This is a genomic window from Streptomyces sp. NBC_00376 (assembly GCF_036077095.1).
Taxonomy (GTDB): Bacteria; Actinomycetota; Actinomycetes; order Streptomycetales; family Streptomycetaceae; genus Streptomyces.
This window is the reverse complement of sequence record NZ_CP107960.1, coordinates 4,824,028-4,880,142: the sequence shown is the minus strand read 5'-3', so window position 1 is coordinate 4,880,142 and position 56,115 is coordinate 4,824,028. Positions and strand designations below refer to the sequence as shown.

Sequence of the window (56,115 nt, the reverse complement as noted above, 5' to 3'; positions counted from 1 at the left end):
GTGGTGGACGAGGAACGCCCGTGCAGGGCGGTCGCCGGCGCGGCGGCCTCGCTGGTGAGCTGCCCGCCGCCGGGCGACTGGTCCTTCCCCAGCAACCACTCCGCGATCGCCGGCGCGGCGGCGATCGCCCTGGCGATCGCCCGCCCCCGGCTGGCCTGGCTCACCGTGCCGATGGCCCTGCTGATGGCCTTCTCCCGGGTCTTCGTCGGCGTGCACTACCCGCATGACGTGGCGGTCGGGCTGCTGCTGGGCGCCGCCGTCTCTGCCCTGGTGGTCGCCGTGCTGCGCCGCCCGGTGCGGTCGCTCGCCGGGACGGTACGGAGCAGCGGGGCGCCGGTGGCGGCCTGGGCCTCGGGGCCCGGCGCGGTGCCGACCGGCCGCTCCCGGCACCGGGCCAAGCGGCACTGACAGCCCCGGAGGGGCCCGGCCGGGCCCCCTTGGGCCGGTTGCCGGACCCCCGGCGCGCGGACGGGTGGCATTATCACCCCAAGGGCCCTCACGAGGCGCGACACCACCGTGCGCTGAACCGTCGTCCGCCCTTCCGTGCCAGGATCGACGGTGCGATGACTGCCATGACTGCGACACAGACGCCCCCCGCCTCCCTCCACTCTCCCGTCATCGGGTGGTTCGACCAGCACGCCCGCGATCTGCCCTGGCGCCGCCCCGAAGCGGGCGCCTGGGGTGTGATGGTGAGCGAGTTCATGCTGCAGCAGACCCCCGTGAGCCGGGTCCTCCCGGTCTACGAGCAGTGGCTGGCCCGCTGGCCCCGCCCCGCCGACCTGGCCGCCGAACCGCCCGGCGAGGCGGTCCGCGCCTGGGGCCGGCTCGGCTACCCCCGTCGGGCGCTCCGCCTGCACGGCGCCGCGCAGGCCATAACGGAACGGCACGGCGGCGACGTACCGAGCGAGCACGGTCAGCTGCTCGCCCTGCCCGGCATCGGCGAGTACACCGCGGCGGCCGTGGCCTCGTTCGCGTACGGGCAGCGTCACGCCGTGCTCGACACCAACGTCCGCCGCGTGTTCGCCCGCGCCGCGACCGGGATCCAGTACCCGCCGAACGCGACCACCGCCGCCGAGCGCAAGCTCGCCCGCGCGCTCCTGCCCGACGAGGACGAGCGGGCGGCCCGCTGGGCCGCCGCGACGATGGAGCTCGGCGCCCTCGTCTGCACCGCCAAGAACGAGGACTGCAACCGGTGCCCGATCTCCGGGCAGTGTGCCTGGCTGCTGGCCGGGAAGCCCGCCCACCAGGGGCCCCCGCGCCGCGGCCAGACCTATGCCGGCACCGACCGGCAGGTACGCGGACGGCTGCTCGCCGTGTTGCGCGACGCCATGACACCGGTGCCGCAGTCTGCGCTGGACGCGGTGTGGGACGAGCCGGTGCAGCGCGCCCGCGCACTGGACGGCCTGGTCGCCGACGGCCTGGTCGAACCGCTTGCCGGCGGGCAGTACCGGCTGCCGCTGAGCTGAGTTCCGTACCCGCCCCGCTCCCCCGCTGTTACACAACCGATGGACAGCCGTGCGTCCGCGTATGGCTGCTCCGCACAACCCCGTGACAACCGCTCCGTAGCGTCTTCTCCGTCAGCCCGACCGAACGATGGCTGGCGGCGGTTCTACGGGGATCCACGGGGACGGAGGCGGTTGGAATGGCGCACGGCGAGGTGCTCGAATTCGAGGACTACGTACGCACTCGGCACGACGCGCTGCTGCGCAGCGCGCGACGGCTGGTACCCGACCCTGTGGACGCGCAGGACCTGCTCCAGACCGCCCTGGCCCGTACGTACGGCCGCTGGGACGGCATCGCCGACAAGTCGCTGGCCGACGCCTATCTGCGCCGCGTCATGATCAACACCCGTACCGAGTGGTGGCGGGCGCGCAAGCTGGACGAGGTCCCCACCGAGCAGCTGCCCGACGCGAGCGTCGAGGACGGCACCGAGCAGCGCGCCGACCGCGCCCTGCTGATGGACGTGCTGGGTGTGCTGGCTCCGAAGCAGCGCAGCGTCGTCGTGCTGCGACACTGGGAGCAGATGAGTACGGAGGAGACGGCCGCCGCGCTCGGCATGTCGGCCGGTACGGTGAAGAGCACGCTGCACCGTGCGCTGGCACGGCTGCGCCAGGAGCTGGAGAGCCGCGAGGCGGCGGGCCGGGAGACCGTGCTCGCCGAGCAGCGGCGCCCGGCGGCCGACCGTGCTCCGGCACCTGTGCGGACGCGGGCGGGCAGGCATATGGACGAACGGGGGCGGGAGCGTTGCGCGGCCTGACAGCCAGCGGCGACGGCGACGACCGTGACGGTGGAAGAGACGACGGTGGCCGCGAGGCCACCGTCCGGCGTGGCCGGATCCTGACCGGCTGGGCGGCGAGCGCCACGACCCTGGTCGGCCTCGCCGCCCTCGGGCTGTTCACCGTCAGCTGCTCGACCGGCGGTACCGGCACCCGGGACGAGGGACCGGCCGGCACCCAGCCCGTCGCCCAGGCCACGCCCAGCGCCGAGCCGTCCTCCTCCGCGAGGCCCGCCGCGCGGATCGACCCCGTGTCGCTGCTCAAGCACGACCCCAGGGTCAGCGAGCGGGTCAGGACGGACCTGAAGCCCTGCACCGGCTCCGAGTACCCGGTGGACACCTCGTACGGCACCATGACCGGCGGCCCGGCCGCCGATGTCGTGGTGAACGTGATGACCTGCGCCGATTCGGTGGGCGTCGGCACCTATGTGTACCGCCGTCAGGGCAACGGCTCGTACGAGAACGTGTTCGCCATCGAGCAGCCCGCCGTCTACGGCACGATCGACCGCGGGGACCTGGTGGTGACGACCCAGGTGTACGAGAAGAAGGACTCGGTCGCGTACCCCTCCGGCGAGGAAGTGATCACCTACCGCTGGGCGGGCAACCGGTTCAGCGAGCACGACCGGGTGCACAACGACTTCAACCGAGCCGTCGGCAGCGGCGGGGCGGTCCTTCCGGCTCCGGACGCCGAGCCGCCGGGGAACTGAGAGCATTCCGATGGCCGAGACCCACGTCCTGTTCGTCGAGGACGACGACGTCATCCGCGAAGCCACCCAGCTGGCGCTGGAGCGCGACGGCTTCGTGGTCACCGCGATGCCCGACGGTCTGTCGGGCCTGGAGGCGTTCCGGGCCGACCGCCCGGACATCGCCCTGCTCGACGTGATGGTGCCGGGGCTCGACGGGGTCAGCCTCTGCCGCCGGATCCGCGACGAGTCGACGGTGCCCGTGATCATGCTGTCGGCCCGCGCGGACTCGATCGACGTGGTGCTCGGCCTGGAGGCCGGCGCGGACGACTACGTCACCAAGCCCTTCGACGGGGCGGTGCTGGTCGCCCGGATCCGTGCCGTGCTGCGCCGCTTCGGCCATGCCACGGGCGGGCAGACGGTCGGGGATCCGGAGCCGCAGCAGGTCGGCGGGGTGCTGGTCTTCGGCGATCTGGAGGTCGACACGGAGGGCATGGCGGTCCACCGCGCCGGCGAGCAGGTGGCGCTGACCCCGACCGAGATGCGGCTGCTGCTGGAGTTCTCCGCGGCGCCCGGCACGGTGCTCTCCCGGGACAAGCTCCTGGAGCGCGTCTGGGACTACGGATGGGGCGGTGACACCCGGGTCGTGGATGTCCATGTGCAGCGGCTGCGCACCAAGATCGGCCAGGACCGGATCGAGACGGTCCGCGGCTTCGGCTACAAACTCAGGCCATGAAGCGGCCCGCCCTGCGGACGGGAGTCCGCTGGAAGATCAGCATCGCGATCGCGGCGGTCGGCGCGCTGACCGCGGTCGCGCTCAGCTTCGTCGTCCACAACGCCGCCCAGGTCTCGATGCTGGAGAACGCCCGCGAGGTCCAGCTGGAGCGGCTGACGTACGCGCAGCTGCTGTACGAGGCGACGAAGACGAAGAAGGCCGACCCCCGGTTCGGCGCCAAGCTCAACGACCCGACGATGCCGCACAGCCTGCGCGCGGAGACCAGCCGGAACCGGCGCGCCACCCATGTCGAGGTGTCCGCCAAGGGGGTACCCGATGTGTGGGCGGCCGTGCCGGTCGGCAAGGGCGACGTGCTCTCGCTGCACACCCGGTTCGCGGGCCGCAACTCCACGATCATGCGCGATCTCGACCGGGCGCTGATCATCGGCTCGGTCTCGGTGGTGTTCGGCGGCTGTGCGCTTGGTGTGCTGATCGGCGGCCAGCTGTCGCGCCGGCTGCGCAAGGCGGCGGCCGCGGCGGGCCGGGTCGCGCAGGGCAATACGGAGGTACGGGTCAGGGAGGCCGTGGGCGGTGTCGTCCGGGACGAGACCGATGAGCTGGCCGGTGCGGTGGACGCACTGACGGACGCGTTGAACGCGCGGATCGAGGCGGAGCGCCGGGTCACCGCGGACATCGCGCACGAGCTGCGTACGCCGGTGACCGGTCTGCTGACGGCGGCCGAGCTGCTGCCGCCGGGCCGCCCCACCGAGCTGGTACGGGACCGGGCGCAGGCGATGCGCACGCTCGTCGAGGACGTGCTGGAGGTGGCCCGGCTGGACAGTGCCTCGGAGCGGGCCGAGCTCCAGGAGATCGCGCTGGGCGAGTTCGTCAGCCGGCGGATCGCGTCGCTGGACCCGGATGTGCGGGTGCGGGTCGTCCACGAGTCCTGGGTCAACACCGATCCGCGCCGGCTGGAGCGCATCCTCGGCAATCTGCTGGGCAACGCCGCCAAGCACGGCTCCACTCCGGTGGAGGTCACGGTCGAGGGCCGGGTGGTACGGATCCGCGACCACGGTTCCGGGTTCCCGGCGGCGCTGCTGCGGGAGGGGCCGAGCCGGTTCCGTACCGGAAGCAGTGACCGGGCCGGGCGCGGGCACGGGCTCGGGCTGACCATCGCCGCCGGTCAGGCGCGGGTCCTCGGGGCCCGGCTGACCTTCCGCAACGCGGCGCCGGAAGGGGCGGCGCGGGGCACGGGCGGGGCGATCGCGGTGCTGTGGCTGCCCGAGCACGCGCCGACCAACACCGGCAGCTTCCCGCTCCTCCCGGTGTCCGAGCAGCGCGGCCCGGACGACGAGGCGGCGCGGACCGCGCGGGGCGCGGAGTCCGGCGGCTGAGCTCTGTTCCGGATACGAAGGAGGCTCCCGGGGCACGCCCCGGGAGCCTCCTTCGTACACCGCTCGGGCTCAGACGGCCTCGGCCTGCTTGGTGGCCGGGCCCGCCCCGCGCAGCGGCACCTCCTTGACGAAGACCGAGGCGAACAGGGCGGCCAGCGCGACCACGGCGCCCACCAGGAACGCGATGTGCGTACCGGACGACACCGCGAACTGGTACGCCTCACGCGCCGCCTCCGGCAGCTTCGCCAGGCTCGCCGCGTCCAGCTGCGCGGACTTCGCGGTGGCCGCCCCGCCGCCGCGGGCGACCATCTCGTCCTGCACCCGGCCGGTGAACAGCGCGCCCATGATCGCGACGCCGAAGGAGCTGCCGAGCGTACGGAAGAGGGTCGTCGCGGAGGAGGCGACGCCCATGTCCTTCATCTCGACGCTGTTCTGCGCGACGAGCATCGTGATCTGCATCAGGAAGCCCATGCCCGCGCCGAGCACCGCCATGTAGACGCCGGAGGTGAACCGTGTGGTGTCGACGTCCATCCGCGAGAGCAGGAAGAGACCGGTCACCATCAGCACGGAGCCCACCACGGGGAAGACCTTGTACTTGCCGGTGCTGGTGGTGACCCGGCCCGCGACCAGCGAGACGACCATCATCGACAGCAGCATCGGCAGGAGCAGCAGACCCGAGTTGGTCGCCGAGGCGCCCTGGACGGACTGCTGGTACAGCGGCAGGAAGAGCACCGCGCCGAACATCACGAAGCCCGACATGAAGCCGACCACGGACATCAGGGTGAAGTTGCGGTTGCGGAAGATGTGCAGCGGAATGATCGGTTCTGCTGCCTTGGTCTCGACGAAGAGGAAGCCGACGAGCGAGGCGACACCGATCGCGGAGAGCTCCATGATCGTGGCGGAGTCCCAGTCGTACTCCGTACCGCCCCAGGTGGTCACCAGCACGATCGCGGTGATGCCGAGGGTCAGCAGCCCCGCGCCGAGGTAGTCGACCCTGGCCCGTGCGCCCTCCCGCTTCGGCAGGTGCAGCACGACGGTGACCATGGCGAGGGCGACCGCGCCCAGCGGCAGGTTGATGTAGAAGCTCCAGCGCCAGCCGAGGTGGTCGGTGATGGTGCCGCCGACCAGCGGTCCGCCGATCATGGCGATGGCCATGACACCGGCCATCATCCCCTGGTACTTGCCACGCTCGCGGGGCGGGACCAGGTCACCGATGATCGCCATGACGCCGACCATCAGGCCGCCCGCGCCGAGCCCCTGGACCGCCCGGAAGCCGATCAGCTGGCCCATGTCCTGGGCCATTCCGCTCAGCACCGAGCCGATCAGGAAGATCACGATGGACGTGAGGAAGATGCCCTTGCGCCCGTACATGTCGCCGAGCTTGCCCCAGATGGGGGTGGAGGCCGCGGTGGCCAGGGTGTACGCGGTGACGACCCAGGACAGATGCTCCAGGCCGCCGAGGTCACCGACGATGGTCGGCATGGCCGTACCGACGATCAGGTTGTCCAGCATGGCCAGCAGCATCGTGATCATCAGGGCGAGCATCACCACCCGGACGCTGCGCTGCTGCGTCTGCGGTATCCCGGCCGGACGGTCGGCGACGGCCGCCTTCCCGCCAGCCGCCTTCTTCAGATCGGACATTGGTCCCCACTCCCCTGATCCCCTGTTGGTCCCCTGTGCGGCCAGGCACTTACTTGCCGCCCGGCTAGTAACTACACTGGGGAAAGTAGACCCCCAACTAGCCGGGCGTCAAGTAAGTTTCCAGCAAAGGAGAGCTCATGGGGAGCACGCCGCAGCAGCGCCGTGGCAACACGCGCCAGCGCATTCAGGACGTCGCTCTGGAGCTCTTCGCCGAACAGGGCTACGAGAAGACCTCGCTCCGCGAGATCTCCGAGCGTCTGGACGTCACCAAGGCCGCGCTGTACTACCACTTCAAGACCAAGGAAGACATCCTGGTCAGCATCTTCGAGGACCTCAACCGCCCGGTCGAGGAGCTGCTCGCCTGGGGCAAGGAGCAGCCGCGCACGCTGGAGACGAAGAAGGAGCTCCTGCGCCGCTACAGCGAGGCCCTGACCGCCGCCGCCCCGCTGTTCCGCTTCATGCAGGAGAACCAGGCGGCCGTACGGGACCTGAGCATCGGGGTGACCATCAAGGAGCGCGTCGTCGCCCTGGTCGATCTGCTCCAGGAACCCGGCGCCCCGCTGACCGACCAGGTGCGCTGCTTCACCGCGCTCTTCGCGACGCACGCGGGCATGTTCGCCCTCAAGGACCTCGAAGGCGACCCCGAGGAGAAGCGCAAGGCCGTCCTCGAAGTCGCCTTCGAACTGATCACCCGGGCACACGGCCAGGAGGAGACCGCGGAGTAGCGGAACCGTCTCGGTCTCGGCCGTCCCGGCCGCAACCCGTCCGGGGCGCTGCCGCCCCGGTCTCTGCCGCCCCGGCCGTAACCGTCGCGGTCGGGTCAGACCGTGACGCCCTTCTTGTGCAGGAAGCCGACCGGGTTGACCGCGGAGCCGTAGTCGGCGGTGTGCCGGATCTCGAAGTGCAGGTGCGGGCCGCTGGAGTTGCCGGTGTTGCCGGAGAGCGCGATGGTCTCGCCCGTCTTCACGGCCTCGCCGATCCGCACCTGGATCTGCGACAGGTGGGCGTACTGCGAGTACGTACCGTTGGCGTGCTTGATCACGACGGCGTTGCCGTACGCGGGACCGTCGCCGCCGCCGTTGGGGCCGGCCTTCACGACGGTGCCGCTGTGCGCGGCCTCGACCTTGGTGCCGATCGGCACGGCGAAGTCCTGGCCGGAGTGCTTGTGGGCCCAGCGGCTGCCGTCGTTGCCGAAGCTCGCGCTCAGCTCGTAGCGGCTGACCGGGGTCTCCCAGCCGTGCGCCTTCTTCAGCGCGGCCTTCTTCGCCGCGGCGGCCTTCTTGGCCGCCGCCGCCTTCTTGGCGGCGGCCTGCTCGGCGACCTTGCCCTGCACGGCGGCCTGCTCGGCGACCGATTCGGCCGTGCCGCGGTCGATCAGCTTCACGGAGTCCGGGGCACCCGCCGAGCCGGCCGCGAACGCAGCGCCCACACCGAGAACCATCGACGTCCCCAGGCCGGCTGCCACCACGGCGCCACGGACACGGGACACGGACGGGCGGCGGGAGTGCTGGAACGAAACGCGCTTCGACATAAGCGGAGAACCTCCGGAGATGACTGGACCCGGCGCTCCGGCCGGGCTGGCCATTCCTTGGTAACCCGCACCCCGGCCGTTGCTCAAACACCCCATCTACGAACAAAAGCCGTATCCGACACCCCGGGAATTCACCGCCACAGGCTTGAAACGAGACGCGCCAGAACCCGGCAAAACTCTGGTTCCGGACAGGTTTAACCCCAGTTCCAAACCGCTCGAAACGGACAGATCGCAACGATTCAGCCCTCCGTTCATCCGACCCCGAACGCCCCCTCCACCACAGGGCCGAAGGCCCCCGCCGCGAGCACGGCGCCCCCTCCTACCGCCCCTAGTAGGCCCGAAACGGGCTGTGCGCCTTGTCACCGCCGGTGGGCCCGAAGGCTGTCCGTTTCGGGACCTTCGGCCTGCGCGCTGACTAGGCTGATACGACGACCACGAGGCCGACTCCGGGGGACACGCCATGGCCAGTGACGCCGCAGGCACCAGCGACATGGACGGCATCGAGCTCGCCGATGCCGTCGAGTCGATCCGCAACCAGCTCATCGACGCCGCGGGCCGCGCCACCGGCCGCCCCGTGGCCTTCGAGGTCGGCGACATCCAGATGGAGTTCACCCTCGAACTCCGCAAGGAGATCAAGGGCGGGAGCAAGGTCAAGGCCTGGGTGGTCGAGGCGGGCACCGACGCCTCCCGTGCGACCGGCCGCACGCACAAGGTCGCATTCACCCTGAAACCGCGCGACGCCACGACCGGCGGACCCTGGCAGATCGGCAACGACGACCGGGGCAGCACGGCCCACTTCGGCGGCGGAACGGCACAGCCGTGAGCACCGCGCCGCCCACCGCACCCGCGGCACGCACGGTCGTCGTCCTCGGCGCCGGATCCGTCCAGGGCAGCGGCGCCCTGCTCACCCACCGGCTCGTGCTGACCTGCGCCCATGTGGTCAAGGGCGGCAGCCAGGCCACCGTCGCCCACCCGGAGCGGGCGGACCACGCCACCGCGACGATCGCCTGGATCGACCACGACCTCGACGCCGCCCTCCTGCTGGCCCACACCCCGATCGCCCCCGTCACTCCCGTGCGGCTCGGCATCCTCCACTCCGAGCACGCGGTCCCCGGATGCGAGATCACCGGCTTCCCCGACATCCAGCGGTACGGCCCCGAGGGGCATCTGGAGACCGACCAGTACACGGCCACCGCCCTGCCGATGGCCGGACAGCTGCGCGGGCTGCTGGTCTGCGAGCTGGACGGCCCGCCGCCTCCCGGCGACGACTCGGAGCCCCCGTCACTGCGCGGTATGTCCGGCGGTCCGGTCTTCGCCGGGAACGTCCTCATCGGCATCGCCCGGCAGATCCCCCGGCAGCGCGGCGGCCGGCGCGTGGAGTGCGTACCGCTCGCCCCGCTCATCCGCTCGCACCCGTTCGAACTGGTCTACCGGCAGACCGCCACGGCGCTGCGCCACGAGCGGGTCCATGGCCGCTTCCCCAGGGACGCGCGGTACGAGGAGGAGTACGCGGCGGCGCTCGGGGCCGCGTACCGCCGCACGAAGATCTTCGGCCTCGACGAGCTGGGCCGACGCGACTCCGAGTGGGACCTGGACACCGCGTACCTGAGCCTGGAGGCCCAGCAGAACGCCGGGGAAGCGGGTCCACCGCCGCAGCGGATCGACGCACTGCTCCCCGACCGCCCCCGGGTCCTGCTGCGCGGCGACGCGGGCGCCGGCAAGACCACGCTGCTGTGGTGGCTGGCCGCCCACGCCTCGGCCGGCACGCTGGGCCCGCAGCTGGCCCCGCTCAACGGCCTGGTCCCGTTCGTCGTGCCGCTGCGCACCCTGCGCGCCCAGGGCGGTACGTTCCCCGCCCCCGCCCAGCTGCCGGACGCGGCCCGGCTGGTGATCGACACGGCCCCCGAGGGCTGGGTCGGCCGGGTGCTGGAGTCCGGCCGGGCGCTGCTGCTGGTCGACGGCCTGGACGAGGTCCCGCGCGACGACCGCGAGCAGGCCCACGAGTGGCTGTCCCGCCTCCTGGACCGCTACCCGGACATCCGCTGCGTGGCCACGGTGCGCCCGCTGGCCGTCGAGCCGGGCTGGCTGAGGTCCCAGGACTTCGAGGAGCTGCGGCTGCTGCCGATGCGGGACGGGGACATCGAGGCCTTCGTCGCCGCCTGGCACCGGGCCGCCCGGCTGGACGACGACGACCACGAGACGCTCGGCATGCTGGAACGGGACCTGATCCAGCAGTTCGCCCAGAACCGGACCCTGCGCAACCTGGCCCGTACGCCACTGCTCTGCGCGGTGATCTGCGCCCTGCACCGCCGCCGCCAGGGCATCCTGCCGGAGACCCGCTGGAGCCTGTACGACTCGGCGCTCACCATGCTGCTCGGCGACCGCGACAAGCAGCGCAGGATCGAGGCCCCCGAGGGCATCACGATGAGCGTGGAGGAGCAGGCCCAGCTGCTCCAGCGCATCGCGATCTGGCTGGTGCGGGGCGGCCAGTCGGAGCTCCACCGCTCAGCGGCACTGCACCAGCTGGAACGCGCCCTGCCGGGCATGGAACGGCTGCGCGCCCAGGGCTCGGCCGAGGAGATCCTGACGCATCTGCTGAACCGCAGCGGCGTCCTCCAGGAACGTACCGACGACGTCTACCAGTTCGCCCACCGCACCTTCCAGGACTTCCTCGCCGCGAAGGAGTTCGTCGAGGGCGACCAGCTGAACGAACTGCTCGGCCGGGCGGGCACACAGAACTGGTACGACGTCATCCGGCTGTCGGCCGGCCACTGCGGGCGCCGCGAACACCCCGTACTGGTCAATGGGCTGCTGGACGCGCAGCCCGGCCCCGGCGACACCGTCACCCGCAACGAGATCGTCGCCCTGGCCGCGCTCTGCGCACAGCACGCGACCTGGCTGGACGAGACGACACGGGACAGGGTCCGCTCGGCCGTCGGGGCGCTGTTCCCGCCGAGGAACGACAAGGACGTACGGCTGCTCGCCCACCTCGGTCCGGCCGCTCTGGAGTTCCTGCCCGACCCGGCCCACGCGCCCACCAAGGAGCAGGCCCGCCCCTGCGTCGACCTGATCAACGAGATCGGCGGGGCGGAGGCCGTACCGCACGCCCGCCGCTGGGCACTCGCACACCCCGAGCTCAGCTACCTGTTCAGGGTGGACTGGGACAGGTACCCGGTGGAGAAGTACGCCCGGCAGGTCCTCGCCCGGCTGGATCACCACACCCTGAACATCGACTCCCCGGAGAAGCTGGCAGCGCTGCGCCACCTGCCGGCCGCCGCGGACCTGCAGATCATCGGGTGCTTCGGCTCGGCCGAACTCCACGCCGCTCTGCGCGACAGGCCCTGGAACGATCTGATCTTCCGGCAGAACCCCTGCATGACGGACCTGTCGTTCCTGGCGGACTGCGCCGAGAGACTCAAGACCCTGTCCCTGACCATCTGTCCGGCCGTACGGGACCTCGGCCCGCTCACCGGACTCCATGCGCTGAAGATGGTCTCGCTGGACATGAGCCACATCCCCGACAACGCGCTGGCCGCCACGGCTTCGAGGGAACTGAGCCGCCTTCGGCTCAGTCACGTGACGGCGAAGCGGCTGACCCTGTTGCCCACCCACCCCGAACTGCGCTCCCTGGCCATCGACGGGACGGGCTCGCTGGAGATCGACTCGCTCGACGGCTGGACGCGCCTGCAGCAGCTCGAACTGGAAACCCTCACGCCGGTCCGGCCACTGCTCGCCGCTCTCCGGAGGGCGCCACAGGTGACCCACGTCGCCCTGATCCTGGCGTCCCTGACGGAGTTCGGCGACGAGCAGCCCGTTCCTTCCGTCAGGGATCTGCTGCTCCGCCCCGGCGCCGACGCGCTCGGGCTCGAAATGATCCCCCGGGTCTTCCCCGCGCTGGAGTGGCTGGTGCTCACTCCGCCCCTGCATGCCAGGCACATCGACCTGTCCCCGTTGCAGGCGATGCCCGAGTGCCGGGTGACCGTCACGGGTCACGCGGCGATCAGGGGCGGCGAAGGCCTCGACGTAAGCCGCTGACCACACGCCGAAAGGGGCTGCCCCGGACCGTTTCGCACGGTTCCGGGGCAGCCCCTTCTACTTCTGCTCAGGCGCTCGGGGGCGTCCTCACACGTCCTTCGACATGTTCGGGCCCGCGCCGCCTGCCGCCTGCTCGATCGGGGGGACGTCGGGCAGTGCCGACTTCTCCTCGCCGCGGAAGGTGAAGGTCTTCTCCTCACCCTCGCCCTCGGTGCCGACGACCACGATGTGACCGGGGCGCAGCTCACCGAAGAGGATCTTCTCGGAGAGGATGTCCTCGATCTCGCGCTGGATCGTCCGGCGCAGCGGCCGGGCGCCCATCACGGGGTCGTAGCCCTTCTTGGCGAGGAGCGTCTTGGCGTCACCGCTGAGCTCGATGCCCATGTCGCGGTCCTTCAGACGCTCGTCCACCTTGGCGATCATCAGGTCGACGATCTGGATGATGTCTTCCTGGCTGAGCTGGTGGAAGACGACCGTGTCGTCGACACGGTTGAGGAACTCGGGCCGGAAGTGCTGCTTGAGCTCCTCGTTGACCTTGTTCTTCATCCGCTCGTAGCCGGTCTTGACGTCGCCCTGGGCGGCGAAGCCCAGGTTGAAGCCCTTCGAGATGTCCCGCGTCCCGAGGTTGGTCGTCATGATGATGACCGTGTTCTTGAAGTCCACGACCCGGCCCTGGGAGTCGGTCAGGCGACCGTCTTCCAGAATCTGGAGCAGGGAATTGAAGATATCGGGGTGGGCCTTCTCGACCTCGTCGAAGAGGACGACGGAGAACGGCTTGCGGCGCACCTTCTCGGTGAGCTGACCGCCCTCTTCGTAACCCACGTAACCGGGGGGAGAACCGAAGAGACGGGAAACCGTGTGCTTCTCGCTGAACTCCGACATGTCGAGGGAAATCAGCGCGTCCTCGTCGCCGAAGAGGAATTCGGCGAGCGTCTTGGAGAGCTCCGTCTTACCGACACCGGACGGGCCGGCGAAGATGAACGAGCCACCGGGGCGCTTCGGGTCCTTCAGACCGGCTCGCGTACGGCGGATCGCCTGCGAGAGGGCCTTGATGGCGTCCTTCTGCCCGATGACGCGCTTGTGGAGCTCGTCCTCCATGCGCAGCAGGCGGGAGGACTCCTCCTCCGTCAGCTTGAAGACCGGGATGCCGGTCGCGGTGGCCAGGACCTCGGCGATGAGCTCGCCGTCGACCTCGGCCACGACGTCCATGTCGCCGGCCTTCCACTCCTTCTCGCGCTTGGTCTTCGCGGCGAGGAGCTGCTTCTCCTTGTCGCGCAGGGACGCGGCCTTCTCGAAGTCCTGCGAGTCGATCGCGGACTCCTTGTCGCGGCGGACGCCCGCGATCTTCTCGTCGAACTCGCGGAGGTCCGGCGGCGCGGTCATCCGGCGGATGCGCATCCGGGATCCGGCCTCGTCGATCAGGTCGATCGCCTTGTCCGGCAGGAAGCGGTCCGAGATGTACCGGTCGGCCAGCGTCGCGGCCTGGACCAGCGCCTCGTCCGTGATGGAGACGCGATGGTGGGCCTCGTAGCGGTCGCGCAGCCCCTTGAGGATCTCGATGGTGTGCGGCAGCGACGGCTCCGCGACCTGGATGGGCTGGAAGCGGCGCTCCAGCGCGGCGTCCTTCTCCAGGTGCTTGCGGTACTCGTCGAGCGTCGTGGCACCGATGGTCTGGAGCTCACCGCGGGCCAGCATCGGCTTGAGGATGCTGGCGGCGTCGATCGCGCCCTCGGCGGCACCCGCACCCACGAGGGTGTGGAGCTCGTCGATGAACAGGATGATGTCGCCGCGGGTACGGATCTCCTTGAGGACCTTCTTCAGGCGCTCCTCGAAGTCACCGCGGTAACGGGAGCCGGCGACCAGCGCGCCGAGGTCCAGGGTGTAGAGGTGCTTGTCCTTGAGGGTCTCGGGCACCTCGCCCTTGACGATGGCCTGCGCCAGTCCCTCGACGACCGCCGTCTTTCCGACGCCGGGCTCGCCGATGAGAACCGGGTTGTTCTTGGTACGGCGGGAAAGCACCTGCATGACCCGCTCGATCTCCTTCTCGCGCCCGATGACCGGGTCGAGCTTGGATTCGCGAGCGGCCTGGGTGAGATTCCGGCCGAACTGGTCGAGCACCAGGGACGTGGAGGGCGTGCCTTCCGCGGGGCCGCCCGCCGTCGCCGCCTCCTTGCTGCCCGAGTAGCCGGAGAGCAGCTGGATGACCTGCTGCCGCACCCGGTTCAGGTCGGCGCCGAGCTTCACGAGGACCTGGGCGGCGACGCCCTCGCCCTCGCGGATCAGGCCGAGCAGGATGTGCTCGGTGCCGATGTAGTTGTGGCCGAGCTGAAGGGCCTCGCGGAGCGACAGCTCCAGGACCTTCTTGGCCCGGGGCGTGAAGGGGATGTGCCCCGACGGGGCCTGCTGGCCCTGGCCGATGATCTCCTCCACCTGCTGGCGGACCGCCTCGAGCGAAATCCCGAGGCTCTCCAGGGCCTTAGCGGCGACACCCTCACCCTCGTGGATAAGGCCCAGGAGGATGTGCTCGGTGCCGATGTAGTTGTGGTTGAGCATCCGGGCTTCTTCCTGAGCCAGGACGACAACCCGCCGCGCGCGGTCGGTGAACCTCTCGAACATCGTTAATCGCTCCTCAGAGCGGTCAGGCAGTAAGGGGTCGGTCCCCTCCCTGTCCTTCCGCAGCTTAGTCCCGCAAGCGGGGACCGCTCATTCCAACTGCCGACACCGTCCTTGGCCTCCTGCCCCGAACGCTGACAACTTCTCCAACCCGATGGTGCGAGACGATGTTCCCGCAGGCCAGGCAGATACCCCTTTCGCCAGTACGCCGACGGCGAACGTGAGACGCCAGAACCTGCGTGTCGCCCCTCCCCACTAGGGATGTCTTACCCGCAATTACAGACAGTCCATGCAGCGCGCGCCGGTTCCCTCCGCTACGGGCGAACATATTGGCGCTCGCGAATACGCCCCTACGCCCCCATCCCGGACACATTGCGCATCCACTCGCGGACTCTGCGTAACCCCGGGGACGTCCGGGCCGTTCTTCCGGGCATGGTCATCACCGTCCCGCCTCCCGCGCCATCGGTCACCGGCGAGCGGGAGAGCGGCGACTGCGCCCGCTGGGCGCAGTGGTACGAACGCGAGCTCGGCTGGGCGACGGCCGGCACCGCGCCGGTGCGGTTGCTGACCGGGCTGCGGTTCGACGTGCTCCAGGTTCCCGCGGCCGCCGGTCACGCGGCGCTGCGGCGGCTGGACCGCACCGGGCCCGTGGCGCTGTCGGGTGCGCGGATGAGCCTGCTGGTCGCGGTGGGGAGCGCGGACGAGCTGCCCGGACTGCTCGACTGGCTGGAGTGGGGAGGCGTCGCCCTCCCACTGACCGCCATCGGCGTGGGCGGCCGGATCACCGCGCCGGTACCGCCGGGGCGGATGGCGGGCCGGCCGGGGACCGCTGCATGGCTGCGGCCCCCCGGGCTACGGCACGAGGAAGGGTCGGAGCTCCCGGCCCTCACCGGCCTCGGGAGCAGGGGTGGGGGTGCTCCCGATCTCGTACGGCTGGTGGACGCGGTGGCGACGGAATGCCACCGGGCCCGGTTGATGCGTGCCCGAACGGGGCCGTCGACGGGTGGGTCGACAGCTCAGCCGTTGGCCTTCTCGTAAGCTTCGCGGATCTCCGCGGGCACACGGCCACGGTCATTCACATTGTGGCCGTTCTCGCGGGCCCACTTACGGATCTCGGCGGTGTCCTTGTTGCCACCCGTAACGGCGCGGCCCTTGCCACGGCCGGACGCCGCGCGGCCACCCGTACGCCGGCCACCCTTGGTGTACGGCTCAAGAAGACCACGGAGCTTGTCCGCGTTGCTCGTCGTGAGGTCAATCTCGTACGTCTTGCCATCGAGAGCGAACGTGACCGTCTCGTCCGCCTCGCCGCCGTCGAGGTCATCGACAAGAAGGACCTGAACCTTCTGTGCCACTGGATTCCCTTTCATCGAAAATGCAGTACGCGGAAAGGAAACCGCTTTTCCCCGGAAAACACAAACCCCCGGGAGAGGTTCAGGATCGCGGGAAGACGGGAAACGTGCGCGATTCGGACATAGGGTTCCGGCTTCTTGTGGCGGTCGCAGATGGCGCTCACAGATGCAGAAGCATCCGGCTGTTGCCCAAGGTGTTCGGCTTCACTCGTTCGAGACCCAGGAACTCTGCCACGCCCTCGTCATAGGAACGCAGCAGCTCGCTGTAGACATCTCCGTCGACCGGTGTCTCTCCGATCTCCACGAAGCCGTGCTTCGCGAAGAAGTCGACTTCGAAGGTGAGACAGAAAACCCGTCGCACACCCAGCCATCGGGCGGTCTGCAGCAACTTGTCCAGCACTTGATGTCCGACTCCGGCGCCCCTGATGCTGTGGTCGACGGCGAGAGTACGCACTTCGGCGAGGTCTTCCCACATCACGTGCAGTGCGCCGCAGCCGATGACGCGGGCGTCCTCGTCGCGTTCCGCGATCCAGAACTCCTGGATGTCCTCGTAAAGCGTGACGGTCGCTTTGTCGAGCAGGATGCCTTCACGTACGTACCCGTCGAGGAGACGGCGGACCGATGCCACATCGCTGGTCCTGGCACGTCGGACCGTGATGGCCGTGTTTATGGCCGGCGGTTCTGTACGGGAATCGGCTTGCGGAAGCTCTGAGGACATACCCCGACGCTATCGCCCGGCCTCCGGGCCCGTCCCATCGGCCGGATCTCCTGCCGCTTCACCGGCCTCTTCATCGACCTCTTCACCGGCCGCCGCTTCGGCCCGTTCGCCGGCGGGTTCGCCGGACTGCGGCTCGGGGGTTCCGGAGAGGGTGGGCTGAACGATCCGCATGGCGTCCTTGAGCGCTTCGCGCTGCTCGGCGGACATCATGCCGAAGAAGGCGACAAGAGCAGCCGCGGGGTTGTCACTGCGCGACCATGCTTCGTTCATCAGTGCGGCCGAGTAGGCGGCGCGGGTGGAGACCGCCGTATATCTATATGCGCGGCCGTCGACTTCCCTGCGCACCCAGCCCTTCTGATGGAGATTGTCCATTACCGTCATGACGGTGGTGTAGGCGATGGAGCGTTCCCGCTGAAGGTCCTCAAGGACTTCCCGCACGGTTACCGGACGGTTCCATTGCCAGACCCGTGTCATCACGGCGTCTTCCAGATCTCCCAATTGGCGGGGCACAATGTCACTTTAGTGCCAGATGCCTGAAATGACCGGTTTATTGGCGCGAAAAGGGCGCACAGCTCCAGCGGAGTCGTGCGCCCTTCGTGTGCTGCGGGGTGGCGGGGTCAGGCGCCGTCGGCCCGCGGAGCCTGCTGGACGGACTCGGCGCGGCCGATCGCCAGGTCCACGGCCGCATCCTCCTTGGCCTTGTTGGGACCGCCCTGACTCTTGACGATCGTCACGACGAGGCCGATGAAGAAGGCGGCCATCACCACGGGGGGCAGGAGCGCGGATACGTAGTCCATGCCGTCCAGAGTAACGAGACCGGTACGGGCTTCCGCGCCGCCCCTCCCGAGAGGCCCTATCCCGCGGCGCGTTGCTGCGGCGGCGGGACCGGACGGCGGCGGGGCGGGAAGACCTCCGAGGGCTTCGGCGCGGGGCGCCCGGCCGGCCGGGTGGGCCGGGCGGGTTCCGCCGGGGCCTTGGGCCGTTCGGGTTCCGCTTCGGCGGCGGCCCGGCCGCCGGGCAGGGCGAGGAGCCGGCTGCGCGGCGCGGGGGCCTTCGCCGACACGGCGCGTCCGGCGAGGCGGGCCCGTACCGACCGCTCCGCGAGCACCTGGCAGCGCTCCAGGAGCGCCGCGGCCACCGGCCTGTGGCGCAGGGCTCGCAGCGCGGCGAGGTCGTCGGGGCCGGGGTCGTATCCGCCCGCCAGGGCGTCCTGGAGCAGCTCCAGGTAGCCGCTGACGGAGCCGGGGAGGGCGTTGCGGTAGCGGACGAGGTCGGCGAGGAGGAACGTGCGCAGCCGTCCCGCCTCGCCGACCGCCTCGTCCACGGCACCGGCCAGCCGCAGACAGTCCTGGACGTCCTCGTCCGGCAGGGGCATGGGGTGGAGGGCGATGGCGAGGGCACGTCGGAGCACCCGCAGCTCGTCCGCGCTGAACGCCATGCCGCCGCGTGATCCGTATGGCGTGGGCATAGCGCGACAATACGTGCTAAATGGACAATATCGGCTTAGCTGGCCGTCGGCGGCGCGGCGGCGGCGCACCGCCACCGCGAGCCGTTCCCGCAGGTACGGCCGGTATCCGCTACATCCGGGACACGTTCCGCTCGTACACCAGACGCAGGCCGATGAGGGTGAGCCAGGGCTCGTGCTCGTCGATGACGGAGGACTCGCCCAACACCATCGGCGCAAGGCCGCCCGTCGCGATGACGGTGACGTCCTCCGGGTCGGCCGCCAGCTCCTTCTTCATCCGCGCCACGACGCCGTCGACCTGGCCGGCGAAGCCGTAGATGATGCCCGACTGCATCGCCTCGACCGTGTTCTTGCCGATCACGCTGCGCGGCCTGGCCAGCTCGATCTTGCGGAGCTGGGCGCCCTTGACGCCGAGCGCCTCGACGGAGATCTCGATGCCGGGGGCGATGACACCGCCGGTGTACTCGCCCCGGGCGGAGACCGCGTCGAAGGTGGTGGCCGTGCCGAAGTCGACGACGATCGCCGGACCGCCGTACAGGTCGACGGCGGCGACCGCGTTGATGATGCGGTCCGCCCCGACCTCCTTCGGGTTGTCCATCAGGATCGGCACCCCGGTCTTGATGCCCGGCTCGACGAGTACGGCGGGGACGTCGCCGTAGTAGCGGCGGGTCACCTCGCGCAGCTCGTGCAGGACGGCCGGGACCGTGGAGCAGATCGCGATGCCCTCGATGCCGTCGCCCAGCTCCATGCCGAGCAGCGGGTGCATGCCCATCAGGCCCTGGAGCAGCACGGCGAGCTCGTCGGCGGTGCGGCGGGCGTCGGTGGAGATCCGCCAGTGCTCGACGATCTCCTCGCCGTCGAACAGGCCGAGGACGGTGTGGGTGTTGCCGACGTCGATGGTGAGCAGCATCAGACGCCGGCCCCGTCGGTGTCGCGGAAGTCCAGGCCGATGTCGAGGATCGGCGAGGAGTGGGTGAGCGCGCCGACGGCCAGGTAGTCGACGCCTGCCTCGGCGTAGGCGCGGGCGGTGTCCAGGGTGAGCCGGCCGGAGGACTCCAGGACCGCGCGGCCGCCGGTCAGGGCGACCGCCTCGGCGGTCTGGAGCGGGGTGAAGTTGTCCAGCAGGATCAGGTCGGCACCCGCGTCGAGCACCTCGCGGACCTGCTGGAGGGTGTCGACCTCGACCTCGATCGGTACGTCCGGGAACTCGTCCCGTACCCGCTTGAAGGCCTCGGCCACGCCGCCCGCCGCGATGACGTGGTTGTCCTTGACCAGCGCCGCGTCCGACAGCGACATCCGGTGGTTGACGCCGCCGCCGCAGCGCACCGCGTACTTCTCCATGGCGCGCAGGCCCGGGGTGGTCTTGCGGGTGTCGCGGACCTTGGCCTTGGTGCCTTCGAGGACATCGGCCCAGGCGCGGGTGGCGGTCGCGATGCCGGAGAGCCGGCACAGCAGGTTGAGCGCGCTGCGCTCGCCGGTGAGCAGGTCGCGGGTGCGGGTGGTGACGGTCAGCAGCTTCTGGCCGGGGGCGACCCGGTCGCCGTCCTCGACGTGGCGCTCGACCGCGAACTCTTCCGTGCAGACGATGGACAGGACGGCCTCGGCGATGCGCAGACCGGCCACGACGCCCGCCTCACGGGCAGTGAAGTCGCCGGTGGCCACGGCGTCCTCGGCGACGGTCGCGACGGTGGTGACGTCCACCCCGCCGTCCAGGTCCTCCTCGATGGCGACGTGCGCGACGTCCTCGACCTGGACCGGGTCCAGGCCCACGTCGGCGAGGAGCTGGGCGAGGGCGGGGTCGAGGCCGCACTCCAGCGCGTCGAACTCGTCGCCTCCGCAGCCGCAGCCGTCCCCGCAGCCGTCCGCGGACGGTGCGGGCGCCCCGATCCGGACCAGCGGTACGTCCACAGGTGTGGGGCGCGGATTCTCTTCGGGCGTGCTCACGGTTACGGCTCCTCGGTGACATCGGCGGGGTGGGTGGGGGGTGCTGCTGCGCAGTCTGGTCCCTGCGCGGGGCGTACGGGCCCGAATGCCTCGGTCTCCGTCCGACGGAGGACCGGGACGCGCTCCGGCGTGAGCCGGACGACGAGGTGGCGGCGCCAGTTCTCGTCGTCGCGCTCGGGCCGGTCCTCGCGCCAGTGGCAGCCGCGGGTCTCCTCGCGCTGCCGGGCGGCGGCGACCAGGACGCGCGAGACGAGCAGCAGGTTGGTGACCTCCCACGCCTCGACGCCGGGCACCACGACCTTGGGCTCGTCCGCCTCCACGGCCAGGGCGGCGCTGTTGTGGAGGGCCTCCAGCTCTTCGGCGGCGGCGGCCAGGCTCTCGGCGGAGCGCAGCACTCCGGCGCCCCGGGTCATGATGCGCTGGATCGTGGACCGGGCCTCCGGCGCGATCAGCGGGGAGGGCGCGTGGCCGTCTCCGGTCTCCGCGGGGCCCGCGGCGGGCCGGTCCTCGACGATGTCCGCCGCGATGCGCTCGGCGAAGACGAGGCCCTCCAGGAGGGAGTTGGACGCCAGCCGGTTCGCGCCGTGCACGCCGGTGCAGGCGACCTCGCCGCAGGCGTACAGGCCGGGCACCGTGGTACGTCCCCGCAGGTCGGTGCGGATGCCGCCGGAGGCGTAGTGCGCGGCGGGGGCGACCGGGATCGGTTCGGTGACCGGGTCGATGCCGTGGGCGCGGCAGGCCGCCAGGATCGTCGGGAAGCGCTGCTCCCACATCTCGGCGCCGAAGTGGCGGGCGTCGAGATACATGTGCTCGGTGCCGAGCAGCTCCATCCGGCGGGTGATGGCCTTGGCGACGATGTCGCGCGGGGCCAGCTCCGCCAGCTCGTGCTGTCCGAGCATGAAGCGGGTGCCGGACGCGTCGACGAGATGGGCGCCCTCACCCCGTACCGCCTCCGAGACCAGCGGCTGCTGGCCCTCGGAGCCGGCGCCGAGGAAGAGGACCGTCGGGTGGAACTGGACGAACTCCAGGTCGGAGACCTCGGCGCCGGCCCGCAGCGCCAGCGCCACGCCGTCGCCGGTGGAGACCGCAGGGTTGGTGGTGGCCGAGAAGACCTGCCCCATGCCGCCGGTGGCGAGGACCACCGCGGGTGCGCGGACCGCTCCGACGCCGTCGTGCTGGCCCTCGCCCATGACGTGCAGCGTGACGCCCGCGGTACGGCCCTCGGCGTCGGTGAGGAGGTCCAGTACGAGCGCGTTCTCCACGGTGTGCAGGGCGGCCTCGCGGACCGCCTCGACCAGGGTGCGGGAGATCTCGGCACCCGTGGCGTCGCCGCCCGCGTGGGCGATGCGGCGGCGGTGGTGGCCGCCCTCACGGGTCAGCGCGATGTCGCCGCTCTCCGTGGTGTCGAAGTGGGCGCCGGTACCGATCAGCCGGCGCACCGCGTCCGGGCCCTCGGTGACCAGCATCCGGACCGCCGCCTCGTCGCACAGACCGGCGCCCGCGACCAGGGTGTCGTCCAGGTGCTGCTCGGGGGTGTCGCCCTCGCCGAGGGCGGCCGCGATGCCGCCCTGCGCCCAGCGGGTGGAGCCGTCGTCCAGGCGGGCCTTGGTGACGACGACGGTGGCGAGGCCCTCGGCCGCGCAGCGCAGCGCGGTGGTGAGACCGGCCACGCCGGAGCCGACCACCACGACGTCGGCGTCGAGGGACCAGCCGGGGGCGGGGGCGGTCAGCCGTATTCCGGTCACGTGGTGGCTCCGAAGGTCAGCGGGATGTTGTCGATGAGCCGGGTCCTGCCGACCCGCGCGGCAACGGCGAGGATCGCCTCACCGGTGGTGCGGTCGTCGGGGATCTCGGTGAAGTCGGCCGGGTCCACGAGCGCCAGGTAGTCCAGGGCGAGCGGGGGCTGCGCGGCCGCCGCGTCGTCGAGGATCAGGAGTGCGGCCGCCCGTACCGCGGAGGGGCCGTCGACCGGGCGGGCCAGGGCCACCGCCTGGGTGTCGGCGGCGGCGCGGGCCTCGCCGAGCGCGGTGAGCGCGGCGGCCCGGCCGGTGGTGGCCGAGGTGGTCTGGGCACGGGCGTGCAGCGCCTGCTGGGCGGCGAGCCGGTCGCGGGCGGCGAACAGGGCCCGGGACAGGGCGAGGGCGGTGTGCCGTTCCTCCGCGTCCAGGAAGCGGTTGCGGCTGGAGAGCGCGAGGCCGTCCGGTTCGCGGACCGTCTCCACGCCGGCGATCTTCACGGGGAAGTTCAGATCGCGCACCATGCGGCGGATCAGCGCCAGCTGCTGGGCGTCCTTCTGCCCGAAGAACGCGACGTCGGGGCGGGTGAGGTGGAGGAGCTTGGCGACGACGGTGAGCATGCCGTCGAAGTGTCCGGGGCGCGAGGCCCCTTCGAGCCGCTCGCCCATGGGCCCCGCGGAGATCCGGACCTGCGGCTCGCCGCCGGGGTAGACCTCGTCGACGGACGGCGCGAAGACCGCGTCCGCCCCGGCGGCGCCCGCCACGGCGAGGTCGGCGTCGAGGGTGCGGGGGTAGCGGTCCAGGTCGGCGGCCTCGCCGAACTGGAGCGGGTTGACGAAGACGGTGACGACCACCTGGCCGTCGGGGCCCGCCGCCGCGCGTGCGGCGCGGACCAGGGTGGCGTGGCCCTCGTGCAGGGCGCCCATGGTCATGACGACGGCCCGCACGCCCCTGCGCGGGGCGAACGCGCCGAGCTCGGCCGCGGTACGGAGCAGGGCGGCCGCGGGCGCGTGGGCTGCGGCGGGTGTCTGCGCCGCGGCGGGCGTCCTCGGCGCGGTGGGGCGGGGGGTGCCGGGCGTGCCGGTCGTGTCGGTCATCGGGGCTCCTGTGATCCGGTGCCGTCCGTGGTGCCGGGGCCGGTGCCGTCGGCCAGGACCCCGAGGAGGTCCTCGGCCAGCTCCGGCTTGAGCATGCCGTGGGCGAGCGCGCGGTCGGCGGTGGCGCGGGCCATCGCCACGTATCCGGCCACGGCCTGCGGGGCGTGCCTGCGCAGCTCGCCGATGTGCGCGGCGACCGTACCGGCGTCGCCGCGGGCCACCGGGCCGGTCAGCGCGGCGTCGCCGGAGCGCAGGGCGTTGTCGAGCGCGGCGCCGAGGAGGGGGCCGAGCATCCGGTCGGGGGCGGTGACCCCGGCCGTGCGCAGCAGCTCCATCGACTGGGCGACCAGGGTGACCAGGTGGTTCGCGCCGAGGGCGAGCGCCGCGTGGTACAGCGGGCGGGACTCCTCCGCGATCCATTCGGGCTCGCCGCCCATCTCGATGACCAGCGCCTCGGCCGCGAGCCGCAGCTCCTCGGGAGCGGTCACGCCGAAGGAGCAGCCGGCCAGCCGCTGGACGTCGACGGAGGTGCCGGTGAACGTCATCGCCGGGTGCAGCGCGAGCGGCAGGGCGCCGGCCCGCAGCGCCGGGTCCAGGACGCCGGTCCCGTACCGCCCCGAGGTGTGGACGATCAGCTGTCCCGGCCGCACCGCGCCGGTCTCGGCGAGGCCCTCGACCAGGCCGGGCAGGGCGTCGTCGGGGACGGTCAGCAGCACCAGCTCGGCGCGCGCGAGGACCTCGGCGGGCGGCACCAGCGGTACGTCGGGCAGCAGTGCGGCCGCCCTGCGCACGGAGGCGTCGGAGACGCCGGACACTGCGACCGGCCGGTGCCCGGCGAGCTGGAGCGACGCGGCCAGAGCGGGGCCGACACGGCCCGCGCCCACGACGCCGACCGTGAGGCGGGCGGGGCGGTCCCTGGCTTCGAGGGGGTCATTGGGGGCTGTTGCATTCACGCGGCGGTGGCCTTCCGTTCCAGTCCGCGGGGGGTACCGGACGATTTCTCTGCATGCTACGCCAGCGTTTCGTCCGGGCTCCGGGCTGTCCACAGCCTGTGGGTAAAGTCCGGGCGGGGTGCGCGGCCCCGGGCCGGGGGCACCCGTAAATCGTGCGGGTCCGGACCGCACGCTGCGTGATGATCGTCCCATGACAGACACAGCAGACACGGACGAGCTGCGCATGGCGGACACGGACGAGCAAGGCATGGCGGACATGGGCGCGCAGTCGCGGCCGGAGGCGCGGGAGGACCCGCTCGAGGAATCCCCGAAGGACGCGCAGCAGCTGCGCAGGATCAACGCCTGGGCCGCGGCCGAACGGGTCCTGATCCGGCCGCCCATGAACCTCTCGCTCGGGGAGCGGCTGGCCGCGCTGGCGGCCGGGGCCGGGTCCGTCACCGATCTCGACCGCCCCGCGGACATCTACGGCAACGGCGTCGTCGCCGAGCTGGAGGAACGGATCGCGGAGCTGCTGGGCACGGAGGCCGCGGCGTTCTTCCCGACCGGGACGATGGCGCAGCAGGTCGCGCTGCGGTGCTGGGCCGGGCGGACCGGCAACCCCACGGTGGCGCTGCACCCGCTCGCCCATCCCGAGGTGCACGAGCGCGGCGCGCTGGAGGCGGTGAGCGGGCTGCGTACCGTCCACCCGACGTCCGCGCCCCGGCTGCCCACGGCGCAGGAGATCCGCGACTTCGACGAGCCGTTCGGCACGTTGATGCTGGAGCTGCCGTTGCGCGACGCCGGTTTCGTCCTGCCGACGTGGGAGGAGCTGGAGGCCGTGGTGGCGGCCGCGCGGGAGCGCGATGCGGTGGTGCACATCGACGGCGCGCGGCTCTGGGAGTGCGCCCCCCACTTCGGTCGGGAGCTGCCGGAGATCGCGGCGCTCGCGGACAGCGTGTACGTGTCGTTCTACAAGACCCTGGGCGGAATCTCCGGGGCCGCGCTGGCCGGTCCCGCCTCGCTGATCGAGGAGGCCCGCACCTGGCGCCACCGGTACGGCGGGCAGGTCTTCCAGCAGTTCCCGGCGGCGCTCGCGGCCCTGATCGGCCTCGATCAGGAGCTGCCGGAGCTGGCTTCGTACGTGGCACAGGCGAAGGTGGTGGCGGGGGCGCTGGCCGAGGGCTTCTCGGCGGCCGGCACCCCGTGGTTCCGGGTGCATCCGGAACCGCCGCACACGCACCAGTTCCAGGTGTGGCTGCCGTACGGGGCCGACGCCCTGACCGAGGCGGCGGTGCGGCAGGCGGAGGAGACGGGCGTGTCCCTCTTCCGCAAGTGGTACCCGGCGGCCGCCGGGCCGCCCGGACTGTCGTTCACCGAGATGACCGTGGGCCGCGAGGGGCTGGAGTGGACCGCTGACGACGTACGGGAGGCGGTACGGGAGTTCGTGGAGCGGATGGTCTAGCGGGACCCCGCCGGGCCGGCGGAGGAACGGCCGGGAGCGCGTCGACCGCCGGTTCCTCGGCTCCGGGCGAGCAGCGCCCGCAGCGCCGCCCACCGGCGGCCGCGCGCCGGGCGGCCCGCGATCACCGCGTCGAAGCGGCGCCGGTCGCGGGCCTCGCGCACCACTCCCCAGTCGTGCCGGCCCGGCAGCGGCGGCGGCACTTCTCCCTGCTGGGCCGCGCGATAGCTGTCGATCATGTGCTGCTGAATGGCGTCCATGGCCTCAGCGTGGGCCGGTCCCGGCGCCGCCCGCCCGCCGATTGACGACCACCGTCAAATGGCGCGATGCCTCCTGCGGGAACCCCGCACTATGGAGGGGTGAGCGTGCACATCGACATCGCCGGGCTGGCGCCCGACCGCATCGTCTTCGAGACCTCCCCCCTCGCCGAGCTGGGGCTGGCCCTGCACGCCCTCTCCGAGCCGGGGCACCACCCCGGCCTGCACGGCTGGGCGACGGCGACCGCCAGCGCACTGGAGCCGGACCTCGCCGACCGGCTGCACGAGGCCGACTTCCTGTGGCGCCACACGTTCTCGGACGTCTTCATGGCGTTCGCCGGAGTCCGCGGCGGCGACGGCAGGACGGGCGCGACCCTCGCCGAGGACCTCGACATCCTCGACCGGCTCGACGACGAGCGGTTCGCCGCCGCCGCCCTGGAGTTCACCTGCACCAGCCTGTACGGGCTCGGCGCGCCCTCCCCGCTCACCGATCCGACGATGCGCGCCCGCACCCTGGACATGGCGGCGGCTCGCGGCCCCCGGCAGGTGGAGTTCGCCCAGCGGCTGCTGGCCGATCCGGCCCCGGTGCGGGCCTGGGTGCGGCGCCTGTTCGAGGACTGCGACCGGGCGTTCTTCGCGGACACCTGGCGCCGGGTCCAGGTCCAGCTGGCCACCGACGCCCGGCACAAGAACGACCTGCTGCGGCGCAAGGGGCTCGGCGAGGCGATGGCCGCGGTGTCCACGGCGCTGAGCGTCGACGAGGCCGGGACCAGGATCAGCGCCGACAAGCTCAGCGAGGGCCGCACCAGCGCCGTCGGCCTCGGGCTCACGCTCATCCCGTCCACCTTCGGCTGGCCCCACCTCAACCTGCTGCACGCGCCGGGCTGGCGCCCGGTGATCCACTACCCGGTGCACCAGCCCGAGCTGCCCTCCCCCGCCTCCGTGGAACTGCTCCAGCTGCGCATGGAGGCGCTGGCCCACCCGATGCGGATGCGGCTCTGCCGCCATCTCGCCCGCTCCCAGCACACCACCGGCCAGCTCGCCGACACGCACGGCATCACCGCGCCCGAGGTCTCCCGGCATCTCGCGGTGCTGAAGAAGGCGGGCCTGGTCACCACCCGGCGGCGCGGCCGGTACGTGCTGCACCAGCTGGACCTGACCTCGGTGGCACGGCTCGGCAGCGACTTCCTGGAAGGCATCCTGCGCTGACCCGCCGCCGGCCCGCTCCGGGCGCGGCCCGGATCGAGCCGACCCGCCGGGCCGCCCCGGACGCGGCCTGGGTCAGACCGACCCGCCGCCGGCCCGGACCAGCCCCGTCTCGTACGCGAGGACCACGACCTGCACCCGGTCGCGCAGGCTCAGCTTGGTGAGGATGCGGCCCACGTGCGTCTTCACGGTCGCCTCGGAGAGCACCAGGCGCGCCGCGATCTCGCCGTTCGACAGGCCCTGGGCGACCAGCAGCATCACCTCGCGTTCGCGTTCGGTGAGCCTGGCGATGTCCTTGTGCTGCGGTTCACTGTTGCCGCTCGGCAGCATCGGGGAGAAGCGGTCGAGCAGCCGGCGGGTGGTGGACGGGGCGACGACGGCGTCACCGCTGTGCACGGAGCGGATGGCGGCGAGCAGCTCGGCCGGCGGCACGTCCTTGAGCATGAAGCCGCTGGCCCCGGCCTTCAGCCCGGAGAAGGCGTACTCGTCGAGGTCGAACGTGGTCAGGATCAGCACCTTGGGCGCGTCCGGCTGCGCGCAGATGCGCCGGGTGGCCTCGACCCCGTCCAGCCTCGGCATCCGTACGTCCATCAGCACCACGTCGACGGCGGTGGAGCGGAGGTGCTCGATCGCCTCCGCGCCGTCGCCCGCCTCGGCCACGACCTCCATGTCCGGCTGGGCGGCGAGCACCATCCGGAAGCCGGTGCGCAGCAGCATCTGGTCGTCGACGAGCATCACGCGGATGGCCATGAGGTGTCCTGTCTCCTGTCTGGTACGACGTCTGCCCGATACGGCGTCCGTCCGATACGGCGTCGGCTCCGACGCCCGGGGCCCCTAGTGGGCCGGCTTGAGCGGCAGCAGCGCGCTGATCCGGAAGCCGCCGCCGGGCCGCGGCCCGGCGTCCAGCGTGCCGCCGACCATGCCGACCCGCTCACGCATCCCGATCATTCCGTGGCCCGCGCCGTCGGCGCCACCATCCTCGTACAGTTCGTGCGCCGCGCCCCGCCCGTCGTCCTCGATCAGCAGTCCGAGCCCGTCGTCGAAGTAGACCAGACGCACGCTGGCCCCCGCGTCCGGACCGCCGTGCTTGCGGGTGTTGGTCAGGGCCTCCTGCACGATGCGGTACGCGGTCAGCTCGACCCCGCTGGGCAGCGGGCGCGGGGTGCCCTCGATCTTGAAGTCGACGGCCAGGCCGGCCTGCCTGACCTGGTCGATCAGGTCCTCGATCTGGTCCACGTCCGGCTGCGGGACGTACTCCCCGCTCTCCTGCGCGTCGCCCGTCCGCAGCACCCCGAGCAGCCGCCGCATCTCGGCGAGCGCCTGCCTGCCGGTGCTGGAGATGGTCTCCAGGGCCTGCTTGGCCTGGTCGGGGGCGGCGTCCATGACGTACGCCGCACCGTCGGCCTGCACCACCATCACCGACACGTTGTGCGCGACGACGTCGTGGAGTTCACGTGCGATCCGGGCCCGCTCGGCCGCCACCGCCACCTTCGACTGCGCCTCGCGCTCCCGCTCCAGCCGGGCGGCGCGCTCCTCCAGCTGACTGAAGTAGGCGCGCCTGGTCCGCATCGAGTCGCCGAGCACCCAGGCCAGCACGAACGGCACGGTCAGCACGATGACGACGAAGGTCTGCTGGGCCCAGCCGCCCTGCGGTGCTTCCTGCGGCCAGCGCAGCGTGGACACACCCGCCGCGCACAGGCTGCAGACCAGCGCGAGCCGGGAAGCCCAGCGCTCCCCGACGGTGGCCACGGTGAAGACGATCACCAGCATGGCGAAGTTCGCGACACCGGGGCCGACCCCCGTGACCAGTTGCGCCAGGCCCATCGTGATGGCGAGCAGCAGCATCTTCTCCGGTGCGCGGCGGCGCAGCGCGACGACGACGCAGAGGCCGAGGATGATCAGAACGGCAGCGATGCGCTCCGTGCCGCTCTTCGGCATGACCGCCATGGACATGCCGGAGAGCCCGAGGAGGACGACGGCCCAGAAGCAGTCGACGCCCGTCGGGTGTCTGCGGATGAAGTCGTAGAGGCGCTGCACGTAACCCAGCGTAGGGACAGGCGAGGGTCGCCCGGGTCAGCCGAAGGGCCGATCCGGCTCCAGGGACCGTACTCCCCAAGGTGGAGACTTGGACAGGTGACGGATGAGTGGCGTGGGTGGCAGGTGGCGACAGAGACCGCTTTGTACGGGGACGGGGGGTTCTACCGGAGCCCCGAAGGGCCGGCGGGCCATTTCCGTACCTCTGTCCACGCGTCCCCGCTCTTCGCCGCCGCCGTCGCCCGGCTGCTGGTCGAAACGGCCCGGGAGCTGGACACCGGATCGGTCGACCTGGTGGACGTGGGCGCCGGCCGGGGCGAGCTGCTGACGGGGGTGCTGGCGGCGCTGCCGGCTGCGGGCGGCGACGGCCTGGCCGTGCGGGCGTACGCCGTGGAGCTCGCCGCCCGCCCGCCCGGTCTGGATGCCCGGATCGAGTGGTGCGCCGAACCGCCGCCGCGCACGTACGGCCTGCTGTTCGCCAACGAGTGGCTGGACAACGTCCCGACCGATATCGCCGAGACCGACGCGGACGGCGTCGACCGGTACGTCCTGGTCCGGGACCGGGACGGTACGGAACGGCTGGGCGAGCCGGTGACCGGGGCGGACGCCGAGTGGCTGCGCCGCTGGTGGCCGTCGGCCGGTCCGGGCAGCCGCGCGGAGATCGGCCGCCCCCGCGACGAGGCCTGGGCGCGGGCGGTGGCCACGCTGGCCGGGGGGCTCGCCGTGGCGGTTGACTACGCCCATGTGCGCGAAGCGCGGCCCCCGTTCGGCACCCTGACCGGCTTCCGGGGAGGCCGCGAGGTCCGGCCGGTGCCGGACGGCAGCTGCGACCTCACCTCGCACGTGGCGCTGGACTCCTGCGCGGCGGCCGGGTCCTTCGCCGGTGCGCCGCCCGAGCTGCTGAGCCAGCGCGAGGCGCTGCACCGCCTCGGCGTCGGCGGCGAACGCCCGCCCCTGGCCCTGGCGTCGACCGACCCGGCCGGCTACGTACGGGCGCTCGCCTCGGCGGGCGAGGCGGCGGAGCTGACGGCCCGCGGCGGCCTCGGCGACTTCGGCTGGCTGATGCAGCGAAGGGGCTGAGACCTGCCGCCGGGCGACCGGGGACGGGGTCCGGGCACAGCCACCGGGCGGCCGGGGACGGGGTCCGGGGCGGGGCCCTGGTGCGTTCGCGCGATACTGGCCGCATGACGGAGACGACGGTCGGCATCGGCGGCGCGGCGGAGAGCACCGACATGGTGCTCAACATCGGCCCGCAGCACCCCTCCACCCACGGCGTGCTCCGACTGCGCATCGTCCTGGACGGCGAACGCATCCAGCACGCCGAGCCGGTCATCGGCTACATGCACCGGGGCGCCGAGAAGCTGTTCGAGGCCCGTGACTACCGGCAGATCGTGATGCTCGCCAACCGCCACGACTGGCTCTCGGCGTTCTCCAACGAGCTGGGCGTCGTGATGGCCGTGGAGCGCATGCTCGGCATGGAGGTCCCGGAGCGCGCGGTCTGGACCCGCACCCTGCTCGCCGAGCTGAACCGGGTCCTGAACCATCTGATGTTCCTCGGTTCGTACCCGCTCGAACTCGGCGGGATCACCCCGGTGTTCTACGCCTTCCGCGAGCGCGAGGAGCTCCAGGCCGTGATGGAGGAGGTCTCCGGCGGCCGGATGCACTACATGTTCAACCGCGTCGGCGGCCTCAAGGAGGACCTCCCGGCCGGATGGCTCGGACGGGCCCGGGACGCCGTCGCCTCGGTCCGGTCCCGGATGGACGTCTACGACGACCTGGTGCTCGGCAACGAGATCTTCCGGGGCCGCACCCGCGACGTGGGCGTGCTGTCCGCCGGGACCGTGCACGCGTACGGGGTGTCCGGGCCGATCGCCCGCGCCTCGGGCGTCGACTTCGATCTGCGGCGCGACGAGCCGTATCTCGCGTACGGGGAACTCCAGGACACCCTGAAGGTGGTCACCCGCACCGAGGGCGACTGCCTGGCCCGCTTCGAGTGCCTGCTGGAGCAGACGCACAACGCCCTGGACCTCGCGGACGCCTGCCTGGACCGGATGGCCGGCCTGGCCCCCGGCCCGATCAACCAGCGGCTGCCCAAGGTGCTGAAGGCCCCCGAGGGCCACACCTACGCCTGGACCGAGAACCCGCTCGGCGTCAACGGCTACTACCTGGTGTCCAAGGGCGAGAAGACCCCGTACCGGCTGAAGCTCCGCTCCGCCTCGTACAACAACATCCAGGCGCTCACCGAGCTGCTGCCGGGCACGCTGGTCGCCGACATGGTCGCGATCCTGGGCTCGCTCTTCTTCGTCGTCGGCGACATCGACAAGTAGCCGCCGGCGGTATCGGCAAGCGGCCGCCGGGCGGGGCCCGAGGGCCCCGACGGCCCGGCTACGAGATCGCGCTGCGCAGCTCCGCCACGTCCAGCTGCTCGGTCTCGTCGTGCGCGGTCAGGTCGATGACCTCGCCGACGGCCTGCTTCTCGGCCTTGCCCGTGCGGTGCGCGGCCAGTGCCTCCTCGCCCACCACGTCGGCGAGGTCCTCGTTCTGCACGGACTCGATCGCGGCGCGCGCCGCCTTCTGCGTCCCGAAGAAGTCGAAGCTGCCCTGCGGCACCGGATGGCGGCGGGAGGCCGTGTACGGGGCGACGGCGGTGGCGGCCGGTGCGGTGCGTGCCGGGGGCAGCGCGGCGGACGGGCGGGGCGCGGGCAGGGGGGTCGGCGGGCGCAGGTGCTGCGCGCCGGTCCGGTCCTCGGCCGCGGCGTGCTTGCCCCGCTGCTCCTCCGCCTCCCGGGACCGCTCGGCGAGATCACGCTTCCTGGCCTGCTCGGCGGTGCGGCGCGCCTCCTGGAGCGCCCCGTTGCGGGAGAGGTCCTCCAGCGCCTGGGCGGCCCGCAGATAGGCGGCGGGCGTCGGGGTGCTGCGGGCGGCGGGCAGCTCCCGGGGCGTGGCGGCGGCTTCGAGCGCGAGCTGCCTGCGGCCCTCCAGCGCGCTGGCCCGCTCGGTCTCGGCGGTGGCGTACCGGCGCAGCAGCGCGGCGTGCTCGCCGCGCAGGTTGGCGAGCTCCACGCGCTTGCGGCGCAGCTTCGTCTCCAGCCGGGTGCGCAGCTCCCGCGACTCCTCCAGGTCGGACTCCAGCTCGGCGATCCGCTCCTCGGCCCGCCACTCGTCCCCGGCACGGGCCCGCGTCAGCTCGGCGACCCGGCGGCCGGCCTCCCGGTCCCAGCTGCGCATCAGATACGCACCGGTCACGGCGGCGGCTGCGGCGGCGGCCGCCAGACCGCGCAGGACCAGAGGTTCGGCGAGCAGCCAGGTGCTTCCGGCACAGAGGACCGAGACTCCGACGACTGCCGACGGCGGAAGGATTCTGTGCAGAGGTGGCGAATGGCGATGACGTCCACGTGGCATGGCCTGAAATTTACCGTGTGTACGGGGCACTTGGGGGGCCGCCCGGCAATCTGTTCCCTCCCGGTTACCTGACGGCCCCCATTCCCCCCGATTCCTACTTCTCGATGAGGCTCTTCGAGCGCAGATACTCCTTGGCCACATCCGCGGGCTTTGCGCGCTCCGCGTCGACCTTGCGGTTCAGTTCCGCGAGATCTTCGGTAGTGAGCGCCTTGGTGAGCTTGCCGAGCGCGTCGGCAATGTCCTGCGAACCGGCGTCCTCGGCATTGAGGACCGGCAGTACGTTGTCGGCGTTCTGGAGCTTCTTGTCGTCCTCCAGGAACACCAGGCCGTAGCTGTCCAGCACCGCGTCCGTGGTGGTGGTGAGGACCAACTGGTCCTTGCCGTCCTTGACCGCCTGCTTGGACTGCGGCGTGCCGACTCCCTTGGGGTCGATTCCGGTGACGTCGATGCCGTACGTCTTCTTCAGACCGGGTGCGCAGAACGGCCGCACCTCGCACTCGTCACCCGCCGCGATCTTCACCGCGACCTTCGACCTGCCGAGGTCCGAAAGGGTCTTGAGCTTGTTCTTCGCGGCGAATTCCTTCGTCACCGCGAAGGCGTTCTGGTCGACGGCCGCACCGGCCGGGAGCACCTTCAGTCCGCGCGGGGTAGCGAGCTTCTCCAGCGCGGCGACGGTGGCCGCCGTGTCACCGGAGGCGACCGGCGCCTTCTCGGCCTTCTTCGCGCCGTTCACCTTGGCGTTGAGGAATTCGGCGATCGTCGCGGCGTATTCGGGGACGACATCGATCTCGCCCTTCTCCAGGGACGGCTCGTACAGTTCCCGGTTCGCCACCGTGGTGATCGAGGTGCTGTATCCGGCGTCGCCCAGGATCTGCGCGTACAGCTCCGCGAGCACCTTGGACTCGGTGAAGGAGGCCGCGCCGACGACGAGCGACCCCTTCTTGCCGGAGCCCGAGCCGCCGGCGGATGCCGAGCCCGCCTTGTCCTTGTCCTTCTCCAGGCTGTCGCCGCCGCAGGCGGCGAGCGAGCCGGCCAGCGCCACCATGCCGATGACCGCGCCGGCCATGCGCGAGGTCTTGCTCATTGTTGTTCTCCGTCCACAGCAACAGGTCTGAAATCTGAATGGGATGAGATCCGGGGATCGGGGGCCGGAGGCTCCGCCCGGCCGTCACGCGCCGTCAGGCCGTCCGGCGGCGGCGCAGCGGTGACAGCAGCCGGTCCAGGCCCACCAGCACCGCCTCCACCAGCAGCGCGAGCAAGGCGACCAGCACCGCCCCCGCGACCACCTGCGGTGTGTTGTACGTGTTGAACCCGGCGGTGATGATCCGGCCGAGGCCGCCCTGACCGACCATCGCGGCGATCGTCGCCGTGGCGACCACCTGGACCGCGGCGGAGCGCAGCCCGGTCATGATCATCGGGTAGGCCAGCGGCAGCTCGACCCGCACGAAGAGCTGCCGCCCGGACATCCCCATGCCGCGCGCCGCCTCCGTCACCGACCGGTCGACCTCCGTCATCCCGACGTAGGCGTTGGTCAGCAGCGGCGGCACGGCGAACAGCACCAGCGCGATGACGGTCGGCACATATCCGGCGTTGCGCAGCGGCGAGACCATGAAGAGGGCCAGCACCGCGAAGACCGGGACCGCCCGCCCCACGTTGGAGAGGTTGACCGCCAGCGCGCCGCCCTTCCCGATGTGGCCGAGACACAGTGCGACCGGAAGCGCGATCGCGCACGCCAGGGCGAGCGCGACCCCGCTGACGTAGAGATGCTCACCGAGCCGGTGGGCCGCCCCGCTCTCCCCCGACCAGTTCGCGCCGGTGGTGAGCCAGGTCCAGGCCTCGCCGAGAACTCCCATGGGTCAGACCGCCTTTGCCACGGTGTCCGCGCCCGTGTGCGCGGCACGTATTCGGGTCCAGGGGGTCAACAGCCGCTGCACACCGAGCAGCAGCAGATCCGCGACGACCGCGAGCAGCACGCACAGGACCGAGGCCGTGAGCACCTGGGCCTTGAAGAAGCTGGGGAGCGCGTCGCCCATGAGGTTGCCGAGGCCACCCCTGCCGATGATCGAGCCGACCGTCGTCAGCGCGATCGTCGACACCGTGGCGATGCGGACGCCGGCCATCAACGCGGGCATCGCCAGCGGCAGTTCGACCTCCCAGAGCAGCCGGACCGGCCCGTACCCCATCCCCTTCGCGGCTTCCTTCGCCTCCTGGGGAACGGCTTCGAGGCCCGCCAGGATGTTCCGCACGAGGATGGTCAGCGAATACAGCACCAGGCCGGTGACCACCAGTGCGGCGGAGAGCCCGAACAGCGGCAGCAGCAGCGAGAACATGGCGAGCGAGGGCACGGTGTAGAGCACCGTGGTCAGCCCGAGCACCGGTCCGGCGAATCGGCGGCCGCGGCGCGCGAGCAGCGCCAGCGGAAAGGCCACCAGGAGCCCGATCACCACCGATACCGCGGTGATCCAGATGTGCTGGACCGTCGCATCGGTCAACTCCTGGCTGCGGGAACGCAGATACTCCCCGCAGATCCAGTCGTTCGTCACCAGGCAGTTCTGTCCCGCGGCCATCCGTCCCCACCTCCCGCTCACCGTCTCGTACGTATGTATGGGCGACCCTATCCTCGACCACTGACAATCGCGGGGGCCGTTGTATTTCAGCAACACGTCCTTCACAGAACACGCGTCACAATGGGGAACCATGATCCGTTTCGAGCACGTCACCAAGCGGTACGCGGACGGCACCACCGCCGTCGACGACCTTTCCTTCGAGGTCGCCGAGGGTGAACTGGTCACGCTCGTCGGACCGTCGGGGTGCGGCAAGACGACCACCATGAAGATGGTGAACCGGCTGATCGAACCGACCGAGGGCCGGATATTCCTCGACGGGGACGACATATCCGCCATCGACCCCGTCCGGCTGCGCCGCCGTATCGGATATGTGATCCAGCAGGTGGGGCTCTTCCCGCACCGTACGGTCCTGGAGAACACCGCGACCGTTCCTCATCTCCTGGGCTGGAAACGGGGAAAGGGACGCGAACGCGCGGCGGAACTCCTCGACCTTGTCGGACTTGATCCTTCCGTTTATGGCGACCGCTATCCGGAACAGCTCTCCGGCGGTCAGCGCCAACGCGTCGGGGTGGCAAGGGCACTTGCCGCCGACCCACCGGTCCTGCTGATGGACGAGCCTTTCGGCGCGGTCGACCCGGTCGTCCGTGAACGGCTGCAGAACGAATTCCTGAAACTTCAGGAACAGGTCCGTAAAACCGTCCTGTTCGTCACGCACGACATCGAGGAAGCAGTCCGGCTCGGCGACCGGATCGCCGTCTACGGGCAGGGTTCCATCGAGCAGTTCGACTCCCCGGCCACCGTGCTCGGCGCGCCCGCCACCCCCTATGTCGCGGACTTCGTCGGCGCCGACCGTGGCCTCAAGCGGCTCTCCGTCACCCCCATCGAGGAGGGCGACCTCGACCAGCCGCCCGTCGTCCACCTCGACGACTCCCTGGCGAAGGCGACCGAGCGGCTGCGGGCCGAGGGCGCGCGCTGGGCCGTCGTGCTGGACGGCCAGGACAATCTGCACGGCTGGATCCCGGCCGACGGAGCCGGAGCCCGAGCCGGCACCAAGGCCGGATCCGGAACCGGAGCCGGCGGCACCGTGCGCGCGCACGCCCGCCGGATGGAGGCCTGGCTGCCCGTCGGCGCCCCGCTCAAGCAGGCGTTCGCCACCATGCTCCAGCACGACGCGGGCTGGATCGCCGTCATCGACGCGGAGAGCACCGGCCGGTTCCTCGGTGTGCTCACCCCGGCCCGCCTGCACGAGGCGCTGCGCCGCTCGATCGACGCGGACGCCCAGGACGTACCGCGCACCGAGGCGGCGGTCGAGACCGTGGAGAGCGTCGGCAAGACGACCGCCACCGGGTAGAGCCAGGGGCCGGGCCCGTATCAGTTCTCGCTGAGCCGGCTGCTCATCCAGTCCAGCGCCGAAGGGATCTCCCGCCGCCAGGTGTTGAAGTTGTGCCCGCCGCTGTCGAGCACGATCGAGGAGACCTGGGCGGGCGACTTCACCTTGGAGATGAACCGCTGCGTGGAGTGGTAGTTCCCCTCGCCGTGCCGGGACGTCGTGACCAGGAAGGACGCGTCGGGCTGCTTCGGCAGGTGATCCAGGGTCCACATCAGATCGGCGCGGTCACGGGCCCGCTGGTCGCCCTGGAAGAGGTCACCGGTCGTCGGGTCCTCGGCCGCCTTGTAGTACGCGGAGAGCCCGACGCTCGCGGTGAACCGGTCCGGGTGGTGGAGGCCGATCTTCAACGCGCAGTAACCACCGGTCGAATTGCCCATGATGCCCCAGTTGTGGGCCAGTCTGCCGACCCGGTACACCTCCGAGACCACGTTGGGCAGATCCTCCGCGAGGAACGTCTCGGTCTGCGGCCCGCCCTTGATGTCCACGCACTCGGTGTCCCGCGGCGGCGCCAGCGTCGGCCGCAGCATCACCAGGATCATCGGTTGCGCCCTGCCCGCCTTCACCCGGTCGTGCGCGGTCCGCGGATAGTCGAGGCCCTTCAGGAGGTTCTCCGGGATGCCCGGGTAGCCGGTGAGGACCACCACGGCGGGAAACTTCCGGTGCGCGAACGCCGGCTGGAAGTACTCGGGCGGGAGGTACACGTACGCCGAGCTCTCGATCCCCGATCGCCGGCCCGAGATCACGACCTTGTCGATCCGCCCGCTCTTCACCGGCCGCGAGGCGCCCGGCACGTCCGGCAGCTGCATCCCGACCCGGACGATGTTCTTGGCCGCCAGCGTCCCGGCCGCGTGGTCCGTGACGACACCCAGATCCTGCTTCTGGCCGAGCAGGTCGGCCCACGACCCGTAGAAGAGGAAGGAGTTGTTGGCCAGCAGGCCGACCGAGGAGAAGACCATCACCTGGGTCGCCAGCAGCAGGCCGACCCTGCCCAGCACCGCGCGCACGCTGCGGCGGGCCAGCCGGGGCCAGAGCCAGATCGTGGCGGCGAAGGACACCACGGCCAGCCCGATGACCAGGCCCAGGAACACATTGCCGGTAAGGCCCATGGGGGTGAGCTTTCTTGTCTGGAAATTTCCGGTTCTCGGGTGAACCCCGGACCCGGAAGCCTCGTCCTACAGGTCGCACATCGTCCGGAGGACCACGGCCGAAGGACTCAAGAATCTCTCGCGGAACCACGGGAAGCGATGTCTGTCACGGTAGATGGGGATAATTCGGGATCGGTTCCGGGCCCTGTACGCAAGTTCGCGCGCGGTCCGAGCCCCGTAGCCAAGTTCCTGGGCGGCCCGAGCACCGTACGCAAGTTCGTACGCGGCCCGCGCCCCGAATCCGTACCGACGCTGGTCGGTACCGCCTGCACCGTCGTCGGCCTGATCGATGTCGCCGCGGGCGTCTTCCCACGCTTCCGGCACAGCCGGATGCACACCCTCGCCGAGGTACTGCCCGGCGCCCTCGGACCGTTCGCCGCCGCGCTCTCGCTGAGCGCGGGCGTCCTCCTGCTGCTGCTCGCCCACGGCCTCAAGCGGCGCAAGCGGCGGGCCTGGCGGGCCGCTGTCGTCCTGCTGCCGGCCGGTGCGCTGGCGCAGTTCGTCTACCGGCACTCGGTCATCGGCACGCTCGTCTCGCTGGTGCTCTGCCTGCTGCTGGTCCGCAACCGCGGCGAGTTCGCCGCACTCCCCGACCCCCGGAGCCGCTGGCGGGCGCTGGCCAACTTCGTGCTCCTCGGCGCGGGTTCGCTGGCCCTCGGGCTCGTCGTCGTCAGCGCGCACCCCGGCCGGGTGGTCGGGAGCCCCAGCATCGCCGACCGGCTCCAGCACGTGCTGTACGGAATGCTCGGCTTCGAGGGGCCCGTCGAGTACGCCGGCGACACCTCCTGGACCGTGGCGTACTCCCTCGGCGCCCTCGGTCTGCTCACCGCCGTCACCACCATCTACCTCGCCTTCCGCCCCGAGCACCCGGCCGCCCGCCTCACCGAGGACGACGAGGTCCGGCTGCGCGCCCTGCTGGAAAAGCACGGCGGCCGCGACTCGCTCGGCCACTTCGCGCTCCGCCGCGACAAGGGCGTCGTCTTCTCCCCCAGCGGCAAGGCCGCAGTCTGCTACCGCGTGGTGTCCGGGGTGATGCTGGCCAGCGGCGACCCGATCGGCGACGTGGAGGCCTGGCCGGGCGCCATCGAACGGTTCATGGACGAGGCCAGGGCCCACTCCTGGACCCCGGCCGTGATGGGCTGCAGCGAGACCGGCGGCGAGGTCTGGACCCGCGAGACCGGGCTGGACGCCCTGGAACTGGGCGACGAGGCGGTGGTGGACGTCGCGGATTTCTCGCTCGCCGGGCGCGCGATGCGCAACGTACGCCAGATGGTGAAGCGCATTGAACGGCTCGGCTACGAGACCCGGGTCCGGCGCGTGAGCGAGATCGGCGACGCCGAACTGGCCCGCATCCGCCGGGCCGCCGACGACTGGCGCGGCACCGACAACGAGCGCGGCTTCTCCATGGCGCTGGGCCGGATCGGTGACCCGGCCGACGGGGACTGCGTCATCGCCACCGCCCACAAGGCCGACGAGCACGCCGACGACTCCCCCTACGGCGACCTGAAGGCCGTGCTCCACTTCGTCCCGTGGGGCCACGACGGCATGTCCCTCGACCTGATGCGCCGCGACCGCTCCGCCGATCCCGGCATGAACGAACTGCTGATCGTCGCCGCCCTCCAGGCGGCCCCCCAGCTCTCCGTCGAACGTGTCTCGCTGAACTTCGCGATGTTCCGCTCGGCACTCGCCCGGGGCGAGAAGCTGGGCGCCGGACCGGTGCTGCGGACCTGGCGCGGACTGCTGATCTTCCTGTCGCGCTGGTTCCAGATCGAGTCGCTGTACAAGTTCAACGCCAAGTTCCGCCCCCGCTGGGAGCCCCGCTTCGTCGTCTACCGCACCGCCCGCGACCTGCCCCGCATCTCCCTCGCCGCCATGCAGGCGGAGGGCTTCGTGAGCCTCGCGCTCCCCCGCCCCTTCGCCCGCCGCTTCCCGGCCCCCCGGCCCCGCCCCTGCGCCCACACCACGGCGCCCGGCCGGGAGCAGCACGCGCGCGCGGCGTAGCTCCGCTCCGTACGGGGCCTACGCTGGTCGCATGAGTACGTTGCGTGGACGAGGCACGGTCCAGGGCCTTCCGGAGTGGGACCGCTGCGCGGTCATGGGTGTCGTGAACGTGACCCCGGACTCCTTCTCCGACGGAGGGCGCTGGTTCGACACCACGGCCGCGGTCAAACACGGCCTCGACCTGGTGGCCCGGGGCGCCGACCTGATCGACGTCGGCGGCGAGTCGACCCGCCCCGGCGCCAGCCGGGTGGACGCGTCGGAGGAGCTGCGGCGCGTGGTCCCGGTGGTCAGGGGCCTGGCGTCCGAAGGGGTCACGGTCTCCGTGGACACCATGCGGGCCCGGGTCGCCGAGGAGGCGGTCGCGGCCGGAGCCGTCCTGGTCAACGACGTGAGCGGCGGCCTCGCCGACCCCGACATGGTCCGGGTCGTCGCCGCGGCCGGCGCCCCCTTCGTGGTGATGCACTGGCGCGGCTTCAGCGAGTCCATGAACAGCCGGGCGGTGTACGGGGACGTCGTCGCCGAGGTCGTCGCCGAGCTGCGGGAACGGATGGACGCCGTGGTCGCGGGCGGCATCGCACCGGAACGGATCGTGATCGACCCCGGTCTCGGCTTCGCCAAGGACGCCGCCCACGACCTCGCCCTGGTCGCCCACCTCGACGAGCTGCGCGCCCTGGGCCGCCCGCTGCTGGTCGCCGCCTCCCGCAAGCGCTTCCTCGGCCACGTACTGGCCGGCGACGGCGCCGCGCCGCCGCCCGCCCGCGAACGCGACGCCGCCACCGCGGCGATCTCCGCCCTGTCCGCCCACGCGGGCGCCTGGGCCGTCCGGGTCCACGAGGTCCGGGCCACGGCCGACGCCGTACGGGTCGCCCGCGCCGTCGAGGGAGCTTCGTGAGCGGGCCCCGTGACGAGCACGCGGAGGCGGCCGCCGACATCGCGGCCGTCGAGCAGGCCAACACGGCCTTCTACGAGGCGATGGAGCGCGGCGACCTGGAGGAGCTCTCCGGGCTCTGGCTGCCGGGCGAGGACCTCACCGTCTCCTGCGTCCACCCGGGCTGGCCGGTACTGACCGGCCGCGGCGAGGTGCTGCGCAGTTACGCGCTGATCATGGCGAACACCGAGTACATCCAGTTCTTCCTGACCGACGTCGGGGTCTCGATGACCGGTGACACGGCCCTGGTGACCTGTACGGAGAACATCCTGAGCGGCGGCCCGGCGGAGGACGGCAACGCGCTCGGCCCACTGGTCGGCCAACTCGTCGTGGCCACCAATGTGTTCCGGCGCACACCCGACGGCTGGAAGCTCTGGTCCCACCACGGCTCGCCCGTACTGACCGAAACCGGTGACGAAGAGGACGAAGAGACACCCTCCTGACCTGCCGACCGGGCGGCCGCGCCCCCGAACGGGGTTGGAACGGGGCAGCGCGGGTATACGCGGCTACCAGTCCGTGAGGCCGCGTCCACGGCCCCCGCGGGCGAGCACTGTCGGTGCTCGCAGGTAGATTCGAAAGAGAGCACCTCGCCGTCCGCACGCGGCCCCGTGTCTCTACGACCAACGACAGCAGGAGTGATTCGCGTGGATCGTGTCGCGCTGCGCGGCCTCAAGGCCCGTGGGCACCATGGCGTCTTTCCCAAGGAACGGGAAGAGGGCCAGACCTTCATCGTGGACCTGGTGCTCGGCCTGGACACCCGCCCTGCGGCAGCCTCCGACGACCTGACGAAGACCGTGCACTACGGCGTCGTCGCGGAGGAAGTCGTCGAAGTGGTGCAGGGTGACCCCGTCGACCTGATCGAAACGCTCGCGGAGCGCATCGCCCAGCAGTGCCTCAAGCACGAAGGAGTCCAGGAGGTGGAGGTCGTGGTGCACAAGCCGGATGCGCCGATCACCGTCCCCTTCGACGATGTGACCATCACCATCACCCGGAGCCGAGTATGACTGCGTTTTCCACCGAAGGGCAGAGCGACCCGACCGTCCAGCCGGTGCCCGCCTCCGTGGTCGAGCAGGTCGACGCGGCGGACGTCACCCTCTCCAACCCCAAGCGCGCCGTGATCTCCCTGGGCTCCAACCTCGGCAACCGCCTGGAGACCCTCCAGGGCGCCATCGACGCGTTGGAGGACACCCCCGGCCTGCGGGTCAAAGCCGTCTCCCCGGTGTACGAGACTGAGCCGTGGGGCGTCGCCCCCGGCTCCCAGCCCTCGTACTTCAACGCGGTGATCGTCGTGAAGACGACGCTCCCCCCGTCCTCCCTCCTGGAGCGCGGCCAGGCCGTCGAGGAGGCCTTCGAACGGGTCCGCGAGGAGCGCTGGGGCCCGCGCACCATAGACGTCGACATCGTGGCGTACGCGGACGTCGTCTCCGACGACCCGGTGCTCACCCTCCCCCACCCCAGGGCCCATGAGCGGGCCTTCGTCCTCGCCCCGTGGCACGACGTCGACCCCGAGGCCCAGCTGCCCGGCGCCGGTCCCGTCGCGGAGCTGCTGGCCGGAGTCGGCCGGGACGGCGTGTTGCCCCGCGCCGATCTGGAACTCCGCCTGCCCGAGTAGTCGTTAGGCTCGACGGAAACTGACCACTGGCGGCGAAGGGCGGATCACTCGGTGAAGCAACTCAGGCTCGGGGTACTGGTCGGCCTCTTCGCCGCTGCCGGGGTGCTCTCCTGGGGCGGCGCCCGCCTCTGGGACTCCCTGGGCAGCCTGCCGAGCGTCCCTCTCGCCGCGCCGATCGTGCTCGCGGTGATCGCCGTCATCCTGCTGGCGACGGCGCTCTCCGTCCGCTCCCGGCTGCGCGCCCAGCGCGAGCGCCGGCCGGGAGCCAAGGGCATCGAGCCCCTGATGGCGGCCCGCGCGGTCGTCTTCGGCCAGGCCAGCGCCCTGGTCGTCTCCCTGGTCGCCGGCATGTACGGCGGCATCGGCGTCTTCCTGCTCGGCTCCCTCGACGTCCCGGCCCGCCGCGACCAGGCCATCTACGCGGGCTTCGCCGTCCTGGCGGGCATCGCCGTGGTCGCCGCGGCCCTCTGGCTGGAGCGCATCTGCAAGCTCCCGGAGGACGAGGACAACGACAGGAGCTCGGCGGCCGCGTAGGGCCACCGAGCTCCTGTGGTGAGGCTGTTTCCGGGTCCGGGTCCGGTCAGCGCGCCATGATCAGGCTCATCGCCTCGGCACGCGTCGCGGGGTCACGGAGCTGTCCGCGCACCGCCGAGGTCAGCGTCTTGGCTCCCGGCTTGCGGATCCCGCGCATCGACATGCACATGTGCTCGCACTCGATGACGACGATGACCCCGCGCGGCTCCAGGATCTCCATCAGGGACTCGGCGATCTGCGTGGTCAGCCGCTCCTGGACCTGCGGGCGGCGGGCGTAGACGTCGACCAGCCGGGCCAGCTTGGAAAGACCGGTGATCTTGCCGGTGGTCGCCGGGATGTACCCGACGTGCGCGACGCCCCTGAACGGGACCAGATGGTGTTCACAGGTACTGAACACTTCGATGTCCTTGACCAGCACCATCTCGTCGTGACCGAGGTCGAACGTGGTCGTCAGGACATCCTCGGGCTGCTGGTGGAGGCCGGCGAATATCTCCTTGTACGCCCGCGCCACCCGCCCCGGCGTCTCGCGCAGTCCCTCGCGGTCCGGGTCCTCGCCCACCGCGATGAGGAGTTCGCGTACGGCGGCCTCGGCCCGCTTCTCGTCGAAGTCGCCGATCGGACCCTGGCCGTCCAGCGTCACCGGGTCGGTCATCTGTGCCTCGTTCCTCTGAGCTGTCACCCGCGCCATGCCTCCGCACGGGCGTACGAAAAAGCCGCGCCCCCACAGGCTAGAACCTGTGGGGGCGCGGCTTCCATTCCGGGCCCGGCACGACCCCCGTGAAAGGGGCCACACCGGGGAACGGATCAGCTCTCGGGCCGGTCCTCCGGGACGACCTCGGAGGCCGGGACGGTGTCCGTGGGGACGACCGAGCCGTTCGCCGTGGTGGCGCCGTTGGTGAGGGCGAGCTCCTTCGGCGAGAGCACCGGCGGCCGCGTCGAAGGCGTACGCCGGGCCGAACCGGTCCACGCCGGACGGGCCGGGCGCTTCACGATCGGGGCGAAGATCTCGGCGATCTCCTCCTTGCCGAGCGTCTCCTTCTCCAGGAGCTGGAGCACCAGGTTGTCCAGGACGTCGCGGTTCTCGACGAGGATCTCCCACGCGTCGTTGTGGGCGGTCTCGATGAGCTTCTTGACCTCCTCGTCGACCAGGGCCGCGACCTCTTCCGAGTAGTCGCGCTGGTGGCCCATCTCCCGGCCCACGAAGGGCTCGGTGTTGTCGCCGCCGAACTTGATCGCGCCGAGCCGCTCCGTCATGCCGTACTGCGTGACCATCGCGCGGGCCGTTGCCGTGGCCTTCTCGATGTCGTTGGCGGCGCCGGTGGTCGGGTCGTGGAAGACCAGCTCCTCGGCCGCGCGCCCGCCCAGCATGTAGGCCAGCTGGTCGAGCATCTCGTTGCGCGTCGTGGAGTACTTGTCCTCCTCCGGGAGCACCATCGTGTAACCGAGGGCGCGGCCGCGGGAGAGGATCGTGATCTTGTGGACCGGGTCCGCCTGGGGGGAAGCCGCCGCGACCAGGGCGTGTCCGCCCTCGTGGTACGCGGTGATCTTCTTCTCCTTCTCGGACATGATCCGGGTCCGCTTCTGCGGGCCCGCCACGACGCGGTCGATGGCCTCGTCGAGCATCTTGTTGTCGATCAGCTTCAGATTGCCGCGCGCCGTGAGGAGCGCCGCTTCGTTCAGCACGTTCGACAGGTCGGCACCGGTGAAGCCGGGCGTACGGCGGGCGACGGCGCCGAGGTCGACGTCCTTCGCCACCGGCTTGCCCTTCTGGTGCACCTTGAGGATCTCCAGGCGGCCCTGCATGTCCGGCCGGTCGACCGCGATCTGCCGGTCGAAGCGGCCCGGACGCAGCAGCGCCGGGTCGAGGATGTCCGGCCGGTTCGTGGCGGCGATCAGGATGACGCCGCCCTTCACGTCGAAGCCGTCCATCTCGACGAGCAGCTGGTTCAGCGTCTGCTCGCGCTCGTCGTGCCCGCCGCCCATTCCGGCACCGCGGTGCCGGCCGACGGCGTCGATCTCGTCGACGAAGACGATCGCCGGGGCGTTCGCCTTGGCCTGCTCGAAGAGGTCACGGACCCGGCTGGCACCGACACCGACGAACATCTCGACGAAGTCGGAACCGGAGATCGAGTAGAACGGGACGCCCGCCTCGCCGGCGACGGCGCGTGCGAGCAGCGTCTTGCCCGTACCGGGAGGCCCGTACAGCAGGACGCCCTTGGGGATCTTCGCGCCGACGGCCTGGAACTTCGCCGGCTCCTGGAGGAACTCCTTGATCTCCTGGAGCTCCTCGACGGCCTCGTCCGACCCCGCCACATCGGCGAACGTCGTCTTCGGCGTGTCCTTGGTGATCAGCTTGGCCTTGGACTTCCCGAACTGCATGACCCGGGAGCCGCCGCCCTGCATCTGATTCATCAGGAACAGGAAGACGACCACGATCAGGACGAACGGCAGCAGCGAGAGGAGGATCGAGATGAACGGGGACTGCTTGGACGGCGAGACCGTGTAGCCCTCGTCGATCTTGCCGCTCTCGAACTTCTGCTGCAGCGTGTCCGCGATCTGGACACCCTGGTTGCCGATGTAGCTCGCCTGGAACTTGGTGCCGGACTCGCCCGAGAGCTTCTGGCCCTTCTTCAACTCGATCTTGATGATCTGTTCGTCACCGGTGGTCAGCTTGGCCTGCGCCACCTGGTCCTTGCTGATCGCCTGGATCACCTTGCCGGTGTCCACCGATTTGTAGCCGCCCGACGAGCCGACGACTGTCATCAACACGACCACGGCGAGGACGGCCAGCACGATCCACATGACCGGCCCACGGAAGTATCGCTTCACGTCCATCCATACGGGGCGAATCCGCCCCGTCCCTCCTGCCCGTAGGTAAATGCTGCTGTGAGAAAAGACTGTTCTTCGGACGGTACCCCAGCATTGTCACCCGCGACTGCCGGGGACGTCTGTCAAAACCCGCCTTCGAAAGCTCAACGGCGGGAATCCCCTGAAAGGTTCCCGCCGTCGGCTCCGGTCGGTCCGGGCACCGCCGGGGCCGGGCGAAGGGCTCCGGGCGGAGGTCAGCCCCCGTAGACGTGCGGGGCGAGGGTGCCGACGAAGGGGAGGTTGCGGTACTTCTCGGCGTAGTCGAGCCCGTAGCCGACGACGAACTCGTTGGGGATGTCGAAACCGACCCACTTGCAGTCGAGCGCGACCTTGGCCGCGTCCGGCTTGCGCAGGAGGGTGCAGATCTCCAGGGAGGCGGGCTCCCGCGAGCCGAGGTTCGACATCAGCCACGACAGCGTCAGGCCCGAGTCGATGATGTCCTCGACGATCAGGACGTGCTTGCCCTTGATGTCGGTGTCCAGGTCCTTCAGGATCCGGACCACTCCGGAGGACTGGGTGCCGGCGCCGTACGACGAGACGGCCATCCAGTCCATGGTGACGGGGGTGGACAGCGCGCGCGCCAGGTCCGCCATCACCATCACTGCGCCCTTGAGGACGCCGACGATGAGCAGGTCCTTGCCCGCGTACTCCGCGTCGATCTTCGCGGCCAGCTCGACGAGCTTCGCGTCGATCTCTTCCTTGGTGAGGAGCACCGACTGAAGGTCGGTGCCCATGTCCTTCTCGTTCACCCGCGTCTCTTTCTCTGCCTGCCGGGTCCGGGGTGTTGCCCCCGCACCTGCGCGGCCGCTCGCCTGCATGTCAGCCGCTTGTGCTTCAGCTCTGCCGAATCACCAGTCTGCCACCCTGCCGCATGGCTTCGACGCGTCCGGGCAGGTTGATGGCGCGCTGGCCCCGCCAGCCGGTGATCAGGCGGTCGACTTCCTCGATGTGCCGGGCGAAGAGCGAACCGGCCGGGGAACCGGCCTCCATGGCGGCCCGGCGCAGGACCCGGCGACGCACGGCGGGCGGCAGCGCGAACAGCTTGGCGCACTCCAGACGGCCCGCGTCGTCCCGCGCGGCACGGTCGGCCTCGGCGGCCCAGGTGTCCAGCGCGTCGGCGTCGTCGCGGGAGAGCTGCGCGGTACGGGCCAGGGCCTCGACGACTCCTTTGCCCAGCGCCTTCTCCAGGGCGGGCAGGCCCTCGTGGCGCAGCCGGGAGCGGGTGTAGGCGGGGTCGATGTTGTGCGGGTCGTCCCAGACGGGCAGCGACTGGACGAGGCACGCCTTGCGGGCGGTCTGCCGGTCGAGCTGGAGGAAGGGGCGGCGGTAGCGGCCGGCCGGTCCGGACGCGGCGGCCATGCCGGAGAGCGAGCGGATGCCGGAGCCGCGGGCGAGGCCGAGCAGCACCGTCTCCGCCTGGTCGTCACGGGTGTGTCCGAGCAGGACGGCGGCGGCGCCGTGCCGCTCCGCCGCCGCGTCCAGGGCGGCGTAGCGGGCGTCCCGGGCCGCGGCCTCGGGACCTCCTTCGTGGCCGACCTGCACGGCGACGGACTCGACCGGGTCGAGGCGCAGGTCGGTGAGGCGGTCCACGACCTCGGCGGCCCGCTCGTCGGAGCCGTCCTGGAGGCCGTGGTCGACGGTGATTCCGCCGGCCCGGACGGCGAGTTTGGGGGCCTCGAAGGCGAGGGCCGAGGCGAGGGCCATGGAGTCGGCGCCGCCGGAGCATGCCACCAGCACCAGCGGGGTGTCGGGGCGCTCGGGGAGTGCGGCGCGCTGCCTGCCCGCACCGGCTTCGGCGAGCTCGGGGTGCGGGGTGCGCCGGGTGAGGTCGGCGCTTCGGATGTGATCGGTGAGTACGTCGTGGAGTACGCGGCGGACCGCCAGGCGTATCGCCGCGACCGCAGGATGGGGACCCATGTCCGGTGCCCTTCATGGAGGTTCGGTGAGGTGCCTCGGAGCGGCGGACGGGAAGTGTGCCGTCACTCAGAGTGCGTCGATGGTGACAGAGGCAAGCCGTCCATCGAGCATTGCACGCCTTCCCATGCCCCTACGGTCCCTCGGATGGGTGATTACCGGCGCGTTCTCATCCTGCCGTCCGCCGTCGGACCGCCCATGATCAGGACTCTGCCTTACGGTGCACCCTCGCGATCCAGTCCGCGGGCTTCGCGATCTCCGCCTTGGTGGGCAGGGTGTTCGGCGAGGTCCAGACCCGGTTGAAGCCGTCCATGCCGACCTCGTCGACCACGGCCCGGACGAACCGTTCGCCGTCGCGGTACTGGCGCAGCTTGGAGTCGAGGCCGAGGAGCTTGCGCAGCGCCTGGTCGAGGCGGCCGGCGCCGCGCGCCCTGCGCTGCTGGAACTTCTCGCGGATCTCGCCGACGGAGGAGACCACCTCGGGGCCGACGCCGTCCATCACGTAGTCGGCGTGGCCTTCGAGCAGGGACATCACGGCGGTGAGCCGGCCGAGGATCTCGCGCTGGGAGGGCGTCTGGACGAGTTCGACCAGGCTGCGGCCGCCGTCCTCGCCCTCCTCGCCCTCGGGGCGCCCTCCGGCCAGGGACTGGGCTGCCTCGCGGAGCCGTTCCAGCACGGTCATCGGGTCGATGTCGGTCTCGTCGAGGAATGACTGGATCTCGCCCTGGAGGTGGTCGCGGAGCCAGGGCACGCCGGTGAACTGGGTGCGGTGGGTCTCCTCGTGGAGCGCGACCCAGAGCCGGAAGTCGTGCGGGTCGACCTCCAGTTCACGCTCGACGTGGACGATGTTCGGGGCGACGAGCAGCAGCCTGCCGCCGCCGTCGGCCGAGGCCGGGAGCTCGCGGGTGGCCGGGGCGAACGTCTCGTACTGGCCGAGGACGCGGGAGGCCAGGAACGACAGCAGCATCCCGACCTCGACGCCGGTGACCTTGCCGCCGACGGCGCCGAGCACCGCGCCGCCGGGGCCGCCCGCGCGCCGGTCCTGCATCTTCCCCAGCAGCGGGCGGAGCAGTTCGCGGAAGCCCGCGACATTGGCCTTGATCCAGCCGGCCCGGTCCACGACCAGGACCGGGGTGTCCTCCGGCCGGGTCCCCTCCGGGATCATCCGGGTGAAGGAACGGACGTGCTCCTCCGCGGCCTTGGCATGCCGGCGCAGTTCCGCGACGACCTCGCGGGCCTCCTCGCGGCTGATCTCCGGCCCCGGCCGCACAAGTCGGGTCGCGGTCGCGACCGCGAGATTCCAGTCGACCATCTCGGCACCACCGATGCTCGTCATGCGTCAACCGTACGTGCTCGGGTCGGTCCGCGGTGTGGTGTTGACCGGCTCAGCGGGGGACGGTGCTCAGGGCTGTGGCAAGGGCGTCGAGGGCGGACTGGGCTTCGGACGGGGAGGTCGTGCCGGAGGCCAGGAAGGCGAAGGCGAGCAGCCGGCCCTGGCGGTCGACGACCGTTCCCGCGAGGGTGTTCACGCCGGTGAGGGTGCCGGTCTTGGCGCGGATCAGGCCGGTGCCCGCGGATTTCCCGGTGAAGCGGTCGCTGAGCGTGCCGCTGAAACCGGCGACCGGGAGGCCGGTGAGAACCGGGCGGAGTTCGGGGTGGTCGGGGTCGGCCGCGCGGGCGAGGAGGCCGGCCAGCAGTCCGGCGGTGACCTTGTCCTTGCGGTTCAGTCCGCTGCCGTCGGCGAGGTCGGCGCCCTTCAGCGGCAGGCCGAGCTTCTTGAGCTGCGCGGTGACGGCCCGTCGGCCGCCCGCGAAGTCGGCCGGTTCGCCGGCGGCGAGGGCGGTCTGCCTGGCGAGTGCTTCGGCGATGTCGTTGTCACTGTTGGTCAGGGCCCGTTCGACCAGGGCGGAGAGCGGGACGGAGCGGTGTTCGGCGACCTTCCGGGACCCGGCGGCCGGGCGGCCGGGCTTCGGCTTCGCCGCGGTGTCGATCCCGGCGTCGTGGAGGAGCTTCGCGAAGGTACGGGCGGTGTCCCCGGCCGGGTCGTCGCTGCGCGGGGCGGGTCCGCTCGCGGAGTTGTCGAGTCTGCCCTCGTCGGTCATCAGGGCGCTGACGGGCGCGATGTTCTCGTTGGGGCCGATCGGGTGCCTGGCCGGCCCGGAGTAGCGGGAGGTGTCGTACGTGAGGCGGGCCTTGCCGACGCCCCGGTCCTTCAGGGAGCGGGCGGTGTCGGTGGCCAGCCTGCGCAGGGCGGCCTTGTCGAGGGTGGGGTCGCCGCCGCCGACCAGGGTGATGGACCGGAGGTCGGCGGACGCCCGGACCTCGGTGGCGATGCGGTGGTCGGGGCCGAGGGCACCGAGGGCGGCGACCGCGGTGGCGATCTTGACGGTGGAGGCCGGCGTCATGGGGGTGCCGGCGCCCTGGCCGTACAGCCGCTCGCCGGTGGCGGTGTCGATGACGACGGCGGCGCGCCGGTCGCCCAGGGCGGAGTCCTTCAGCAGCGGGCCGAGGGCGGCGCGGAGGGCGGCGGCTGCACCGTTCGGGGTGGTGCGGGCGTCCGGGGCGGCGTTGTCGACGGCGGCGGAGAGGGCGGCCAGAACGGCCGGGGCGCTGGGTGCGGGGGCCGGTCCGGACGGCGCGGCGGGCTCGTGATGTGCGCCACCTGTACGGTTCCGGGCGGCGGCCCAGTCGATCTCGGCCTTACGCTGACCCGAGTCCCAGGGGCCGGCGGCAAGGACGGCGCCGGCTGCGAGCGCCAGGCCGAGGCCGGCGGAGACGGCGGTGAACTGCCGGTCGTTCAGTCCCTTCAACCTGATCACGGCGGCCCCGAGGGTGCGCCTGCTCAGCTTGTACAGCGGGTTGACCGACGGTCTTTTCACCGGCTCGTCCACCGTTGACCAGCCCCTTTCGCGAGCACACATCTGCGTGGGGGACACTTAATCACCAGTCGTATGTGTTGATCATGGAGGAGCCACCCGTGGAGTTCGACGTCGTTATCGAGATCCCGAAGGGTTCGCGGAACAAGTACGAGGTGGACCACGAGACCGGTCGGATCCGCCTGGACCGTCGACTCTTCACCTCGACCAGCTACCCGGCGGACTACGGCTTCGTCGAGAACACCCTCGGCGAGGACGGCGACCCGCTGGACGCGCTGGTCATCCTGGAGGAGCCGACCTTCCCCGGCTGCCTCATCAAGTGCCGCGCCATCGGCATGTTCCGGATGACGGACGAGGCCGGCGGCGACGACAAGCTGCTGTGCGTGCCGGCCTCCGACCCCCGGGTGGAGCACCTGCGCGACATCCACCACGTGTCGGAGTTCGACCGCCTGGAGATCCAGCACTTCTTCGAGGTCTACAAGGACCTGGAGCCCGGCAAGTCGGTCGAGGGCGCCGACTGGGTCGGCCGCGCCGAGGCCGAGGCCGAGATCGAGGCCTCCTACAAGCGCCTCGAGGCGCAGGGCGGCGCGCACTGACCCGAGGGTCGTGGCCGGATTCCGGCCGAGGTACGTGACACGGTTCCGTTTCCACGGTTCCGGACCGGGAACGGGCGGTACTCCTCATCGCGGAGTGCCGCCCGTTCCGCGTGTCTGCCGCGATCCGTGTGCCGTCTGCTCCGCGGGTCCGCCGCGATCCGTGCAGCGCCCGTTCCGCGTGTCCGCCGCGATCCGCGTGTCGCCTGCTCCGCGGGTCCGCCGCGATCCGCGTGGAGCCCTCCTGGCGTCCGCGCCGCGTCCCGTGGCCATACTGGGCACAGGTGCGACCGATGGCGCGCAGCCGAGAGGAACGAGGTCGAGTGGTGGCGGAACAGGGCGGTCCGGAGGACCAGAAGCCCCAGTCCGACGAGGCACGCAGCGCCTTCACCCCGCCGGCCGGGGTGGACCGGCGCGCGTCCGCGCCCGACGACGAGCATCCGACATCGGAGTTCGCTATTCCGGCCGGTCTGACGGCCGAGCCCCAGGGGCCGGGAACGGGTTCCGCTTCGGGGTCCGCCCCGGGGTCCGGTTCGGGTTCGGAGACGATCGGTTCGGCCTTCGCACCGCCGCGCACCTACAGCGCCCAGCACTCGCCGCCCGCCTTCACCCCGGCCCACGGCAGCCCGATGATCCGGCTGACCAAGGAGGCCCCCTGGCAGGACCGGATGCGCACGATGCTGCGGATGCCGGTCGCCGAGCGCCCGGCGCCCGAGACGGTGCAGAAGGCCGACGAGGCGGGGCCCGCGGTGCCCCGCGTGCTCGACCTGACGCTGCGTATCGGGGAGCTGCTGCTGGCGGGCGGCGAGGGCGCCGAGGACGTCGAGGCGGCCATGTTCGCGGTGACCCGCAGCTACGGCCTGGACCGCTGCGAGCCCACGGTCACCTTCACCCTGCTGTCCATCTCGCACCAGCCGTCGCTGGTCGACGACCCGGTGACGTCGAGCCGTACCGTACGCCGCCGCGCCACCGACTACACCCGGCTGGCCGCGGTCTTCCGGCTCATCGACGACATCACCACCGAGGACGTCGAGGTCTCGCTGGAGGAGGCCTACCGGCGGCTGGCGGAGATCCGGCGCAACCGGCACCCGTACTCCGGCTGGGTGCTCACGCTGGCCGCCGGCGGGCTCGCGGGGGCGGCGTCGGTGCTGCTCGGCGGTGGTCCGCTGGTGTTCCTGGTGGCGGCGGTCGGCGCAATGCTCGGCGACCGGCTCGCCTGGCTCTGTGCCGGGCGTGGGCTGCCGGAGTTCTACCAGTTCGTGGCTGCTGCGATGCCGCCGGCCGCGCTGGGGGTGGCGCTGACCCTGACCCACTGGTCGGATCTGCAGCCGTCCGCGGTCATCACCGGTGGGCTGTTCGCGCTGCTGCCGGGGCGGGCCCTGGTGGCGGGGGTGCAGGACGGGCTGACCGGTTTCTACATCACCGCGGCCGCGCGACTGCTCGAAGTCATGTACCTGTTCATCGGCATCGTCGTCGGTGTGCTGCTGGTGCTGTATCTGGGGCTCCAGCTGGGCGCCCAGCTGAACCCCGAGGCCAGGTTCGTCGCCCCTGACCGGCCGGTGGTGCAGATCCTGGCGTCGATGGCGCTCTGTTTCGCCTTCGCGATCCTGCTCCAGCAGGACCGGTCCACGGTGCTGGCGGTGACCCTCAACGGCGGTGTGGCCTGGGTGATCTACGGGGCGATGGCCCGCACCGGCAATATCTCGCCGGTGGCGGCGACGGCGACGGCGGCCGGTCTGGTGGGGCTGTTCGGGCAGCTGCTCTCGCGCTACCGGTACACCTCGTCGCTGCCGTTCATCACGGCGGCGATCGGCCCGCTGCTGCCCGGTTCGGCCACGTACTTCGGTCTGCTGGCCGTGGCCCAGGGGCGGGTGAACGCCGGGCTCTCCTCGCTGTCGACCGCGGTGGCCACGGCGCTGGCCATCGCGATCGGGGTGAACCTGGGGAGCGAGATCTCCCGGCTGTTCATGCGGGTGCCGGGTGCGGTCGGCGGGGCGGGCCGCCGCGCGGCCAAACGGACGCGCGGCTTCTGAGCCCCGCGGCGGCCGGGGCGTACGTCAGCGCTTGGCGTGCCGGCCGCGCTGGCCCGAGGACGGGCTGCCGCCGGCGGACGGGCCGGGGCCCTCGCCGCCGGACGCCGCTTCCTTCTTCGACTTGGAGCGGGCCCGCAGGAACTCGATCGCGATCGGCACCACCGAGATGAGCACGATCAGGATGAGGATCGCCTCGATGTTCTCGTGGACGAAGTCGATCTTGCCGAGGGCCGAGCCGAGCAGCGTGACGCCGACGCCCCAGAGGACTCCGCCGATGATGTTGAACACGATGAACGAGCGGTAGTTCATCCGGCTCACACCGGCGATGATCGGTGTGAACGTACGCACCACGGGCACGAAGCGGGCCAGGATCAGCGACTTCGGGCCGTACTTCTCGAAGAAGTCGTGCGCCTTCTCGACGTTCTCCTGCTTGAACAGGCGGGAGTCCGGGCGCTTGAAGAGCGAGGGGCCGACCTTGCGGCCGAAGAGATAGCCCACCTGGTCGCCGATGATCGCCGCCAGCGCCACCAGGAGGCAGACCAGCCAGAGCGGGGTCTTCAGCTGGCCGGTGGTCACCAGCAGACCCGTGGTGAACAGGAGCGAGTCGCCGGGGAGGAAGAAGCCGATCAGCAGTCCGGACTCGGCGAACACGATGAGGAGGACGCCGGGAAGCCCGAAGGTGTTGATCAGATAGTCCGGGTCCAGCCAGCTCGGGCCGAGCGCAAGCGTATTCAAGGGTCCGGGGCTCCTGGATCGATCGATGGCGGCTGCGTGGCCGCCCAAAGCTATCAACGCAGGATGACACCCCCGGGTTCCAGATGGCCCCCGCGAGGACACCCACCGGCCCGTCCGGGGATGCACACCGGGCCAACCGGGACAAAGCTGGCCCCCAGGAGGTGCCACACGATGGGCATTGAGGATTACGGCGGCGGGCAGACGGAGCGGTCGGAAGTCCTGGTCGTCACCACGAACGACGTGCCGGGCCACCAGGTGACGCAGGTGATCGGTGAGGTGTTCGGCCTGACCGTACGCTCCCGTCACCTCGGCAGCCAGATCGGCGCCGGGCTGAAGTCCATGATCGGCGGCGAGCTGAAGGGGCTGACCAAGACGCTGGTCGAGACCCGCAACCAGGCGATGGAGCGGCTCGTCGAGCAGGCGAAGGCCCGGGGCGCCAACGCGGTGCTGATGATGCGCTTCGACGTGACCGAGGCGGCCGACGTGGGCACGGAGGTGTGCGCGTACGGAACCGCGGTCGTGATCAGCCGGAGCTGAGCGGGCACGGCCACGGGAGCGAGGACGCCCCCGCCCGGCGTCCCCGCCCCCTGGCGGTCACTCCAGGCGTCGGGCGTTGGCTTCGATCGCGTCCCGCAGGTGCTCGGCCAGGCCCGGCCGCATCGAGTCGTAGAACGCGCGGAACCGCTCGTCGGACACGTACATCTCACCGAGCCCCCGGTGCATCTCGGCGGAGCACTCGTAGAACCACTTGCCGATGTGCAGCCGGTGGGCCTCGGCCAGCTCCATCGCCCGCTCGCCGGTGGCCGGCTCCCCGGCCTCCATCAGCGCGTCGTAGGCGGCGCCCCATTCGGCGACCTCCGCCTGCATCCGCTTCCAGTCGTCCTTGGTGTACCGGGTCGCCCGGCGCTGCGACTCGGCGTATTCGGCGGTGCCGCCCCAACGGGCTTCGGCCTCCTCCGCGTGCTCCTCGGGGTCCTTGCCCCCGAAGACCTCGAACTTCTCCTCGGGCGTGAGGTTGATGCCCATCTTCCGTGCCTCCAGTGCTGTTTCGACGCCGTCGGCCATCCTTCTCAGCTCGGCGATCCGGTCGGAGAGCAGCCGGTGCTGGCGCCGCAGATGCTCCTGCGGGTCCGCCCGCGGATCGTCGAGCAGTACCGCGATCTCGTCGAGCGGGAAGCCGAGTTCCCGGTAGAACAGGATCTGCTGGAGCCGGTCGAGATCGCCGTCGTCGTAGCGGCGGTGCCCGGCCCGGCTGCGCGCGCTGGGCGAGAGCAGTCCGATGCCGTCGTAGTGGTGCAGGGTGCGCACCGTGACTCCGGCGAATCCGGCGACCTGTCCCACGGAGTAATCCATGGCTCCTTCGCTCCCTTCTTCGCTCGGGTACGTCCCGAGCCTGGGCCCTGACGTGACGTGAGGTGCAAGCCCGAATTGCCGCCACTCCGACACCCCCAGAAGGGTTATGTGCCTTTTACGCCGTTATGGTGATCCGGTGGCCACCGAATCCTCCACCCTCGCCGGACCCGCCCCCGAACCCACCCCCGTACAGCGCCTGCTGCCCGTCATCGTGCCCGCGCTGGCCGTCGGGGTCCTCTCCGCCCTCGTCCTGCTCGGCATCAGCCTGCTCGCGGAAAAGCTTCAAGGCGTGCTCTGGGAGACACTCCCGGACGCGCTCTCCGTCGGCCGCTACTCCGCGCTCTGGATGATCGTGATGCTCACCGCGAGCGGGCTGGCGGTCGGCCTGCTCGTCCGGGCGGTGCCCGGTCACGCGGGTCCCGACCCGGCGACCACCGGGCTGGTCGATCCGCCGCTGGCGCCGGTCGTGGTGCCGGGGCTGCTGCTCGTCACGGTCCTCACCCTGGCGGGCGGGGTCAGCCTCGGTCCGGAGAATCCGATCACGGCCGCCAACATCGCGCTGGCCTGCTGGCTCGGCCGCCGCCTCATGCCCGGCACACCAGTGGCACTCTGGCTCTCGCTCGCCGCGGCCGGCACCATCGGGGCGCTCTTCGGCACCCCGGTCGCCGCCGCGCTGATCCTCTCCGAGATCCTCGCCTCGCGCGCCGAGCCGGGCGCGCTCTGGGACCGCCTCTTCGGCCCGCTCGCGGCGGGCACCGCGGGCGCGCTCACCATGACGCTGCTGGCCCACCCCAGCTTCGACCTGGCACTGCCGTCCTACGACCGGCCGCACTGGGGCGACCTGCCCTCCTCCATCGTCATCACCCTGGCCGGGGCGGTGCTCGGCATGCTGACGGTGTACGCGTTCCCGCACGCGCACCGGCTCTTCCGGGCCCTGAGGCATCCGGTCCTGGCGCTGACCGCGGGCGGGCTGCTGCTCGGTCTGCTGGGTGCGCTGGGCGGCCATCTCACCCTGTTCAAGGGGCTCGACGAGGTGAAGGAGCTCGCCGCCGACCCGGGCGGCCACTCGGCCTGGCAGTT

At 71.4% G+C, this 56,115-nt stretch carries 54 protein-coding genes (2 of these 54 cut by a window edge); 25 read left to right on the top strand and 29 right to left on the bottom strand.

The window, feature by feature from the left end; translation table 11 throughout:
- The 6 genes from OG842_RS22080 to cseC form a co-directional block, all read left to right on the top strand.
- Positions 1 to 408 carry the 3' portion of a phosphatase PAP2 family protein gene (locus tag OG842_RS22080; RefSeq protein WP_328512445.1) on the top strand. 240 nt of this gene lie to the left of the window's left edge, so 408 of the gene's 648 nt are visible here — the last part of the coding sequence; its start codon lies beyond the left edge, outside the window; it ends in the stop codon at positions 406 to 408.
- A gap of 155 nt (positions 409 to 563) precedes the next feature.
- On the top strand, positions 564 to 1,466 hold the full coding sequence (locus OG842_RS22075) for an A/G-specific adenine glycosylase (RefSeq protein WP_266731933.1): 903 nt from the start codon (positions 564 to 566) through the stop codon (positions 1,464 to 1,466).
- Between the two features lie 176 nt (positions 1,467 to 1,642).
- Positions 1,643 to 2,257 carry a SigE family RNA polymerase sigma factor gene (locus tag OG842_RS22070; protein ID WP_266731931.1) on the top strand — a complete coding sequence of 205 codons (615 nt, stop codon included), beginning with the start codon at positions 1,643 to 1,645 and terminating at the stop codon, positions 2,255 to 2,257.
- Complete coding sequence (locus OG842_RS22065; RefSeq protein ID WP_401875024.1) at positions 2,245 to 2,982, top strand: hypothetical protein; 738 nt, start codon at positions 2,245 to 2,247, stop codon at positions 2,980 to 2,982. Before OG842_RS22070 ends, OG842_RS22065 begins: the two co-directional genes overlap by 13 nt.
- Positions 2,983 to 2,992: 10 nt before the next feature.
- A complete protein-coding gene (gene cseB, locus OG842_RS22060; protein WP_266731929.1) occupies positions 2,993 to 3,694 on the top strand; it encodes a two-component system response regulator CseB in 702 nt (233 codons plus the stop codon).
- Entirely contained in the window at positions 3,691 to 5,067 is a 1,377-nt protein-coding gene (cseC, locus tag OG842_RS22055) for a two-component system sensor histidine kinase CseC (protein ID WP_266731927.1), read from the top strand. The genes cseB and cseC overlap by 4 nt, the downstream gene beginning before the upstream one ends.
- Before the next feature lie 69 nt (positions 5,068 to 5,136).
- Here cseC and OG842_RS22050 read toward each other — a convergent pair whose 3' ends face one another.
- Positions 5,137 to 6,708: an MDR family MFS transporter gene (locus OG842_RS22050; RefSeq protein WP_266731925.1), complete on the bottom strand. Its 1,572-nt coding sequence runs from the start codon at positions 6,706 to 6,708 to the stop codon at positions 5,137 to 5,139.
- 137 nt (positions 6,709 to 6,845) lie between these two features.
- Here OG842_RS22050 and OG842_RS22045 point away from each other — a divergent pair, with 137 nt between their 5' ends.
- Positions 6,846 to 7,433, top strand: a complete 588-nt coding sequence (locus OG842_RS22045) for a TetR/AcrR family transcriptional regulator (RefSeq protein WP_266731923.1) — start codon at positions 6,846 to 6,848, stop codon at positions 7,431 to 7,433.
- A gap of 95 nt (positions 7,434 to 7,528) precedes the next feature.
- Here OG842_RS22045 and OG842_RS22040 read toward each other — a convergent pair whose 3' ends face one another.
- Positions 7,529 to 8,239 carry a M23 family metallopeptidase gene (locus OG842_RS22040; RefSeq protein ID WP_328512444.1) on the bottom strand — a complete coding sequence of 237 codons (711 nt, stop codon included), beginning with the start codon at positions 8,237 to 8,239 and terminating at the stop codon, positions 7,529 to 7,531.
- Positions 8,240 to 8,699: 460 nt separating this feature from the next.
- Here OG842_RS22040 and OG842_RS22035 point away from each other — a divergent pair, with 460 nt between their 5' ends.
- Positions 8,700 to 9,062 (top strand): trypco2 family protein, encoded by a 363-nt coding sequence (locus tag OG842_RS22035; protein ID WP_266731920.1) that lies wholly within the window; start codon positions 8,700 to 8,702, stop codon positions 9,060 to 9,062.
- Entirely contained in the window at positions 9,059 to 12,274 is a 3,216-nt protein-coding gene (locus OG842_RS22030) for a serine protease (protein ID WP_266731918.1), read from the top strand. The genes OG842_RS22035 and OG842_RS22030 overlap by 4 nt, the downstream gene beginning before the upstream one ends.
- 87 nt (positions 12,275 to 12,361) lie before the next feature.
- On the opposite strand, the gene OG842_RS22025 is transcribed toward OG842_RS22030, so the two are convergent.
- Complete coding sequence (locus OG842_RS22025) at positions 12,362 to 14,890, bottom strand: ATP-dependent Clp protease ATP-binding subunit (RefSeq protein WP_266492539.1); 2,529 nt, start codon at positions 14,888 to 14,890, stop codon at positions 12,362 to 12,364.
- 429 nt (positions 14,891 to 15,319) lie between these two features.
- On the opposite strand from OG842_RS22025, the gene OG842_RS22020 reads away from it, so the two are divergent.
- Entirely contained in the window at positions 15,320 to 15,925 is a 606-nt protein-coding gene (locus OG842_RS22020) for an SCO3374 family protein (protein ID WP_266731917.1), read from the top strand.
- Here the strand turns inward: OG842_RS22020 and OG842_RS22015 are convergent.
- The 10 genes from OG842_RS22015 to OG842_RS21970 all read right to left on the bottom strand — a co-directional run bounded on the left by OG842_RS22015 (position 15,904) and on the right by OG842_RS21970 (position 24,149).
- Entirely contained in the window at positions 15,904 to 16,239 is a 336-nt protein-coding gene (locus OG842_RS22015) for a histone-like nucleoid-structuring protein Lsr2 (protein WP_072487060.1), read from the bottom strand. The two genes, OG842_RS22020 and OG842_RS22015, sit on opposite strands and share 22 nt — an antisense overlap.
- Positions 16,240 to 16,396: 157 nt before the next feature.
- On the bottom strand, positions 16,397 to 16,954 hold the full coding sequence (locus OG842_RS22010; protein WP_266731915.1) for an amino-acid N-acetyltransferase: 558 nt from the start codon (positions 16,952 to 16,954) through the stop codon (positions 16,397 to 16,399).
- A gap of 9 nt (positions 16,955 to 16,963) precedes the next feature.
- The gene (locus OG842_RS22005; RefSeq protein ID WP_266731914.1) at positions 16,964 to 17,464 is read right to left on the bottom strand and encodes a BlaI/MecI/CopY family transcriptional regulator; all 501 of its coding nucleotides are present in this window, start codon (positions 17,462 to 17,464) and stop codon (positions 16,964 to 16,966) included.
- Between the two features lie 107 nt (positions 17,465 to 17,571).
- A complete protein-coding gene (locus OG842_RS22000) occupies positions 17,572 to 17,751 on the bottom strand; it encodes a hypothetical protein (protein WP_266731912.1) in 180 nt (59 codons plus the stop codon).
- Between the two features lie 56 nt (positions 17,752 to 17,807).
- Positions 17,808 to 18,392, bottom strand: a complete 585-nt coding sequence (locus OG842_RS21995; RefSeq protein ID WP_266733740.1) for a hypothetical protein — start codon at positions 18,390 to 18,392, stop codon at positions 17,808 to 17,810.
- Between the two features lie 139 nt (positions 18,393 to 18,531).
- A complete protein-coding gene (locus OG842_RS21990; RefSeq protein ID WP_266731910.1) occupies positions 18,532 to 19,329 on the bottom strand; it encodes a type III pantothenate kinase in 798 nt (265 codons plus the stop codon).
- Complete coding sequence (gene nadC, locus OG842_RS21985) at positions 19,329 to 20,363, bottom strand: carboxylating nicotinate-nucleotide diphosphorylase (RefSeq protein ID WP_266731908.1); 1,035 nt, start codon at positions 20,361 to 20,363, stop codon at positions 19,329 to 19,331. The genes OG842_RS21990 and nadC overlap by 1 nt, the downstream gene beginning before the upstream one ends.
- A gap of 2 nt (positions 20,364 to 20,365) precedes the next feature.
- Positions 20,366 to 22,108 carry an L-aspartate oxidase gene (locus tag OG842_RS21980; protein WP_266731906.1) on the bottom strand — a complete coding sequence of 581 codons (1,743 nt, stop codon included), beginning with the start codon at positions 22,106 to 22,108 and terminating at the stop codon, positions 20,366 to 20,368.
- Positions 22,105 to 23,196 carry a pantoate--beta-alanine ligase gene (gene panC, locus OG842_RS21975; protein ID WP_266731905.1) on the bottom strand — a complete coding sequence of 364 codons (1,092 nt, stop codon included), beginning with the start codon at positions 23,194 to 23,196 and terminating at the stop codon, positions 22,105 to 22,107. Before panC ends, OG842_RS21980 begins: the two co-directional genes overlap by 4 nt.
- Positions 23,193 to 24,149: a Rossmann-like and DUF2520 domain-containing protein gene (locus OG842_RS21970; protein ID WP_266731904.1), complete on the bottom strand. Its 957-nt coding sequence runs from the start codon at positions 24,147 to 24,149 to the stop codon at positions 23,193 to 23,195. The genes panC and OG842_RS21970 overlap by 4 nt, the downstream gene beginning before the upstream one ends.
- Before the next feature lie 247 nt (positions 24,150 to 24,396).
- Between OG842_RS21970 and OG842_RS21965 the strand changes: the two genes are divergently transcribed.
- Positions 24,397 to 25,590: a threonine aldolase family protein gene (locus OG842_RS21965; protein WP_443064068.1), complete on the top strand. Its 1,194-nt coding sequence runs from the start codon at positions 24,397 to 24,399 to the stop codon at positions 25,588 to 25,590.
- Here the strand turns inward: OG842_RS21965 and OG842_RS21960 are convergent.
- Positions 25,587 to 25,847 carry a hypothetical protein gene (locus OG842_RS21960; RefSeq protein ID WP_266731903.1) on the bottom strand — a complete coding sequence of 87 codons (261 nt, stop codon included), beginning with the start codon at positions 25,845 to 25,847 and terminating at the stop codon, positions 25,587 to 25,589. The two genes, OG842_RS21965 and OG842_RS21960, sit on opposite strands and share 4 nt — an antisense overlap.
- 105 nt (positions 25,848 to 25,952) lie before the next feature.
- Between OG842_RS21960 and OG842_RS21955 the strand changes: the two genes are divergently transcribed.
- Positions 25,953 to 27,053 carry a DUF5937 family protein gene (locus OG842_RS21955; RefSeq protein WP_266733738.1) on the top strand — a complete coding sequence of 367 codons (1,101 nt, stop codon included), beginning with the start codon at positions 25,953 to 25,955 and terminating at the stop codon, positions 27,051 to 27,053.
- A gap of 72 nt (positions 27,054 to 27,125) precedes the next feature.
- Here the strand turns inward: OG842_RS21955 and OG842_RS21950 are convergent, their stop codons facing one another.
- Both OG842_RS21950 and OG842_RS21945 read right to left on the bottom strand, forming a co-directional pair.
- Complete coding sequence (locus OG842_RS21950) at positions 27,126 to 27,800, bottom strand: response regulator (RefSeq protein WP_266731901.1); 675 nt, start codon at positions 27,798 to 27,800, stop codon at positions 27,126 to 27,128.
- A gap of 84 nt (positions 27,801 to 27,884) precedes the next feature.
- A complete protein-coding gene (locus OG842_RS21945) occupies positions 27,885 to 29,087 on the bottom strand; it encodes a sensor histidine kinase (protein WP_266731899.1) in 1,203 nt (400 codons plus the stop codon).
- Between the two features lie 96 nt (positions 29,088 to 29,183).
- Here OG842_RS21945 and OG842_RS21940 point away from each other — a divergent pair, with 96 nt between their 5' ends.
- Positions 29,184 to 30,164, top strand: coding sequence for an SAM-dependent methyltransferase (locus OG842_RS21940; protein ID WP_266731898.1), 981 nt, complete (start codon positions 29,184 to 29,186; stop codon positions 30,162 to 30,164).
- Between the two features lie 104 nt (positions 30,165 to 30,268).
- Entirely contained in the window at positions 30,269 to 31,411 is a 1,143-nt protein-coding gene (locus OG842_RS21935) for an NADH-quinone oxidoreductase subunit D (protein ID WP_266731896.1), read from the top strand.
- A 58-nt stretch (positions 31,412 to 31,469) separates the two neighbouring features.
- Here OG842_RS21935 and OG842_RS21930 read toward each other — a convergent pair whose 3' ends face one another.
- The 4 genes from OG842_RS21930 to OG842_RS21915 all read right to left on the bottom strand — a co-directional run bounded on the left by OG842_RS21930 (position 31,470) and on the right by OG842_RS21915 (position 35,053).
- Positions 31,470 to 32,486 carry a hypothetical protein gene (locus tag OG842_RS21930; protein ID WP_266731894.1) on the bottom strand — a complete coding sequence of 339 codons (1,017 nt, stop codon included), beginning with the start codon at positions 32,484 to 32,486 and terminating at the stop codon, positions 31,470 to 31,472.
- A 94-nt stretch (positions 32,487 to 32,580) separates the two neighbouring features.
- Positions 32,581 to 33,570, bottom strand: coding sequence for an ABC transporter substrate-binding protein (locus OG842_RS21925; protein ID WP_266731892.1), 990 nt, complete (start codon positions 33,568 to 33,570; stop codon positions 32,581 to 32,583).
- A gap of 94 nt (positions 33,571 to 33,664) precedes the next feature.
- Complete coding sequence (locus tag OG842_RS21920) at positions 33,665 to 34,339, bottom strand: ABC transporter permease (RefSeq protein WP_266731891.1); 675 nt, start codon at positions 34,337 to 34,339, stop codon at positions 33,665 to 33,667.
- A gap of 3 nt (positions 34,340 to 34,342) precedes the next feature.
- Complete coding sequence (locus OG842_RS21915) at positions 34,343 to 35,053, bottom strand: ABC transporter permease (protein ID WP_266731889.1); 711 nt, start codon at positions 35,051 to 35,053, stop codon at positions 34,343 to 34,345.
- Between the two features lie 130 nt (positions 35,054 to 35,183).
- Here OG842_RS21915 and OG842_RS21910 point away from each other — a divergent pair, with 130 nt between their 5' ends.
- Positions 35,184 to 36,404 (top strand): ABC transporter ATP-binding protein, encoded by a 1,221-nt coding sequence (locus OG842_RS21910; protein ID WP_266731888.1) that lies wholly within the window; start codon positions 35,184 to 35,186, stop codon positions 36,402 to 36,404.
- Positions 36,405 to 36,424: 20 nt separating this feature from the next.
- On the opposite strand, the gene OG842_RS21905 is transcribed toward OG842_RS21910, so the two are convergent.
- Entirely contained in the window at positions 36,425 to 37,549 is a 1,125-nt protein-coding gene (locus OG842_RS21905; protein ID WP_266731887.1) for an alpha/beta hydrolase, read from the bottom strand.
- A gap of 138 nt (positions 37,550 to 37,687) precedes the next feature.
- Between OG842_RS21905 and OG842_RS21900 the strand changes: the two genes are divergently transcribed.
- The 6 genes from OG842_RS21900 (at position 37,688) to OG842_RS21875 (ending at position 42,663) form a co-directional block, all read left to right on the top strand.
- The gene (locus OG842_RS21900; RefSeq protein WP_266731886.1) at positions 37,688 to 39,589 is read left to right on the top strand and encodes a phosphatidylglycerol lysyltransferase domain-containing protein; all 1,902 of its coding nucleotides are present in this window, start codon (positions 37,688 to 37,690) and stop codon (positions 39,587 to 39,589) included.
- 31 nt (positions 39,590 to 39,620) lie between these two features.
- Positions 39,621 to 40,481 (top strand): dihydropteroate synthase, encoded by an 861-nt coding sequence (folP, locus tag OG842_RS21895; protein ID WP_443063995.1) that lies wholly within the window; start codon positions 39,621 to 39,623, stop codon positions 40,479 to 40,481.
- Positions 40,478 to 40,960: a nuclear transport factor 2 family protein gene (locus tag OG842_RS21890; RefSeq protein ID WP_266731884.1), complete on the top strand. Its 483-nt coding sequence runs from the start codon at positions 40,478 to 40,480 to the stop codon at positions 40,958 to 40,960. The genes folP and OG842_RS21890 overlap by 4 nt, the downstream gene beginning before the upstream one ends.
- A gap of 201 nt (positions 40,961 to 41,161) precedes the next feature.
- Complete coding sequence (folB, locus tag OG842_RS21885; RefSeq protein WP_266731883.1) at positions 41,162 to 41,521, top strand: dihydroneopterin aldolase; 360 nt, start codon at positions 41,162 to 41,164, stop codon at positions 41,519 to 41,521.
- Positions 41,518 to 42,129: a 2-amino-4-hydroxy-6-hydroxymethyldihydropteridine diphosphokinase gene (folK, locus tag OG842_RS21880; protein WP_266731881.1), complete on the top strand. Its 612-nt coding sequence runs from the start codon at positions 41,518 to 41,520 to the stop codon at positions 42,127 to 42,129. Before folB ends, folK begins: the two co-directional genes overlap by 4 nt.
- Positions 42,130 to 42,180: 51 nt before the next feature.
- On the top strand, positions 42,181 to 42,663 hold the full coding sequence (locus OG842_RS21875) for a DUF3180 domain-containing protein (protein WP_266731879.1): 483 nt from the start codon (positions 42,181 to 42,183) through the stop codon (positions 42,661 to 42,663).
- A 46-nt stretch (positions 42,664 to 42,709) separates the two neighbouring features.
- Here OG842_RS21875 and folE read toward each other — a convergent pair whose 3' ends face one another.
- From folE to dacB, 6 genes are all read right to left on the bottom strand, one after another.
- Complete coding sequence (folE, locus tag OG842_RS21870) at positions 42,710 to 43,315, bottom strand: GTP cyclohydrolase I FolE (protein ID WP_266731877.1); 606 nt, start codon at positions 43,313 to 43,315, stop codon at positions 42,710 to 42,712.
- A 152-nt stretch (positions 43,316 to 43,467) separates the two neighbouring features.
- Positions 43,468 to 45,498, bottom strand: coding sequence for an ATP-dependent zinc metalloprotease FtsH (gene ftsH / locus OG842_RS21865; RefSeq protein ID WP_266731876.1), 2,031 nt, complete (start codon positions 45,496 to 45,498; stop codon positions 43,468 to 43,470).
- 227 nt (positions 45,499 to 45,725) lie between these two features.
- A complete protein-coding gene (gene hpt / locus OG842_RS21860) occupies positions 45,726 to 46,265 on the bottom strand; it encodes a hypoxanthine phosphoribosyltransferase (RefSeq protein WP_072487175.1) in 540 nt (179 codons plus the stop codon).
- 100 nt (positions 46,266 to 46,365) lie between these two features.
- Complete coding sequence (gene tilS / locus OG842_RS21855; RefSeq protein ID WP_266731874.1) at positions 46,366 to 47,448, bottom strand: tRNA lysidine(34) synthetase TilS; 1,083 nt, start codon at positions 47,446 to 47,448, stop codon at positions 46,366 to 46,368.
- A gap of 199 nt (positions 47,449 to 47,647) precedes the next feature.
- Positions 47,648 to 48,781: a zinc-dependent metalloprotease gene (locus tag OG842_RS21850; protein WP_266731872.1), complete on the bottom strand. Its 1,134-nt coding sequence runs from the start codon at positions 48,779 to 48,781 to the stop codon at positions 47,648 to 47,650.
- A 49-nt stretch (positions 48,782 to 48,830) separates the two neighbouring features.
- Positions 48,831 to 50,336 (bottom strand): D-alanyl-D-alanine carboxypeptidase/D-alanyl-D-alanine endopeptidase, encoded by a 1,506-nt coding sequence (dacB, locus tag OG842_RS21845; protein ID WP_401875049.1) that lies wholly within the window; start codon positions 50,334 to 50,336, stop codon positions 48,831 to 48,833.
- A gap of 86 nt (positions 50,337 to 50,422) precedes the next feature.
- Between dacB and OG842_RS21840 the strand changes: the two genes are divergently transcribed.
- Both OG842_RS21840 and OG842_RS21835 read left to right on the top strand, forming a co-directional pair.
- Positions 50,423 to 50,917: an inorganic diphosphatase gene (locus OG842_RS21840; protein ID WP_031090989.1), complete on the top strand. Its 495-nt coding sequence runs from the start codon at positions 50,423 to 50,425 to the stop codon at positions 50,915 to 50,917.
- A 320-nt stretch (positions 50,918 to 51,237) separates the two neighbouring features.
- Complete coding sequence (locus OG842_RS21835; protein WP_266733736.1) at positions 51,238 to 52,947, top strand: threonine/serine ThrE exporter family protein; 1,710 nt, start codon at positions 51,238 to 51,240, stop codon at positions 52,945 to 52,947.
- Between the two features lie 24 nt (positions 52,948 to 52,971).
- Here the strand turns inward: OG842_RS21835 and OG842_RS21830 are convergent, their stop codons facing one another.
- Positions 52,972 to 53,682: a DedA family protein gene (locus tag OG842_RS21830; RefSeq protein ID WP_266731868.1), complete on the bottom strand. Its 711-nt coding sequence runs from the start codon at positions 53,680 to 53,682 to the stop codon at positions 52,972 to 52,974.
- A 171-nt stretch (positions 53,683 to 53,853) separates the two neighbouring features.
- On the opposite strand from OG842_RS21830, the gene OG842_RS21825 reads away from it, so the two are divergent.
- Positions 53,854 to 54,219 (top strand): YbjQ family protein, encoded by a 366-nt coding sequence (locus OG842_RS21825; protein WP_266731866.1) that lies wholly within the window; start codon positions 53,854 to 53,856, stop codon positions 54,217 to 54,219.
- Positions 54,220 to 54,276: 57 nt separating this feature from the next.
- Here OG842_RS21825 and OG842_RS21820 read toward each other — a convergent pair whose 3' ends face one another.
- Positions 54,277 to 55,035, bottom strand: coding sequence for a MerR family transcriptional regulator (locus tag OG842_RS21820; protein ID WP_266731864.1), 759 nt, complete (start codon positions 55,033 to 55,035; stop codon positions 54,277 to 54,279).
- Positions 55,036 to 55,171: 136 nt separating this feature from the next.
- Here OG842_RS21820 and OG842_RS21815 point away from each other — a divergent pair, with 136 nt between their 5' ends.
- On the top strand, positions 55,172 to 56,115 hold the 5' portion of the coding sequence (locus OG842_RS21815) for an ion channel protein (RefSeq protein ID WP_266731863.1). It continues 343 nt past the right edge of the window; only the first 944 of its 1,287 coding nucleotides appear in the window; the start codon lies at positions 55,172 to 55,174; its stop codon lies off the right edge, out of view.

Bases quoted from the DNA above. Each gene is read 5' to 3' on its own strand.
- OG842_RS22075 (WP_266731933.1), top strand. From the start codon at position 564: ATGACTGCCATGACTGCGACACAGACGCCCCCCGCCTCCCTCCACTCT.
- OG842_RS22070 (WP_266731931.1), top strand. From the start codon at position 1,643: ATGGCGCACGGCGAGGTGCTCGAATTCGAGGACTACGTACGCACTCGG.
- cseB (WP_266731929.1), top strand. From the start codon at position 2,993: ATGGCCGAGACCCACGTCCTGTTCGTCGAGGACGACGACGTCATCCGC.
- cseC (WP_266731927.1), top strand. From the start codon at position 3,691: ATGAAGCGGCCCGCCCTGCGGACGGGAGTCCGCTGGAAGATCAGCATC.
- OG842_RS22050 (WP_266731925.1), bottom strand. From the start codon at position 6,708: ATGTCCGATCTGAAGAAGGCGGCTGGCGGGAAGGCGGCCGTCGCCGAC.
- OG842_RS22045 (WP_266731923.1), top strand. From the start codon at position 6,846: ATGGGGAGCACGCCGCAGCAGCGCCGTGGCAACACGCGCCAGCGCATT.
- OG842_RS22040 (WP_328512444.1), bottom strand. From the start codon at position 8,239: ATGTCGAAGCGCGTTTCGTTCCAGCACTCCCGCCGCCCGTCCGTGTCC.
- OG842_RS22035 (WP_266731920.1), top strand. From the start codon at position 8,700: ATGGCCAGTGACGCCGCAGGCACCAGCGACATGGACGGCATCGAGCTC.
- OG842_RS22025 (WP_266492539.1), bottom strand. From the start codon at position 14,890: ATGTTCGAGAGGTTCACCGACCGCGCGCGGCGGGTTGTCGTCCTGGCT.
- OG842_RS22020 (WP_266731917.1), top strand. From the start codon at position 15,320: ATGGTCATCACCGTCCCGCCTCCCGCGCCATCGGTCACCGGCGAGCGG.
- OG842_RS22010 (WP_266731915.1), bottom strand. From the start codon at position 16,954: ATGTCCTCAGAGCTTCCGCAAGCCGATTCCCGTACAGAACCGCCGGCC.
- OG842_RS22000 (WP_266731912.1), bottom strand. From the start codon at position 17,751: ATGGACTACGTATCCGCGCTCCTGCCCCCCGTGGTGATGGCCGCCTTC.
- OG842_RS21995 (WP_266733740.1), bottom strand. From the start codon at position 18,392: ATGGCGTTCAGCGCGGACGAGCTGCGGGTGCTCCGACGTGCCCTCGCC.
- OG842_RS21990 (WP_266731910.1), bottom strand. From the start codon at position 19,329: ATGCTGCTCACCATCGACGTCGGCAACACCCACACCGTCCTCGGCCTG.
- panC (WP_266731905.1), bottom strand. From the start codon at position 23,196: ATGACCGACACGACCGGCACGCCCGGCACCCCCCGCCCCACCGCGCCG.
- OG842_RS21965 (WP_443064068.1), top strand. From the start codon at position 24,397: ATGGCGGACATGGGCGCGCAGTCGCGGCCGGAGGCGCGGGAGGACCCG.
- OG842_RS21960 (WP_266731903.1), bottom strand. From the start codon at position 25,847: ATGGACGCCATTCAGCAGCACATGATCGACAGCTATCGCGCGGCCCAG.
- OG842_RS21950 (WP_266731901.1), bottom strand. From the start codon at position 27,800: ATGGCCATCCGCGTGATGCTCGTCGACGACCAGATGCTGCTGCGCACC.
- OG842_RS21935 (WP_266731896.1), top strand. From the start codon at position 30,269: ATGACGGAGACGACGGTCGGCATCGGCGGCGCGGCGGAGAGCACCGAC.
- OG842_RS21930 (WP_266731894.1), bottom strand. From the start codon at position 32,486: ATGCCACGTGGACGTCATCGCCATTCGCCACCTCTGCACAGAATCCTT.
- OG842_RS21925 (WP_266731892.1), bottom strand. From the start codon at position 33,570: ATGAGCAAGACCTCGCGCATGGCCGGCGCGGTCATCGGCATGGTGGCG.
- OG842_RS21920 (WP_266731891.1), bottom strand. From the start codon at position 34,339: ATGGGAGTTCTCGGCGAGGCCTGGACCTGGCTCACCACCGGCGCGAAC.
- OG842_RS21915 (WP_266731889.1), bottom strand. From the start codon at position 35,053: ATGGCCGCGGGACAGAACTGCCTGGTGACGAACGACTGGATCTGCGGG.
- OG842_RS21910 (WP_266731888.1), top strand. From the start codon at position 35,184: ATGATCCGTTTCGAGCACGTCACCAAGCGGTACGCGGACGGCACCACC.
- OG842_RS21905 (WP_266731887.1), bottom strand. From the start codon at position 37,549: ATGGGCCTTACCGGCAATGTGTTCCTGGGCCTGGTCATCGGGCTGGCC.
- OG842_RS21900 (WP_266731886.1), top strand. From the start codon at position 37,688: ATGTCTGTCACGGTAGATGGGGATAATTCGGGATCGGTTCCGGGCCCT.
- folP (WP_443063995.1), top strand. From the start codon at position 39,621: ATGAGTACGTTGCGTGGACGAGGCACGGTCCAGGGCCTTCCGGAGTGG.
- folK (WP_266731881.1), top strand. From the start codon at position 41,518: ATGACTGCGTTTTCCACCGAAGGGCAGAGCGACCCGACCGTCCAGCCG.
- folE (WP_266731877.1), bottom strand. From the start codon at position 43,315: ATGACCGACCCGGTGACGCTGGACGGCCAGGGTCCGATCGGCGACTTC.
- ftsH (WP_266731876.1), bottom strand. From the start codon at position 45,498: ATGGACGTGAAGCGATACTTCCGTGGGCCGGTCATGTGGATCGTGCTG.
- hpt (WP_072487175.1), bottom strand. From the start codon at position 46,265: ATGGGCACCGACCTTCAGTCGGTGCTCCTCACCAAGGAAGAGATCGAC.
- tilS (WP_266731874.1), bottom strand. From the start codon at position 47,448: ATGGGTCCCCATCCTGCGGTCGCGGCGATACGCCTGGCGGTCCGCCGC.
- OG842_RS21850 (WP_266731872.1), bottom strand. From the start codon at position 48,781: ATGACGAGCATCGGTGGTGCCGAGATGGTCGACTGGAATCTCGCGGTC.
- OG842_RS21825 (WP_266731866.1), top strand. From the start codon at position 53,854: ATGGGCATTGAGGATTACGGCGGCGGGCAGACGGAGCGGTCGGAAGTC.
- OG842_RS21820 (WP_266731864.1), bottom strand. From the start codon at position 55,035: ATGGATTACTCCGTGGGACAGGTCGCCGGATTCGCCGGAGTCACGGTG.